Here is a 52,491-nt window from a genome sequence, read left to right as displayed (position 1 = left end):
GAAGTTTTGCGTTTTTGTAAATGACAACGGGTTGTGAATTGATTTCAAATTGTATTTTTATGTGAGGAATCACAAGACAGATGCAGTAGTGTTTAAAGGTGTTAAAGTTGTGAATTGATTTCAAATTGTATTTTTATGTGAGGAATCACAAGATACGGACACGTATACGTAGGTGACTACGTGTTGTGAATTGATTTCAAATTGTATTTTTATGTGAGGAATCACAAGGTCAATCCCCAAAACTCTAGAGAAATAGAGGGTTGGGGATTATTTTTTTGAATGAGAAAAATAAGAGCAAAACTTTATTTTTTAGTATTCTAAGGTTTTGTTTTTTAATTCTAAATCACTGAATTTATAATGAATGCTTACTTTTCGACTTCGCTCGAAGACCTTATTTGTTTTAAAACAATTCTAATTGTTGTGTGGTATTAGGTAAATCGGTCTGTTTTTTTCCATGAAACAATTCCATATTTCCAAATTGTTTGTCGGTAACACATAAAATACCAATTTTACCATGTTTAGGCAAGGCATTTTTAACACGTTTGATATGCACATTGGCATTTTCTCTACTTGGGCAATTGCGTAGATAAATGGAAAATTGAAACATATCAAATCCATCTTTAATCAACTCTTTACGAAACAAATTGGCAGCTCTGCGTTCTACTTTGGTTTCGGTAGGCAAATCAAAAAACACCAATACCCACATAATTCTATAAGCGTTAAATCTGTCTTGAGACATAGGTTATCAATCTAGTTCAGGATATTTAATAGTTCTTAGTTCACCTATATAACATTTGTACAATGATGCTGTTGTGGTGGTAACAGCTACTAACAAAGGTCTTTGTTGTCCATCTATCCAAACATCTTGCGTAGCAATGCCCAACAAATAGGCTTTTACCTCTTTGGTTAATTCATCCGTTTCTCCGTTATTATTTACATAATTCACCACCATTTTATCTACAAAGGGTCGGTAGGGTTCCATAATATCATCTGCCAAACAGTACGGATTGTACTTGTTTTTATGGAACAAACCCAATACTGGTAATAATCCGGAACTAACCAAAGCTCTGGCGACAATGCTTCGTAAAATAGCATAGCCAAAATTTAAAAGTGCATTGGGAGCATCTCCAAATCGGTTGCGTTGAAACTCGGGAAATAAATGTTTCCAATAGTGCTGTGCAGCTTTTCCTTCGGTATTGGTTGTATCTCCACTTTTGGTAGCCGTTCTGTATGTTTCCATAGGTTCATGGACTCGATTGTTTAGTTTAAGTAAAGCCTCTTGGTTTTTAATTTTTTGCTGTATGGTTTGTTTCCATAATTGTTTTTTTAAAGGTTCGCTTACATCCAATTGATATTTAACACGTTCGGAATGTTCACTATGTCCGTAAAGCGGTAAAGTGATTCCAAAAGGAAGATGATGTGCATCGCAGGTAACAATACATACACCATTTCCTTGTAAGCTGTTAATTACCTGTGTACTAATAGTAATTTGATAATGATCTAACACCAACAAAGCCATGTCTTCTATAGGAACCGTTCCTTTGATAGCGCCCTTAGGTTCTTGAACCAATAGTTGTTGGTTTTTTAGTTTAAGGTGGGCTGGGTTTCCTATGTAGATGGTACGTTTGATCATTCGTTTATGCTTTTGAAATATTACCCAAACGGTCTATTTTTAATTTAATACATCTTTCCTTTATAAGAATACCTTCAATAGATTTTTGATTTTTAGACTGTGGACTTCCTACTCCAAATTCATTTTGAATAGGATATTTAAAAGATGATTTTGCTTGTTCTTTTTTGTTTAGATTAAAAATAACCTTAGCAACTTGATAAGGAATGAAATTAGCTGTAGTACCAGACCCGTCAGTAAACTTATAAATTCTCTTGATTTGTTTTTTGTTTAAATTATTAAAGTCAATTAATTGTCTGTTTTTTAGTTCCTCGTCATTAGGTAAATAGACTAGATCGTTAGGTTGTAAGTAAAATAATAGTTCAAAAGATTCTTTTTTGTCGAAGAGAGTTTCAGGTACATTTAATTTTGATTTATATTTTATTTCAAACTCTTGCTTTTGTATTTCAATAATCTCTTCAAAGCTTGGGGTATGGTATTTTATTTTACCGTTGATATTTTTATAGATACAGAAGAAAACATTTGTACCTGTAGCTGACTTAGCAAATTTTGTTTTTTTATCAAGTAAAGTTTTTATGGAGAATTTTTTACCTTTTTCATGTTTTAATGTTACTCTTTTTATTGGTTTGTGAGGAATATTATTGTTTAGTGAAATTATATTTTTATTCATTTCAATTATTCCATTAGGACTGAAAGCTTCTTCGTGGGGTTTAGATAAGTTTTTGTACTTATCTTGTTTTAAATAATTAATCAAAATAGTTCTTATTGATTTATCTAAAACCTTGTCTTCAATTTTCTTTACATCAAAACTAGTATCTAGTAAAGTTTTAATTTTTAATTTTCCTTTATTTTCTCCATCTACAATTTCGCCATAAAAAGTATCCTCATGCATAGCTTTACGAACAGCCCAATTATTTCCTTTAGTTTGTTTGGTTAATCCCTTTTTAGGTTTACCATCTTTACCTAATCTTAAATTTCCGTTTTCATCTTTATAGCTTTGGTACTTATTAGATGTTTTGTTAATGACACGTAAATTTTGTTTAAAGCTTACAATAGTGTTTTCAATAGCATTTTTACAATCTATAGGAAAATTATTCCATGGCAACATAAAGTGTTTGGTGTAATCACCTTGTGCGTTTTTAATTAATATAGATGGTTTTAACTCGTGTTTTATGATTTCATTATTTAAAGAGTTTAAATATTGTATGTGTTTTTTTGTACAACAAGCAATTACCAATGCATCTAAGGTATGATGCCTGTGGTCTATCCTTTTTTTATTAAATCCTCTAGAAATTGCATCTGGAACTTGAATTCTAAACGTATTTATTTTTTCATCAAAATAACCAAAGTCGTTAGAGTTGGTCATTTTATTTAAACGCTTAAAACGAGGTGCTATAATTTCGTTCCATTTATCATTCAATCCCCAATCTTGTTTTAGTTTAGACGTAATACTCCCAGTTACAGGTACAATGTTTTTAGAGGTAGCTTCTTGTTCATTTTCTTCTCTAACAATATTACTTAGTAAACCTTTGATGAGTTTACTAATATATCTACTGTCATTTAATTGACGATTAATAAATCCTTCTGGTATTTCTTCACTCAAAAGGTTCTTAAGTTTTGTTCTGTTCTTTTTAAAGTAATGTTGACAATGATCTTCATATTCTTTAAGTGATAGTAAATGATGACCATGTACAATACTACCACCATTTGTTTTTAAATACTCATAAGCAGTTTTGTTACTTTTATCCTCATTTACTTCACTTTCACAAATGATTTTATTGCTTAAGGAATTATCAAAATACCTAGATTGAGGTATTATATGTTCTATTTGATAAGCTGGTGTAAAAAGTTCTGATAATGGTATTGGTTTTCCTGTGTATGGAGAAATATATTTTTGTTCTAACCAAAGTTTGTAGCGTTGTATTTCTTTTAGGGTAGGGTTGTTACTTTTTTTAATTTTAGTTATTTCATCTTCACTTACTTTTGAATAGTCAACATTAGGATTTTGTGAAATTCCTTCTTCGTATATTTTTAATATTTCTTGTTGACTTGGGGAGTAGGGCTTAATATCTTGAACACCATCATTCATCAGTTCTTGAAGAATCCCTTTGATACGCTGATTGGTATTTTCATTTTCATTTATTTTTGCTGACATTTGTTTACGTTTGTCAGCCGGATTTTTCATTTCACGTCCTAATTCAATATGAATTTCATTAAAATAATTAGGGCTTCCATTTCCGTAATATTTCCAAATATCTCTAACAGTACGTAATGTTTCTGTTACAACTTGTTCTACAATAGGATTTCGTAAACTATGCTGTTTAAAGTGATTTAAGAAAGAATCAATATCATCAGGATTTTCCCACTGCGTAATATCACTACTTTCAGAATGTCGTTCATATACAAGATAACAAGCTTGATAAGTATTTAAACCTGCTAAATGATTTTTACCTTTTAGCTTAACAAAACTTTTTAGTAATTGTTTAGGAGTAATGTCATCTACAATAGTCTCAAGTATTTTTTTCTCATCTTTTTTAAATAGACTTTCATCATAATTTACAGAGGTTAACCTTGTTTTAATATCTGTTATTTTTTCAACAACTACTTTAGGTATTTCGCTACCGTCCCAAAACTTACCTAATCGCATCAAAGGCAATAATTTCTTGATTGCTTTTGTGGAGTATGCTCCATAATCACTTTTAAATGGTGGGAATTTTTTAAAGCTATTAACAAATGAATCTTTATCTATGTTTTGTCTAATGGCAAAATTTTCTAAAGCTTTTTCATACTCATTTTTATCTGTAACAGAGTAAATAATATGCCATAGTTTAAATTCCAGTTCTGATGTTAAAAACTCATCAACGTTTAAGTTTTCAACTTTTTTTAATCTATTTATAAAATCTACACGAGTTTCGTTACCAGGGTATTTCTTATCTTCTACATAATTCCAACGATAATCTGTTTTTTCAGATTTTGAAATAATTTTTTTAGAAACTAAATATTCAAGAACATGTTTTTGTTCAATCTCTTTTTTATTGTTTAAGTATTCAAATAAAGTAGCCCAATCATTCTCTGATGTAAAAAAAGTATCAGTAATATCAACATCAAATAGAGGTTTATTACCAACGGTAGTTTCTCTAATATAAATTTTTAAATTATGAATAAATTGCCAAAGACGAAATTCTTGAAATAATGGATGAGATTTTGGTGTAGCTTTTAAAGGTTGTTTTACCCTTTCTTCTTTTCCTGTTTTCTCCTTTTTTTTAATATATGTTCTATATTCGTATTGACAATTTGCTATTTCAGACTTTTTACTTTTTAATGGTCTTTGATAAAAAAGGATGTCTTTTGTAAATAGATAATTAAAATCATTAGTTAAGATATTATTTGCATGGGCTTCATTTCGTGGATATAATTCTGTAACACATTTTGTATAGTTTTCTTTTCCTATAGCTGTGTTTACATTTATTTCAGGACGGTGCTTGATTTGTTCCTTTAAAATCTTCTCAAATTCTTCACGATAAAACTTTCGTTCAATCGTTTTAACTAAACTACCTCTTATTTTTTGAGTAGGATTTTTTAGTAGTGTGTCATAAATAAATGCTCCAACTGTTTTGTTGGACTCTTTTATATCTTGTTCTGTTTTAGATTTGATGGCTATCCAATCTTTTTCAGAGTCTACTGTTTTAAAAGTTCTTTTGGTTTCACCATTCTTTAAGGTAGTAGTTGTAATAATAAATTCTTTATGCTTGTGAAGCCAGTCTTGTGGTTTTGTGGTTTGTTTTTCATATTTCCAACCATTATCAAAATAAATATCATATAAATATTCTCCTGTTTTTTTTATTGTATTATTTGTTTTTACAACTTCAGAAACATACAGTTTTTCATAACGTTTGTTTTTTTCTTTTTCTTCATCAATTTCCCCTCTTAACTGATAATAACCTCTTTTTTGGTTGAAGTTTAAAACAAGCCAAGAAAGTTCTTCTTTAGATATTTTTTTAGATAAAGCTTTTTTTCTTAAATAATAGATAGTCCAGTCGTAAGGAATTTTGGTTTCTTTTCCATTGTTTTTTATATAAAATAATTCAGGTTGTTCTTCTTTAAACTCTTTAACCATTTCATTAAATGAATCTTTAAATAAAAATTCATGTTTACCATGCTGATTAACAAAGTAATTAAGCTTAGTTTCTTTGTCAGTTTTAAACTGACCTAATTTTTTCTCAAAATCAATAGAATCATTGTAATGCTTAGGTAAAAAATCTAATTGGTGTAAAACCCTATGTAAACGTTCTCTTCTTAAGGTGTTTCGTTGTATTAATTTCCTTACACTTCTATAATTCGTTCTCTCAGCAGTTTGAGAAATTGAGATACCAGCATCAAACTTACCTAATACATCTTGACTCATAGGTATAATTCGTGAACCACATCCTATTATTTCACCATATTTGTTTTCTAAATCCTGTTTAACCAATGCCCAACCAATAGAATTGGTTCCCAAGTCTAATCCTAATATTTTTTTGTTCATACCAATTATTTTATCCTTTTGCTGTTTTAACAAAAGGAGATGTTTGTTATATTATATGTTATTGTAGTTGCAATTTTTAAAAGATTTCTAAATATAATAATTTAAGTTAACAACTATCATATTTTTTTATATATTAGCATTACAATTTGAAATCAATTCACAATAAGGATTATTCCGTTGTGAAAACATTTAAAACGGCAACTAAAGTTGTCGTTTTCTTTTTATGCTATAGACTTGCCTTTTCTATCCCTGTCATATAGCACCCTCTAAACTGCTACTACTAGGGTTTGTATTTTAAAAAAAAGCCTACTTTTATGTTTTTTAAAATAGTAGCTAGCTAAACAAATAAGACATGAACCATACACAAGAAGACTTAAAACGAGAGGTAGATGTGGTAGGCTTGGGAGCAAACATCATCAATATTGTAGTGGGTGGCGGAATTTTTGCCTTGCCTGCTGTGGTGGCAGCACAATTAGGAACGGCCAGTATTTTTGCCTATTTGTTTTGTGGTTTGTTGGTGGCTTTAGTGATGTTTTGTTTTGCCGAGGTAGGGAGCAAGGTCACCGTTTCTGGAGGAGCCTATGCTTATATCCACACCGCTTTTGGCCCCTATGCAGGCTTTTTAACTTCGGTAATGTTTGTGTTGTCTACCATTTCTGCAGATGCAGCTGTGGCCAATGCCCTAATGGCCATGGTAGGTTCTGTAAACCCTTGGTTTCAGACAGCTTGGGTAAAAGTATTGTTTTTTGCCTTGTTTTTTGCAGGTTTAGGAGCTATCAACGTAAGAGGAATTAAGCAAGGAATGAATTTGGTAAAGTTGTTAACAATAATTAAAATTACGTCCCTTTTGGTATTGGTTGCTTGTGCTACAGGCTCGGTAAATACAACGTATTTGGCCATAGAAGAAATTCCGTCATTAGGCACTATTGGAAAGGTGTGTTTGGTCTTGTTTTTTGCTTTTCAAGGAGCAGAGACAGGACTGTCTATTAGTGGTGAGGTTAAAAAAGCCAACAAAACCATTCCTAAAGCTATTTTTTTAAGTATTACAGGAATTTTAGTACTCTACATTGCCATACAAACCGTAAGCATGGGAGTGTTAGGTTCCGATTTGCTGTTGCACAAAGAAAATCCTTTAGGACAGTTGGCAAACCAAGTGTTTGGACCTGTGGGGCTAAGCATTATGACAGCTGCTGCAGCCATATCGATGTTTGGAATTGTAACAGGCGAGGTACTAAGCATGCCACGTATTTTGTACAGAGCAGCCAAAGATCAGGTGTTGCCAATACCACAATTGGCTAGTACACATCCACTTTTTAAAACTCCTTACGTAGCCATTATTACCTATGCTAGTTTAGGATTTTTGTTTGCTTCTTTAGGAGGTTTTGAACAGTTGGCTATTTTTTCTAGTGCGACTATTTTATTGGTATATTTGGGAGTTTCCTTATCGGTAATTAAGCTGAGAAAAATGGTGTCAGATACCAAAGGATTTAAAGCACCAGGCGGATTGCTAATTCCCATTTTAGCAGTAGCCACCATTGTTTGGGTATTGTCCAATTTAACCAAAGATGAGTTTATTGCCATTGTAGCCTTGGTTTTAGGTCTAACTATTTTGTATCTTATCAAAAAGAAAGTAAGCAAAAACAAATAACTTATTGATGCTGCTTTTGTAGTTATGTACACGATGTTTTTTATTGATTTTTAGGAAGAAATAGGAAGGATGGAAACTGTGTTGAGTAGATAAAAACTCAACATAGCAACTTTTAGAACCCAATGCAAAGAACAGAAGTAAATAGAATAGGTTGCATAAATACTTGATTTTCTGAGGATTTTGAATTAGAGGGCTTGTTTTGTTAAGAACTACTGGATACAATTGTTGCCATAAAGATGACTTTTCTTTGTTATTTTTGTGAAAACCGTAAAAGAATCTATACAAAATTCAAAAATCAATGTTAAAAAAGACCTTAAGCTTGTTGGGAGTGGTAGCTTGTATGCTTTCTTGCCAGACTTCTAAAACAGAACAAAGCACTACCACAGAATCCAAAGGAGCATTTCCTTTTATTCTTCCGGAAAAGAAACCAGATAGACCCATGAGTGCAGCTATGGAACGTATTTATACCGATTACGAAGCACCGCAACCACATAATAACGAACTGTTTAGTCAGTTTAAATACACCCAGTTAAAAGGTTTTGATTACCATAACAACGATGGAACAATTTCGCGTAGAGATCCCTCAAAAATCATTAAACACAACGGAAAATACTACGTATGGTATACGTATAGAAATACACCTACACCTCCACAAGGGGCAGCCAAAAGCAACGATACCATTCCCTCGTCTGATTGGGATTTGGCAGAAATTTGGTACGCTACTTCTACCGATGGTTTTACATGGGAAGAGCAAGGGGTAGCCATCAAAAGACCCGAAAAACCCTTGGTTGGATGGAGATCGGTAACCACTACTGATATTTTGGAGTGGGAAGGAAAATACTATTTGTACTATCAAGGATTTATGGAGGCTAGTGGAAAGCGTGGAGACGATTGTCCGGTAGCGGTTTCTTGGGCAGATTCTCCTGAAGGACCTTGGACTCCGTACAACAAGATTGTCATTCCAAACGGAGCACCAGGAGAATGGGATCAGTATTCCATTCACGACCCATATCCTTTGGTACACAATGGAAAAGTTTACATTTATTACAAGTCGGATTTTGGAGAAAAACCAGATTTGGTACGTATGCAAGGATTGGCTATTGCTGATAATCCTCTAGGACCTTTTAAAAAACATCCACTAAATCCGTTGATTACTTCTGGACACGAAACGTCTTTGTTTCCGTTTAAAGAAGGAGTGGCAGCATTGGTGTACAAAGACGGACCAGAGCACAACACCATTCAATATGCTAAAGATTGGGTAAATTTTGAGATTGCCTCAATTACCGAAATGATGCCGTACGCAGCAGCACCCTATGTACCCGATGCGTTTACCAACACCAAAGATGGTAGAGGAATTACATGGGGAATGGCACATTTTATCAATGTAACCAATTGGAATACCTTCCATTCTATGTTGGTACGTTTTGATTGTGATTTAAGTCGCGATATACACGATCCAGAAATGAAACAACACCGTGTAAATCACAAACCCGATGTGTATTACCGACAAGGGTTGAGTAAAAAACAGAAAGAACGTATTTTAGGAACACATAAACATTAAAAACAACACACGATGAAACGCTTGCTTCCTGTACTTTTTGGGTTGTTGATGTCTTTTGTTTCTTGGGCTCAGCATGTGGAGGTGACAGAAGTAAGCGGTTTTGCTTATCCCAAACACAGAGATCATATTGGGTTATGGGCTAGGGGAGAAACACTTAATGTAAAAGGCACGTATACAGAGACTACTGCTCAAGTAGTGCGTATCCGTTTGCTAACGTTTGCCAAAGGTACATGGAGCAATCCATTGCAAGTACACCAAGTAGAAGTTGCTACACAAGCACCTTACAACGGGCTTATCAACCATCAAATTACCGTACCACAAGATTACTTATTAAGCGTGGGTGATGGAGATCATGCCAACACACAAATGCTGCAAGTAAGTGTTTCTTTTAACGGACATGCAACGGTAAACTACAATTATTTTTTAAACATTGTAGCCAGTCGTCCTAGCACTACATTGATTGATTTTGATGCCTTGTATCCAACAAGTACAGGAAGTACTTTGGTAAGCAACATACAAACCGCAATTAGCAATGCTCGTGAAGGAGATACTCTGTTGTTTAAAAGTGCGGTGTACAATTTTCAAGGCAAGTCCTTTGCTATAGACAAAGCAGTATGCATTAGTGGTTTTGTGCCAACCCTTAATGCAGTACACAAAGGAGCTTACGGAATAAAAACCAGCTTTCAGAATTTAAAACAATTACACATTCGTTCCCATCAGGTGCGTTTGTGCCACTTAGAACTACAAGCAGCAGCCACTACTCCCTATGTATTTGTAAGGGTTGCGCATACTACATATGGAGATGATGATTTGAATGGCTTGCATTATCAAAACCTAGTTTTTGAAAACCTACGACTAAAAAATGGAAAAGTTCAGGTGTTTGGAGGTAGTGGTGCGGGTATTACATTTCGTCAATGTTCTTTTGAGAATTTTTCTCAGGGAGGTTATTTTTTAAATCGTAGAGGACGGTTGAATCAAGCTCCAAATTTTTTGATGAGTCATTGCTTTTTTAAACCCGATTTTGATGCGGTAAATTACAACGTCCGAGCCATCTCTTTGGATGCTGGAAATGACGAATATCCTGTAGTGTGGAATCAAAATGGAAGTACCATTACCCATTGTTTGTTAGATGGTACTGGTTTGGGAATCTCGTCTAAGTGTTCTTATGTAAACGTAACCAATAATCACTTTTTGGGATATAGAAAAGATGTAGATATGATTCATATAGAAGAATTTGGACATCATTTTTTAATTGATGGCAATACCTTTGAACATATCAAGCCAGCTAGAGGTTTATACATAGATAGAGAAACCCAACAAGCGCATGATATTACCATTACCAATAATGTTTGGAAAGGAACCTATGCATGGATTATATCTAGCAATGCTCCTTACAACGTAATCTTTCAGAACAACGATTTTAGTCAAGCTAAAGCGAGCAATCCCAATGACATTACGTTTGATTTTACTTACGATCACGGAGGAGAATCTACTTTTTTAGCTTATGAATTGCCTACAAAAAACCTTCTGTTTAGCCAAAACACTGGTTTGTCTGCAAAAGATGGAATATTGGCTTACAAAGAATGGCAAGGAGATTTATCTAATACTGTAGAATATCCATCTGCTAAGATTCAGAAAAAAGTGCTGTTACATGATGCACAATCTACTTTAGAGGTGTCTTCTAAATACTATATAAAAAACAAAGCTACGGGAGCGTACCTAGTAGCTTTGCAGGAAAAAGACACGGTAGGTTTGGTGGCAGAAAAGCCTCTAGACAGTACCGCAATTTGGGAAATAGCGTTTAAATATCCCTACTACCATCATCTAAAAAATACAGCAACTAAAAATTATTTAGAAGTATACAGAGGTTATACACTAGGAGATATAAACAACGGAACAGACGAGAAAATTTATGCCAAACAAAGTTATCCCAAAAATCAAGTAATGGCTTTGCCTTTTTGGTATTTTAGAAAACATGAACAAAATGGTCTAGAAATGTACGAATTAATGCCTGGTGGAAATGAACGTAAATCTAGGTTGTTTCAATCCCAGACATCAGCTCAGTTAGAAATTGCCAAAACAAACGGTGAGCCAAGTGCTACCAATGCAGAAAGCTTATGGATTTTAGAGCCTATAAATTCGTTAAAAAAATCGGAACCTATAGAAACAGAGCGTGAATTTTCTTTAGAAATAAATCAAGAACTTCAAGAATTGGTGGTGTACATACATCAACCCAAAATACAGCAAATACAAGTGCGAATACTTAATAGCTTGGGGCAGCAAGTACATCAGTATACAGGAGAACATAGCTCAGTGTATAGAATTAACACGTCCAACTTGGCAACCAACGTATACATGGTTGTTTTGTCTTTGAATGGTAAAACTAGAGCTCAAAAAATACTACTATACTAAGTTTGTAAAGTTTTTATAAAGATAGATTTTGCATAGACAAATTAAAGATGAAATCATTTGTGTTACGGAAAGGTATGCCATCTTTATTTAGGTTTGTTTTGCTTCTTGTATTTTTATCTCACTAAATTTTAAACACAGATGATAACATTCAATAAACTAGTAGTAACGGCTTTGTTAATAATGGGGGCTAAGCAAATATATGCACAGCAACAACCTAATATTTTATGGATTGTAACCGACGACCAGCGTTACGATTCTGTAAAAACGTTTAACCAAGCATTACACGGAAAAGAAGAAAACGAATTGGGGTATATAGAATCTCCTAATGTAGATGCATTAGCTGCCGAAGGAACAACATTTATAAATACCTATTGTCAGGCAACAGGCTGTGCACCCTCTAGAGCAGCCATGCATCAAGGACGATATCCGTTCCGTTCAGGGGTGTATGAGTTTGAATACCATAACAACGCTGCCGAGCATATGCGACCTTCTTTTCCAGAGCAATTGGCCGATTTGGGATACCAAACATTTCATGTAGGAAAATTAGGTTATCGTTTAAAAGGATTACGTCCTGATGGAAAAACCAAAACTCATAAAGTCTATCAAACCGATATGGATTTTAGATCCTTAGGAGAAGAAGGTTTTACAGACTACGGAGGTGGTGGATGGTGGAAACAAGTAGAAGGACAAACGTTTGAGAAACCTATTAAAGACATGTCTTACTTTGTAACACCAGAAGGAAAGTTTGAATATGTTTCGGAGCAGTTAAATCAACAAACAGATCAGTACAAACATGTAGCGGATGAGGTGACAAAAAAGTACGATTTGCTAAGGCATTACAAAAAAGGAAAAGCACCATCTAAGTACAAAGGAATGATTATTTCTGGAGTAAGTCCGCAACCCGCAGGGAAAACCAGAGATGGGTACTATGCACACTTCTTAAACGAGTATTTAGAAAACGAAAATCAGGAGTTTCATGCAGGTAAGCTAAAGTTTAAAGGAGTGGATCCTAAGAAACCTGTTTTTGCTCACATCGGCTTTGATTTTCCTCATACGCCTGTATTGCCTCCAGCTGATTATAGAGCTCGTTTTGCAAAGCATACCTATAAGGTTCCTGAATTTAACACATCAGAATTGGCAGATGTACCACAACAAATTAAAAGGTTGTTAAACAACAAGCCCTCGTATCATTTTACCGATGAGGAAAAACAAAAAATGATTCAGGATTACTATGCTTTTTGTGCTTATGGAGATGCTTTGGTAGGACAAGCTGTAAATGATTTTAAGGCTTATAGTAAAAAACACAATCAACCTTGGATGGTGATTTACGTTTGTGGAGATCATGGTTGGAAATTGAACGAACATGGTGCGATTTCTAAATTTACGCCTTGGGAACTAGACAGCCACAATCCGATTATTGTAATTTCTTCCGATAAAAAGAAATTTCCTGCAGGAAAAGTGGTAAGAGAGTTTACTGAGTTTGTAGACATTGCCCCAACAGCATTGAAGGCAGCCGGAGCAGACTTGTCTAAACAGGAATACCAACATTTAGATGGATTGGATTTGGCAGCAACAGCAGCAAACAAAGCTCCTAGAAGAGATTATGTTTTAGGGGAAACCCATGCTGTAATTGGGCCAAGAGCGTACATAAGAACAAAAGATTACGTTTTGTCTTTAAAAACAAGACCTAACAAAAAAGAAGGAGAGAACATGGAATGGGCACTGTCTGCTTCTTGGGAAGAGTTAGATCCTGCATTGTACCACACAACCAAAGACCCAATGGAGTTGAACAACGTAGCGTTTGATAAAAAATACAAAAAGGTGGCTCAGAAAATGAAAGAGAAGTTGCTAAACATTGTGTTGGGAGATAATCGTGTAGAAATTAACTGGGAAAGATGGGGAACTGGAACTAAAATTTACCGAAGTAATTTTGCTCCAGGGGCTCATGATTTTCAATTGGATTTAGATTAAGATAATAAGCATATACATGCCAACCCTTTTAAAACGAGTGTGTTTTAAAAGGGTTTGTTTTTTTGCGATTCGTTTGTCTAGTTGTTGTTCAGTAAAGATTCATCAATAGAGGTAGTAAGTTGACCATTTGTGTTTTAGTTTGGTATGAGGTTTACAGTAAATTTATCTTTCTAAAAGTAAACTTGAATCCCCAAAATAGTTCAGAATTTTGAATCTATGAGGAAACAAAAAATAATTTAAAATTCAAGTTTATGAAAATACCGAATAGAATGAACAAAGTGTTGTTTTTTACGTTTGTCTTATGTTCAAAAATAACGTTTGCACAACAGCAACCTAATGTTTTATGGATTGTAACCGACGATCAACGTTACGATGCCATAAGAGCGTTTAACAAAATACTTACGGGAAAAGAAATGAGTGAGTTGGGATATGTAGAGTCTCCTAATGTAGACCGTTTAACCAAAATGGGAACTACGTTTATCAACACTTATTGTCAAGCAACAGGTTGTGCTCCTTCTCGTGCACTGATGCATTACGGGCGTTACACTTTTCGTTCTGGAGTATATGAGTTTGAATATCACAACAACAATGCAGCCCATTTTAAACCAACTTTGCCAGAACAGATGGAGTCTTTGGGATACCAAACCTTACACATAGGAAAGTTAGGAGTACGTTTAAAAACCAAGACAGCTAAAGGGGCAAAAGCAGCTCGAATGTATCAACAAGACATTAGCTTTAAACAATTGCGCAAAGATGGTTTAACTGATTGGGGAAAAGATTGGTTTTACGAGTTGAATGGAGAAAAATTAAAGAAACCCATCAAACAAATGGAGTTTTTTGTAACCGAAGATAGAAAGTTTGAATACCGATCTGCCGATTTAGAAGCACGATTTCCAGAACACAAAGGAGAGGCACAAAAAGTGGTGGAAAAGTATGATTTGTTTATGGAGTACAACAAAAAGAAAGGGCCTTTAACACCATTTTCTGCTCCAATTATTAGTGGGGTTAGTCCAAGGAAAGCTGGGAAAACCAGAGACGGATATTACGCATCTATTTTTGGAGATTTTTTAAAGAATCAAAATCAAAAATTTAAGGCTGGGTCTAGAACGTTTCATGGAGTTAACACTTCAAAACCTTTGTTTTGTCAAATAGGATTTGATTTTCCACATACGCCTGTATTGCCCCCGGCGAGTTACAGAGAGCGTTTTCAGAAACATAGTTACAAAGTACCTAATTTTGATACAAAGGAGTTGCAAAAAATGCCTAAGCAACTGCAGAAGCAAGTAAAAGCTTCTTATTCCGATCACTACACATCAGAACAAAAACAAAAAATGATTCAAGATTATTATGCTTTTTGTGCCTACGGTGATGCTTTGATTGGTCAGTCTGTAGATGATTTTATTGCCTACAGTAAGGCAAACCAACAAGAATGGATAATTGTATATGTATGTGGAGACCACGGTTGGAAGTTAAACGATCACGGAGCGGTGTCTAAATTTACTTCTTGGAAAATTGACAGTCACAATCCTATTGTGGTGGTGTCCTCCGATAAAAAAGCCTTTCCAGAAGGAAAAGTAGTGAAAGATTTTACCGAATTTGTTGATATTGCACCGACCATTATGGCTGCAGGAGGAGCAGATTTAAAAAAGGAGTCTTACAGCTATTTAGATGGAGTAGACATGCAAAAAGTAGCCTCAAAAAAAGCACCCAAAAGAGATTATATTCTAGGGGAAGGGCATGCAGTTACAGGGCCAAGAGGATATATTCGTACTCATGATTATGTGTTTTCTATGCAAACACGTCCTAATAAGAAACGTGGAGAAAACATGGAATGGGCTTTAACCGCTACAGACAAAGAGCTAGACATGGCTTTGTACGATATGAAAAAAGATCCAAAAGAACTCAACAACCTTGCTTACAATAAAAAATATAGCAAGATTGTAAAACAAATGAAAGAAAAATTGACCAATATTTTGTTGGGGGATAATAGAGTAGAAGTAAACTGGGGAAAAAGAGGAACAGGAACAGAAGTTTTTAGAAGTAATTTTGCTCCCGGAGCACACGATTATCAATTAAAATTGAAATAAAATAGAAACCAAAAATCCAAAATATTAATTTTTGAATGCTCGCCCAAACAAGGTGGGCATTCATTGCTTAACCACAAATCAGTATAGAACATGAGGAGACTTATCCTAAGAGGAGCTAAGGTTTTAGTAGCTATTTTGTTAGCTTCTACCACAATGACAGCACAACAAAGAGAACACGATTTTAATTTTGATTGGAAATTCCAGTTACAAAAAGGAACAGAGCTTCCTTCTAATTTGCCTTTAAAAGATACAGATTGGCGAGACGTTCGTTTACCACATGATTGGAGTGTAGAATTTTCTTTTAGCAAAGACCTAGAAGGAGCAACGGGATATTTGCCTGGGGGTGTAGGAGTGTATCAAAAACATTTTAAAACTCCGATTGATGTAACAAAAGAAAAAGCTTACGTGCTGTTTGACGGGGTGTACAACAATGCTACTTTTTGGTTGAACGGACAAAAATTGGGTGAAAACCCTTATGGATATTCTCCTACTCACTTTGACTTGACATCTAAATTAAAAACAGATGGTTCAGACAATGTATTAACAGTTCATGTAGATCATTCAAGATATGCAGACAGCCGTTGGTACACGGGGAGTGGAATTTATAGAAAAGTCAAGCTAATCACCGCAAACAAATTACACATTCCTATCTGGGGAACTTATGTTACAACACCAGAAATCACCAAAGGGCATGCCTTGGTAAAATTAGAAACAAAGGTGAAAAATGATAGAAGAAGAAGCACTAGATTTAACATTGTTACCAAAATTATAGATGCTGCAGGAAATGCCATCACAACCCAAAAGCAAGAGGCAAAAGTTTCTTCTAACAAAGAGGAGGCATTTACGCAGACCTTAAAAGTTATTGAACCAAAATTATGGGATATAGACAGCCCTAATATGTACAAAGCTATTACGCAAATTGTGGTACAAGGTCAAGTAGTAGATACTTACACAACACCTTTTGGAATACGTACTATAGAGCACAAAAAAGACCAAGGTTTCTTTTTAAATGGAAAATCAACTTTTGTAAAAGGAGTGTGTATCCATCATGATGGTGGTTTGGTAGGTACAGCAGTACCTAAAGGAGTTTGGAAACGCAGATTGTTGGCTTTAAAAGAAGCGGGGGTAAATGCCATTCGTACTTCGCACAATCCGTTTTCTCAAGAGTTTTACGACTTGTGTGATGAGTTAGGTTTGTTGGTGCAAGCAGAAATTTTTGATGAGTTTGACAACCCAAAAGACAAACGTTGGAACATGCAAGAGCGTGAACCAGATGCTATTACAGAAGGATATACCAATCATTTTCAAGAATGGGGAAAAAGCGATTTGACACGTTCGATGTTGAGAGATCGCAACCATCCATCGATTTTTGAATGGAGTATAGGAAATGAGATTGAATGGACTTATGAGCACTACCGTCATGTAAGTGGTTTGTGGGATCCAGGTGCTAAAGGGTATTGGAATCGTTTGCCAAACATTACGGCAGAGGAAATGCAAAAGCGTTACAAAAATTTACCAGACAGAAAGTACAAGTTAACAGAAACTGCACAACGTTTGGCCAACTGGACACGCGAAATTGATAATACACGTCCTGTAACTGCAAACCTAATTATTCCCGTAGCGAGTTTGGCTTCAGGGTATGCACAAACCTTAGATATAGTTGGGTTTAGTTACCAAGTAAACCAATACGATTGGAGTAAAAAAAACTATCCAGATTTGCATTTTACGGGGAATGAAAACTCAGGTACTTGGGAAGAGTGGAATTCGATTATTGAAGACCCTATGATTTACAGTATGTATATGTGGACAGGAATTGACTACATGGGAGAAGCACATAACAAATGGCCAAACAAAGGATGGGATGGTGATATTTTGGATTTTGCAGGATTCAAAAAAGAAGGATTTGATCATTTTAAATCTATCTGGGTCAACAAACCACACGTGTCTGTAGGAACGTATCCTGTAAAAGACTCTTTGATGGTAGATGAATTGAGCGGAAAAGTAAAAATCAAATCAGCAAAGTTCTTAAAATGGAACAACAGCCGTGCCCAAAAGCACTGGAATTACAAAAAAGGACAGACCGTAATTGTAGAAGTACCAACCAATTTACACAAAGTAGAATTGTCTTTAAACGGAAAATCATTAGGATGGAGAAGCTTAAGTGGAAGTCCTGATCGTATTTTGCGTTGGGCAGTACCGTTTGAGCCAGGAACCTTATCAGCTCGTGGTGGTTTTGATGGACAAGAGGTAGAATACATATTACAAACGACAGGAAAAGCTGTAGGAATTGTATTGACTACAGACCAAACAAGCTTAAATGCCGATGGGTACGAAGTAGCGCATGTGGTGGCACAATTGGTGGATAAAGATGGGCTAAATGTAACCACAGAAGATGTAAAATTGACTTTTGAAGTGAATGGAGACATACGTGTTTTGGGTGTAGATAATGGAGCGTTGAACAACACACAAGATTACCAAAGCAATAGCTTGGTTACATCCAAAGGACGTGCGTTGTTGTTGGTACAATCGTTAAAAGACAAAAAAGGAGCTGTGTTGATCAAAGCAACTTCTCCAAAATTAGAAAGCAATCAGGTATTTATAGAAACCAAATAGAATCTTATGAAAACACGTAAACTATGTTTGTTGCTAGTTGCCTTAGTTTTTTTTAGTCTAAGCACATCAGCACAAAAAAAGAAAAATATTGTATTTCTTTTTGCAGACGATGCAGGGTATTTTGATTTTGGCTTTCAAGGGAGTAAAACGTTTCCTACACCTAATTTAGATCAGTTGGCCAAAGAGGGAATGGTATTTAAACAAGCCTATACTACGGCTGCAGTTTGTGGTCCTTCTAGAGCGGGTTTGCTTACAGGAAGATATCAACAACGTTTTGGTTTTGAAGAAAACAATGTTCCTGGTTACATGAGCAAATCATCTAAGTTATTAGGAGATGATATGGGCTTGCCTTTAGATGAAAAAACCATGGCTGATTATTTAGGGAAACTAGGATATCAGTCCATCGTGTTAGGAAAATGGCACATGGGAAACGCAGATAGATACCATCCTTTGAAAAGAGGCTTTACCGAGTTCTACGGATTTAGAGGAGGAGCAAGAAGTTTTTATCCATTGACCCAAAAACAAGCTGCCGATAAACCTGAAGATCGTTTGGAAATTGGCTATAAAAAATACCAAGAGCCCAAAAAATATTTGACCTACGATTTGGCAGATGCTGCTTGTGATTTTATTGATAGAAACAAAAAGAAACCATTCTTTATGTATGTTTCGTTCAACGCAGTACATTCGCCAATGCAAGCCACTCAAGAAGATTTGAAAAAAATAAAAGGGTTGACAGGTAAACGAAAAGTGTTGGCAGCCATGACTTTAGCTTTGGACAAAGCTTGTGGTCAGATTTTAGAAAAGCTTAAAGAAGAAGGTTTAGAAGATGATACCTTGATTGTGTTTTCTAACGACAACGGAGGACCTGATGGTACCAAAACCTGTAATTATCCGTTAAGCGGCTGCAAATCTAACAACTTGGAAGGTGGAATTCGTGTGCCTTTTGTAATGAAGTTGCCTAAGGTCATTCAACCAGGTTCTAGTTATGAATATCCTGTAAGTACATTGGATTTACTCCCGACTTTTGTAAACATTGCAGGAGGAAAGGCTGATAAGATAGCTCAATTAGATGGTGTGGATTTACTACCGTACATTACTGGTAAAGACACTAAAAGACCTCACGAATTGCTGTTTTGGAAAAAAGAGAACAGAGGAATTGTAAGAAAAGGAGATTGGAAATTATTACGTTTTCCTGACAGACCTGCAGAGTTGTATAAAATTACCGAAGATGTAAGTGAAAACAATAATTTGGCTTATGAACATCCCGAAAAAGTAAGAGAATTGTTTAAAGATTTGTTTGCTTGGGAAGGGGAATTAGAACGCCCATTGTTTATGTTAAAACGTATTTATGAAGTCAATGCCATGAAACGTATGGATGACAAAAGAACTCCCGTTTTAGATGTAGTAGAATAAAATAAACAGCATACTTTACTTATAAAAAAGGCCTTGGTAATACATGTATTACCAAGGTTTTTTTACTTAAAAAATACAAAACAAATGATTTCCCCCCTTTAAAGAAGACAATTTTCTACCTTTTTTAAAGATAAACTGCATAATTTCACTTTTAGTTTTTAACTGATGTGTTTGATTTTTTTAAATATTTTACATGAAAATTCGTTTTCTAAATCTAATCGTTCTAATTACCGGTTGTATTTGCTTATATGTAGTACCTGTAAAAGCACAGCAACCTAATATTGTTATAATTTACGCAGATGATATGGGGTTTGGAGATTTGAATTGTCAAAATCCACATTCAAAAATACCGACTCCAAATTTAGACAAATTAGCAGCAAGTGGAATGCGATTTACTGATGCACATAGTTCATCTGGAATCTGTACACCAAGTCGCTTTGCTTTGTTAACAGGACAATACCATTGGAGAAGGGGGCATGGAATTGTAAATAGCTTTGGAAAACCTTATTTTAAAGATACAGATGTTACGCTACCTCAAATCTTAAAACAAAAAGGATACAAAACCGCTTGTATTGGTAAATGGCATTTGGGTTGGAATTGGGAAATCAATTCAAAAGAACCCAAACACGATGTAATGGTATTTGGTAAGAAAAAAAAGGCTATAAGTCACAAAGCGATCAATTGGACTAAGCCGATTAAAGGAGGTCCTTTAGCCAGAGGGTTTGATTATTATTTTGGTGATGGCACCATTAATTTTCCACCGTATTGTTTTATAGAAAATGACAAAGTGGTAGAAGCTCCTTCAACATTGTTAGATTTAAATGGAATGGAAACCGCAGAAGGACATTGGGAGTTTAGACCAGGGCCTATGGTAAAAAACTGGAATCCCTATAAGGTTTTGCCAACAATACAAATAAAAACCAAAGAATGGATTAGGAAACAAAAGAAAAAAGATCCTTTCTTTTTGTACTTGGCTTTGCCATCACCCCATGCACCAATCATTCCCAACAAAGAATTTATTGGAAGCTCTAAAGCGGGTGGTTATGGAGATTGGATGGTACAAACAGATGCGGTTGTGGGAGAGGTGTTAAAAGAATTAAAAGACAAAGGGCTTGATAAGAATACACTTGTTATTTTTACAGCAGACAATGGCCCTGAAAGATATGCTATGGCAAGAGCAGAAAAATACGGGCATTATAGTACAGGAGATTTTAGAGGAGTAAAAAGAGATGTTTGGGAAGGGGGACATCATGTGCCGTTTATTGTTTGTTGGCCAAATAGAATTAAAGCAGGAACAATTTCTAAGGAGGTAATTTCTCAAATAGATATCATGGCTACGTTGGCAGAAATTACCAAAAGTGATTTACCCCAAAATGCAGCTCCAGACAGTTACAGTTTAAAATCTCTTTGGATGGGAAAATCCTATCAAAAACCATTAAGAGAAGCTACGGTTCACAATACGTACAAAAATAAATGGGGAATTCGTAAAGGAGATTGGTTGTACATTAATCATAGTAATGGAGCAGGATCTAAGCCTTTAACTAAAGATTACAATCAGCTAAGAGGTTACCCAACTTTTCATACCAAAGGCTTATTGTTTGATATGAAAAACGACTGGGGACAAAGAGTAAACTTATACGAGAAGTATCCTGAAAAAGTTAAAGAAATGGAAACTTTGTTAACCACCTACAGACAAAAAGACCATTCTGTAAAAAGATAATTTGTTGTTTTGATAGAATGATTATTTGATCAAGACTGCAATACGAAGTTTGATAAAGACAAAATAGATTAAATACATAGCACAAATCGTTCATAGCACTATTTTAGGTTGTGAACGATTCTTTTATTAATTAGTTTTGAAGGGAAGTGTATTTTTAGCTTAAATGGTGTGCGAACACGTTTTTAATGAAATAAACCAAATTTTTAATATGAAAAAAGCTATTTGTTTTCTATTAGGATTGTTACTAGGACTACAAGTATTTGGTCAAAACAAAAAAGACCTTGTGTATTTTACAACGGGATTAAAAATAGGAGAAGTTACAGAAAATTCAGCTGTAATTTGGACTCGTTTGTGTAGTCAACTATTGCCAAACCCTATAACACATCAAAGAAAAAAAGCACCCTACAGGGCTCCTTTAAAATACAATAACAATCAACCCGTAGACCAATTAGATGGAGAAGTTTCCGGAACTTTTGGAGAGGTAAAGGTGAAATTAATCAGTAAAAACCATCAAGTTGAATTGGATTGGGAATTTGTTTCTTCTTTAAAAGATTATACGTTTAAAAAAGTGATCAAAAACTTAAAACCTAACACAACCTACAAAGTAGAGATTTTAGGTAGAAAATACACAAGAATTAGAAAGAAAGACAAAGTAGCTAAACCTAAAAAAACATCAACTAAAATTGTGGGACAGTTTACCACAGCTCCTAGTAAAAATGATATTGTTCCTGTGTTTTTTACATCTTCAACGTGTCAGTATTTTTGGGATTATGATGATGAAAAACGTGGTTTTAAAATTTATGATGCCATGAAAAAGTTACAACCTAACTTTCATTGTCAGACGGGAGATTTTGTTTACTACGACAAACCAGGTCCTATGGCTTTAAATATTGCACAAGCTAGAATGAAATGGCATGCGATAAACGCTTGGCCAGCTTCGGTAGATTTCTATAACCATGTACCTCTGTATCTTCAAAAAGACGATCACGATTTGTTAAGTAACGATTCGTATCCGGGGATGCAACCTTTTGGTGAAATTACCTACAAAGACGGATTGAGTATTTGGTACGAACAAGCTCCTTTGGTAGGAAAACCTTATAGAACTTTTAGATGGGGAAAAGATGTGCAAATTTGGTTGTTGGAAGGAAGAGAGTTTCGATCTCCCAATTATTTAAAAGATGGAAAAGACAAAACTATTTATGGAGAAGAACAAAAAAAATGGTTTGCCAAATCGGTGAAAAAATCGGATGCTACCTTTAAACTATTTGTGTCTGCAACTCCAGTAGTTGGACCCGATAGAGTATCTGATAAAAGTGACAATCATGCCAATATAGCTTTTAAAAAAGAAGGAGATTGGTTAAGAAAATTCTTAAAAAAGCACAACATGTTTGTGTTAAACGGAGACCGTCATTGGCAATATGTTTCTAAAGATACCAAAACAGGATTGATGGAGTTTTCTCAAGGTCCTTCTAGTGATGCACATGCACAAGGTTGGTCACCAGATGATAAAAAGCCAGAACATAAATTTTTAAGAGTGGCAGGAGGATTTTTAGGAGTTAAGGTATATCGTGAAAAAGGAAAACCAATTATAGAATTTATTCATTACGATGTGGATGGAAACGAGGTTAACAAAGAGGTAATTAAGAAGTAGAAATTTGTAGGAAATAGAACAAAAAAATCATTTGTGTCTTTTTTTTAGTAATATCTTTTTAATGAGAAATGGAGATAGATCTACTTTTACAAAAATACAATCAAACAGCATTTAAAAAATATTTATCAATAAATTAGAACTGAGATGAAAACTAAAATTTTACTTTTTACTTTAACAATTATAGGGATTACATTTGGGCACGCTCAAAAAAATAAAAAGCCCAACATCATTGTATTTATGGCTGATGACATGGGCTATGCAGATACAGGGTTTACAGGAGCTACAGATATACAAACCCCTAATTTGGATAACTTAGCAAAAAATGGAGCCTTCTTTAAACAAGGATATGCCAATCATGCTTATTGTGGGCCTAGTAGAGCGGCATTGTTGTCAGGTAGATATCAACATAGATTTGGTTTTGAAACCAACCCTGCATACGACCCCGCGAATCCTCATATGGGAATTGATGTTGGAGAAAAACTATTTCCCAAACGTTTGCAAGAAGCAGGTTACAAAACAGGAGCTATTGGAAAATGGCATTTGGGAGCCGCAGCAGAATTTCATCCTTTGAACCGAGGATTTGATTATTTCTACGGTTTTTTAGGAGGAGGACACGACTATTTTAGAATTGATGGAACCAAAAAAGTATGGGAAGCCTATTTACAACCTTTGGTTCGTAATAAAAGAGCAGACAATTTTGAAGGCTATTTAACAACAGCATTGAGCAACGATGCCGCACAATTTGTAAAAGACAATAAAGAAAATCCTTTCTTTTTGTACGTAGCCTACAATGCACCACACATGCCTTTGCAAGCCCCTAAAGAAGATATTGCTCGTTATGCCCATATAAAAGACAACAAAAGACGAGTATATGCTGCCATGGTAGATGTTATGGATAGAGGAATTGGAACGGTAATTCAGTCTTTAAAGGACAGTGGAATTTATGAAAACACCTTGATCTTTTTCTTAAGTGATAACGGAGGACCGCAGTCCAAAGGAGGAAGTACTAAAGGATGGAATGGCTCAGACAACCAACCTTTCCGTGGTGGAAAAGGGAATTTGTACGATGGGGGAGTTCACGTACCATTTTTTGCAAGTTGGCCAAACAAAATTAAGCCAGGTACTGTGGTAAATTACCCTGTGAATTCGTTAGATATTGGCCGTACAGCAGTGGCTTTGGCAGGAGGAGATGCTACAGCAGCACCTGCAATGGAAGGGGTTAATTTGATTCCTTATGTTACTGGGGAAGCACAAGGAGCACCACACGACTATATTTATTGGAAAAGTGGTAACAAATGGGCAGTATTGGCAGCAGACGGTACCAAACATGTGTTGGACAGAGATAGCAAAAAACCAGAATTGTTTTATTTGCCTAAAGATGTATCTGAGCAAAATGATATTTCATCAAAAAATCCTTCCAAAGCTAAAGAGCTTAAAGCAAAATGGACAACTTGGAACAAAGACAATATTTCACCACAAATGATCAATTACAAAGGGTATCACAAACTAAGAGATCAGTTTTATGAAACAGCTGTGCCTAAAGGAACTAAAAATAAAAAATAAGGAGTAGGATGCATAAAATTAAAAAGATAGTTGTTGTTTGTTTTCTTTTATTAAGTAGCCATCATTATGCACAAAAGAAACCTAATGTATTGTTGATTTATACCGACGATCACAGAACGGTTGTAGATTTTTGGAACTATTATTAATGAAAAAAACAAGTCTTTTTTGTGCTGAAACAAAAAAGACTTGTTATATTTGCAAGCCCAACGAAAAAGTTGGCTATTTATTGGAGAAATGGCAGAGTGGTCGAATGCGGCGGTCTTGAAAACCGTTGTCTGTAACAGGACCGGGGGTTCGAATCCCTCTTTCTCCGCAACTTTTATAATAAAAGTGCACAAAACCTTATAAACACTATGTTTATAAGGTTTTTTTATTTGTGTTGATTTGAATGAAAACCAAAATATTTCATATATTAGGTAAGTAATTCGGTTAGTACTTTTTTTAAGCCAATTTTACTAACCTACTACTTATAGATACTTATAGTTTGATTTGACTTTCGTCCAATGTTTAACCACAAAAGACGATTACTATGGTATCATCAAACACTTACTCATTATTAACATGGTTGTATACTCAAAAGGTAGAACCTGGTTTTGCTATTATTTATTTTAGAATTACCATCAATTCTAAAAGAGCTAATATTAGTTTAAACAAGAAGATCAAAATTGATTCTTGGGATCATTCCAAATCAAAAGTTAGAGGAAACTCCAATGAAGCTAGAGTTCTTAATCAGTTTATAAAAGAAGAAGAAGGTAAAATATCGAATGCTTATAGAGAATTAGACCTTGAAGGAAAACTAATTACAGCTCAATTAGTAAAGGCAAGATACTTAGGATTAGATACACAAAACTATTCTTTTAATGACCTCTTTAAATATCACAATTCAATTGCTAAAGAGAAAGTAACCAAAGACACTTTAAATCATTATATAACTACTCAAAATTATATTCTTGAATATATAGAAGCAAAGTATAAAACTACCGATGTGTTTTTAAAAGAATTAGATTACAAGTTTATATCTGGATTTGAGTTGTTTTTACGAGCGTACATTTCAAAAGGAAATAACAAACCAATAGGAAATAATACAATTGTAAAACACATACAACGTATTAATAAAATGATAAATATTGCTATTAACCTAGATTGGCTCCATAAAAATCCGTTTGTTAATTACTCTTTACAGTTAGAAAAAACAAACAGAGAGTATTTAACAGAAAACGAATTAAATAATATTCAAAACTATCATTCAAACATTCCAAGATTACGTTTGGTAAAAGATCTGTTTTTATTTAGTTGTTATACTGGTTTACCTTATATAGATATCAAAAATTTAACTACAGATAACATTGTAAAAGGAATTGATGGAGGAAATTGGATTTATACAAAAAGACAAAAAACAGGAACCTCTGTAAAAGTTCCATTGTTAGAACCTGCTGAAAAGTTAATAAAATCATCTACCGAAAACTACCGAAAAATAGATGTCAATAAAATTTTCCCAACTATCTCTAATCAAAAGGTAAATAGTTATTTAAAAGAAATTGCCGATTGCTGTGGAATAACCAAGAATTTAACCTTTCATATGGCACGTCATACTTTTGCAACAACAGTTACTTTGTCTAATGGGATTCCTATTGAAACGGTCTCAAAAATGTTAGGACATACCAAACTTACAACTACCCAGATTTACGCAAAAATTGTAGATAAAAAAGTAAGTGAAGACATGAGTATTCTTAGAACTAAATTTTCAAAAAACTCACATTTGATACAAAAAAATAATGTTTCATGATACTCAATTTGAGTGTTTTATATAAAATTTAATCATTTTTAGACTGTGTTATTTCACAGTCTATATTTTATTTAATTGATTTTAAATTAAATTCATAGTTGCTATAAATTAAGTTACTATGAAAAACATTTTAGAGTTAAAGAAAAGTTATGAACTTTCAATCAAAAAAATTGAAGGTAAAAAGCTGAAAAAAGATGAAGAACTAAAGTTAAAACTTAAAGAAGCTAAAAAACATTTACATCAAATTAGAGTTTACGTTAGGACTTTATCATTTAAAAATACACAAGAAGAAATAACCTTTTTTAAAAACATCAAGCCTGGTATTTGTGGAGAGATTAAATTTTTAAAATTACAAATGGCTTACAAAACCGAAAAGCCATTTGTTTCCATAGAAAAACAAAAGAAATACATTCACAAAGAGCTTAGGAGGTTAGAATCTAAAAAGAAGAAAAACCTCAATTTTTATAGATATATCAAACAAGGTCAGACTACTTTGGATGATAAGTACTTTATTAGAGGCAATGAACAATTAGCTTTGTTTTCACAAACAGATTATCCAGATATAGATCCCGAATTTACAACTTCTCATGATTTATTAGCATGTGAGGTGGTTACATATGATTTACTAACAGAGTTTTACAAGCAAGAGCTTCACTGTTTACATAATATTGAAAATGGTTGCTATAATGTTTCAAGTGAAAAAGAAAGTACTATTCATAACTCCCTTTCTTGGACAGCATCCAAAACGGATTTAATAGAGCTTATATATTCACTTAAATGTTCTGGGGCTGTTAATAATGGGGAAGTCAACATCAAAGAAATCATAGAAATATTTGAAACGTTGTTTGGTATTGAGTTAGGTAACTATTACAAAACTTTTGGAGAGATTCAGAATAGAAACAAAGATCAAACCAAATTCTTAAACAAATTATCTTTAAATCTTGTTCGTAAAATTGAATTAGAAGATGCATAAAAAATCGGTAGTTTTTGGAACTACCGAAAATAGTATTTTCACAAAAATTATTTAAATAAATTCTAATTAACAAAACCTCAACCTTTATAAACGTTGAGATTTTATTTTTAATATTTTTTTTTCGGTAGTACCGAACAGGTACCGAATAAATTCCATCAAAGCGTTGCAATTTTGAAAAACGAAAGTCAAATCAAACTATTAGTTAATCTTTAAAATTGTAAAATTATGCCAGCAGCAATTATTACTACAGATGATTTAAGAGAATTTAAAATTGAATTATTAGAAGATTTTAAAAAGCTCTTAGAATCAAATTCATCAACAAAAACCAAAAAGTATTTAAAGTCGAATGAGATTATGGAGTTACTTCAAGTGAGTCCAGGAACCTTACAAACACTTCGAATCAATGGTACTTTACCTTACACCAAAATTGGAGGAATTATTTATTACGATGCTGAAGAAATTCAGAAAGTAATGGATGAGAATAAGGTAAAACATTGAGTTTATGTCAGAAGTCAATTATATAAAACACTTAAAAGTTTTTTATGATAAAATAATTGATGACCAACGCTTTAATCCAACTCACATTAGTCTCTACATGGCTTTGTTTCAATTATGGAATGTAAATAGGTTTCAAACTCCTTTTTATGTAAACAGAAACGAAGTCATGATTATGGCAAAAATTGGTTCAAAAACAACTTATCACAAATGTATTCGTGAACTAAATAAATGGAAATACTTAAAATATAAACCTTCACAAAATCCATTTAAAAGTAGCGAAGTCAATATGTACAATTTTTGGACTAGTAGTGGACAAGTACTGGGACAAGATGTGGGACAGGTAGTAGAACAACCTGTGGGACAAGCACTGGTATCTTATTATAAACATAATAAACATATAAAACGAAATAAACATTATAAACAGGAAAATCAAAATTCTGATTATTTAAAAGTTGAAAATGACAAAGATTATAACCAACCACTTTGATGGTCATCGAGCGGAGTCGAGATGAAAAAAATAGTTCCGGCCGATTTTTAAAAAAATGAAAATCTTGTAACAAATGACATACAAGATTATTTCGTAAAAATGAATACAAAAATGTTAATCAAAATGAATTTGAAAGTTCCAAGAAATAAGTCATGTAATCATGGAAGTACGTTTCGAAGAAAAGGAGCATGGAATGATGGAGTGACTGGTACGAAGTAATTTCATAGGAACCTTCTTGATTTTTTGGTTCTTTGGCATCAAGGCAAAAGAACAGAAGAAATTAGAGGTAAAAAAAATAAAAAAAGAAGAAACACTAATCTTATGCACCCACACATCATACACGAAAAAGAAACTCTATTCGAATTAGGAACCATAGAAAATAATATCATCCACTACGATTTTGATAAAATTGTAGCTTACCTCAACTACAAAGGCAGATTAACCTTTGGAAAAAACTTTAAACTCTACGAAGATGATATGTTTTTACTCTATAAGCTTTGCTTGTATTTTATCAGAGATTATAAAAAATGTGAAAAATATGGACTAGATCCCAACAAAGGAATTTTACTTTCTGGACCCGTAGGTTGTGGTAAAACAAGTTGGATGAAATTATTAAAACATATTTCTCCAAACGTTATCAATTACGAAGTTATTCCAAGTAGATTTTTAACGTTCCAATTCAATAGTAAAGGTTTTGAAGTGATAGAAAAATACGGTTCTAGCTTTTCTTTTTGTTTTGATGATTTAGGAGTGGAACCTGATGGAAAACACTTTGGACAAGATTGTAATGTTATGGGAGAAATTTTACTCTCCAGATACGATTTATTCCTCCAAAACAAAAAATTAACTTTTGCGACGACCAACCTCAATGCAGAAGAAATAGGCAAACGTTACGGTTGCAGAGTTCGTTCTAGAATGCGACAATTATTCAATCTAGTCGCTTTTGATAAGAATTGTAGAGATAAAAGGTAGTCATAACTTGGAATTCTATAAACAAGTCAATATATATTAAAAGAAGTTATTTTATAGTCTAAATAAAAAACAATTCAACTGTCTATATTATTGATACCGCTTATAAAGTAGCGGTAAATAATGGAGTAGTTTTAGAATACGTTATACTTTATAAGTTTAACAAAGATTAGTTAAAAAAGTTCATAATTGATTTTGAAAATTATTCTATTATTGTATGAGTTTTGAATTAAAATGATTTTAAGAGGCTTAACTTAACGTTAAGAAAAGGCAAGAAATCTGTATAAAAGTTAAGTAAATATTGCAGAATCAAAGTATCACGAAAATAGTGTCATAATAACTTAGAAAGTAGGCTGGTTATAATAATAGCTTACTTTTTTGCTTAATATTAAAAATATAATTATACTATTTGTTATAAAAATATAAAATATTATATGTTACGTAACTTATAACTATTCAGATTGTTATAAAACTTATTAATTTTTCTAATAGAACTATTAATTAAAAAGTAATCTTTTGTTTATTTAGTAACTCTAGTTTTAAGTCTATTTAATTTAAAAACCGTAATATGATATTAATAGCAGATGGTGGCTCTACTAAAGTAGATTGGGTAGCTGTAGATAAATACAAAACAGAGTTTTTTAAAACAAGAACTAAAGGATTAAATCCGGCTATCGTAGACTCAAATTGTATAAAACAAAGAATATTAGAAAATTGTAACCTTGAAGAGGCAAAAAACAAGGTTCATAAAATTTTTTTTTATGGGGCAGGCTGTGGTACTATAAAAGCGAAACATAAATTAATCAAAACTTTTGAAGAGATTTTTACTAATGCAATAATAGTAGTTGAAGAAGATATGTTAGCTGCAGTTTATGCTGCATCTTATGAAAAACCTGCAATTGTTTGTATTTTGGGAACAGGTTCAAATAGTTGTTATTTTGATGGTAAGGGAATTAAATCTAATGCAATTTCTTTAGGTTGGGCAATAATGGACGAAGCGAGTGGGAATTATTTTGGGAAAAAATTAATAAGAGACTATTTTTATGAAATAATGCCAGTCAAAATAAGAAATAAATTTAAAGTTGTTTATAACTTAGATAGTGATTATGTTAAAGAACAGTTGTATAAAGGTTTGAATCCTAATGCTTATTTAGCTAACCATGCAGCTTTTATGTATGAATTTAAAAATGAAGAGTATATTATTTCTTTAATGGAAGAAGGAGTTGAAGAGTTTTTTAGGTATAGAGTTTTGCCATATGGTAAAGGGAAAGAAACACCAGTTTATTTCATAGGGTCAATAGCTTACTATTTCTCAGATATAATTAGTAGGGTGTCACAAAAACATAATTTATATTTTGCAGGTGCAATTCAAAGACCTATAGACAAAATGCTTAATTATCACATTGACAATTTAATATAAAATTTATTTTTTAACAACTTTCTTCTTAAGAAGAAAGAAGAGAGTTGTATTATTTTTTGTAAAATTGTATTAATACTGTTTAACCAGATATATTACGTTTTAGTGGATAATAATATTGTTTAATAGATATTATGTTTAAATTTATATTTCTCTTTAAGTACGGTTGTCGATTAATTTAATTATTATTTATGAATATAAAATTAGAATATTTTATTTATCTTTTTATTACATTTTATTTAAAATCTTTTACTGTCTTCTCACAAACTTATGGTGTTAATTTTTATGGTCACGATGTTGTTTTAGATAAAAGAACAGAGTTAAATATCATACCTGAAGGATTTAAAAAAATAAATGAAAATTTTGAAATATCATTTGATCTAAAACAAACTCAAAAATCGTATGGTTATATTTTTAGGATTATTAATAAAGATCATCATAATATAGATTTAATTAGTAATCCAGGGGGGAAATTTAGTTATAGCTGTGTTAATGGTAATAGAATAATTCCTATAGTGATACCTAAAAAAGTAAGTGAAAATTGGGTTACTGTAAAAATTAAGTTTTTATTAGATCAACAAAAAGCTATTTTGTACTTGTTTGATTCATCTTATGTTATAGAAAATATAAAGTTTAAGAATGATGATGAATTTAAAATATTTTTTGGTGGAGTAGATTATAAGTCATTTGCAACAACCGATGTTGCTTCTATGTCTATTAAAGATTTTAAATTATATGAAAAAGGTAAGTTATTAATGCATTTTCCTTTAAATGAGAATAAAGGAAATATTGCGACAGATAAAATTAATGGGGGAAAAGCAGTGCTAAAAAATCCTAATTGGATAGCATATGGTCATAATGAATGGGTAGAAGAATTTCAAAAGCAAGACAATGGAATTATACTAACAACATATAATGGTAAAGATGAAAAATTCTATATAGTACAAGAGAATAAATTAAGTATTATTAATTTAAAAAATAACAGTACAAAGGATGTTTATTATAAAAATAAACCTAAACATATTAATGTTGATTATAATTTAGTTTATAATCAACTAGACAATTGTATATATTGCTATTCTATAGATAATAAAACATTATATAGGTTAAACCCAAACACAGGTGCGTGGAATACGTTAAATCAAACTATTATAAAAGATAGTAATAAACAAGAATATCAACATCATAATAATTATTTTTACCACAAAGAAAATTCAATGTTTGTTTTTGGTGGATATGGACAGCATAAATACAACAACAGTGTTTTTAAACTAGACTTAGGTACTAACAAATGGGAAAAATTAAACTCAAATGACTCTTTATTTACACCAAGATATTTATCTGGTTTGGCTACTTTAAATGATACTGTATATATATTAGGGGGTTATGGTAGTGTTTCTGGAAGTCAACTTATTAATCCTAAAAGTTATTTTGATTTAATAGGGTATGATTTAAATTCAAAACAATTTCTTAAAAAATATAAAATCCCTCATCTATTTGAAGGAATGAGTGTTGCTAATACAATGTGGATTGATAAGACAACAAGAAATTATTTTGCTTTGATATATAATAAGAATACGTATAATGGTAACATGCAATTAATTAAAGGTTCTTTAGAAAATAATAAGGTTAGCTATGTTGGTGGAACTTTTCCATATAAGTTTATTGATGTTAAATCTAAAGCAAAGTTATTTTATGTACCAAGCCAAAAGAAATTAATGGCATTTACTTCATATCTTTCAGATTCTATAAAAACAGAATATAGTATCCATTCCATCAGCTACCCCCCAAATGAGTTAGAGTTTATTGAAGAAGATGGTATAACTAAAAATGAAAATAAAAACGGAAGAGGTAACTATATATATATAATTATTTTAATAATATTATTTACTTTTGGATATTTATATTACATAAGAAAGAAACATAAAGATGTTTTTTTAAATAATAAAAATTATGTATCGAACTTGAATATTCAAGACACACAAGACAAAAACACTAATAGAAGTGAAGACTCAAGTTTATTAAAAGATAGTTTAGATGTAGTAAAAAAGAAGTTTAAGGCTGAATATAATTTTATGCTTTTTGGAGGCTTTCAGGTTTTTGATGTAGAGTCTAAAGATGTTACGAATAAATTCTCTCCATTATTAAAAGAACTTTTTTTGTTAATACTACTGTATACTCTTAAAAATAATAAAGGTGTTTCCTCTGAAAAAATAGTTGATATATTATGGTATGACAAGTCTCCTAAGAGTGCTCAAAATAATAGAGCAGTAAATATAGCAAAGTTAAGAACTATTTTAAATGATATTGGTGCTTATGAATTAACAAAAAAAACCGGATATTGGAAAATTATTAACAAAGAAGATAAGTTTAAATGTGATTATTATGATTTATTAAAAATTGTTGATTCTAAATCTTTTTCTAAAGACAATATTGATTATATTATGAGGATTACAGAAAAAGGAGCTTTCTTGTTAAATGTAAATTATGAATGGTTAGACAACTTTAAAGCTGATGTTTCAGATGTTATTATAGATGCTTTAGTCTCTTTTGCTGAAGATTTCGATTTGAAAGATGATCCAGAGTTTATAATTAAATTATCAGACTGTATATTTAATTTTGACTCAATAAATGAGGAAGCTATGACCTTTAAATGTAAAGCTCAATATATAATGGGAAAACATAGCTTAGCAAAATCAACTTATGAAAAGTTCTCTAAAGAATATGAATTACTTTACGGCCAATTGTTTGAAAATAGTTTCTCTAATGTTATAAATGATGGTGTTTAAAATAGATAAAAAGAGCTGCTAGAAAACTAGCAGCTCTTTTTTTGAAAGTGGAATTATTTTAATGGAAGTTTTTGAGGGGCAGGTAGATTATTATTAAAAAGGTTACTGGCTTCATTAGCTAATTGTAAATACCAGTCACTAGGTAAGTCGTAACCATCGGTATCTAAAGTTACAAAATTACCTTCTTTAGGTACTTGTTTTTTATTCTCAGCAACTTTAAAAATTGCGGTTCCTTCATCAACTTCGTCAAACATGGCAAAGTATATACATTTAGCTCCAGCTTTTTTTGTTTGGTATATTTGCTCCCATAAAAAAGTTCCTCCTTTTCTAGGAATGCTATTGTAACTTTCGTTTTTTAGATTTCCCCAAGAGAATCCAGGAAACACAACTGGCATATAGTCAATATTATTTGAAGATGTAATTTTTAGATCTTCTTTAGTTACATTATTTATGTAGTTTTTGTAGCTTTTAATATCATGATACCTCCCAACTGACCACGGCGAAAGCATATCAAAAGATTTATACAATTTATTCCATATAGGGTTCTTTTCACTGTCCTTAGATAGAGTTCTCCAATAAGAAGGCACTCCGGCTATTAAATAAGTATCAAATGAAGAGTTTTTAGGGTTTTCTTTAAAGAGATCTAAAACATCTTTAGCGTATCTAACTGTAAATGGTCTTTCGTTAAATCCTAGTCCCCAAATAGCTAAAACAGGTTTTTGTTTTTCATGCATGTAGCAAGACTGTTCGGTTAAGTCATATTTTTTATTTAGGGATTCCCAATCTTTTTGTATAAATTTTTTAAAGTCCTCTTTATTCTGTTTTCTTTCAATATTTTCATATCCAGAAAGGTCGTACATAATTGCTACTTTTCTTTTGTATTTGGTAGCAGCTTTTATAACATGTTTTAATACTTGATCTCTATGTTTTTTTAATTCGTAGTTTTTTAAGGGTCCTAAGAAACGTTGTAAAAAAACCCCATCTATGCTGTATTCTTGCATCCATTTAAAATGTAAATCGATAGTTTCGTAATCATTAGAAGAGAAAAGCTTTACTGTGTCCCCATTGCTGTAGGTAAGACTTGTACTGTAAAGATTTTTTTTGTTGTATTCTCTAAGGTCAGGAAACATGTCAACGGTTAAGTGTTCAGAACTAAGTTCTTTTTTACCTCTTCCCCAGTGAACCCATTTGTCTAGCCCTGAATTATCGCCTTTAGCAGTAAACCAACCTTGGTAACCTGTGTGTACATGATTTAATAGGTCTTGAGCACAAAGATATTGTGTAAACAGAAAGGCCAGTAAATAAATTTTTTTGATCATTGTTTTAAATTATGTGTAAAGGATTAAACAACTAATTTACTCGGATATATTAATAATATATTAATTAATTACCGCTTTTGGCTTGTTGTTAATGAAAAATTAAGTACATTCTGCTTAGTTTGTAAACTATACTAACCTTCTGAATTGAATCAAGTCAGTTCATTTAAACCAATTTAATTATGCTTAAAATTTTAACTAAAAATTATTATTTCTTGGACTATCCTAGCTGATACATCAGTCTTTTTATGCAGCTGATATATATGTAAAGGCTTCGACAAAAGGAGCTAACGATGGTTCAACAAAGAAAGATGCTTTTATCAATTTATCATCTGCTATTTCATCAGTTGTTAGCGGAGATAGGGTTTTAGTTTATGGAACTTTAAAACCAAAGTCAAGTATTAGGATAAATCCTAAAGGGAATTTTGAGCTAACAATTAAAGGGGTTGGAGAAAATGCCATTATAGATTGTACAAATAAATCATCTGGTTCTTTATTTGATTTGTACAAATTGTTGATTTTGGAAAATTTAATCATAAAAAAATCTTCAACGCAAGATGTAGGAGGTGTAGCGTTTGTGCGTAATTCTGGAGCTGTAATAGCAACTTCTTGTAGGTTTGAAAACAATTTAGCAAAAGATGGAGGAGTTTTTAGAGTGAATCAGAATGATGGAGGAGTTTCTTCTGCTTACATGCCAAAAACAAGTGGGTATAGTTTGCTAATAGATAAATGTTTATTTGTTGGTAATAGTGCTACAGCTTCTGGAGGAGCAATTCGTATGAATTCCTATGGGGTTTTTAAAATTGTAAACACAACGTTCGTAGAAAATTATGCTATACTTAATGGAGGAGCAATATCTACCAACTCCTCATATGTTTCGGCTGATACAACAAGTGATGTTTTAGTGAATGTTACCATATTTAATAGTTATGTAGAAAACAAGAATCCTGATAGATGTGGAGGGCTTATTACTCAAGCAGGGGTGACTAAAAATAAAGCGGATGCTAATGGAATGATTGTTAAGAATTCTCTTATTTATGGAAATTATAGAGGAGGAAAAGGAGATAAGCCTAGCGATTTTCTTTGTTGGAAGTCTAAAATAGCTGGGCAAGTTTATAAATCAGATTTGTAGTTGTTTAACAATTTAATAGGTTCTTCAAAAGTGAAAGAAGCAAATAATGTAACAAATAATAAGACATGTTAGAGGCAGATTTATCAGCATCTAATTTAGCTTTTAATTCAGTAAAAGGAATTGTAAAATATAATGTGGTAGCTACTGGTTTAGATACTCCTAGAGGATATGGAGAAGCAAGTTTTTTAACTGTTCTAGAAGATCAGAATAAGTTTATAAGAAAATCTAAAACAATAGATGTAGGTGCATGGGAGTTACGTAAAGAGTAATTACATATCTGCATCATAATTAGTAGAATACTGTAAGGTATTTGTTTTTTTTAGCTGTGTGTTTTTTTGTAAAATCAGAGTGTTTTTTTATTGGAGCTGATCTGGTTTTGTTGAGTATTAATGTTTTTGTTTAGGTTTTGTTAATCAATTTTTAAGGTGTTGTTTTTTTATTTGTCTCATTAACAATTCAAGGCTAAGTATTATTTAGTCTTTTAAAAACAAGTTTTAAAAATGAAAAAAACTACTAAAAAACTTATCTCTTTTGGGGTGTTATTAATTTCTTCTATTACTTTTTCTGCTAACATATACGTGAGTGCATCGGGTGACAACACTGATGGAACTACTTTAGCAACTGCTTATACGACTATTAACACAGCCTATAACGAAGCAAAAGGGAATGCTGAAGATGATAATATTATTATTGACGGTACTGTCGTTCTTTCAGCTCAAATTACGATTAATGATACTTCAGGAAATTCTATAACTTTTGTAAGTGCAGATGATGGTTTTGGAGGTACACAAGGTATTATTAATGGAGGTGGTACTAATAGATTGTTTTTTGTAAATGCTTCATCAGCAAGTTCAGTTACTGTTTTTACAGGATTACAATTCGAAAATGTAACAAATACTTTAGGGCAGGGTGCTTTAATGGGAAGTAATAGTTCTTCAAGCATGACTTTTAACAGTTGTACTTTTTCTAACAATATAGCTTCCAATCCAAGTAGTGCAAATGCTAATGGGGTTATATCTGTACTAGGTTTAACAATGACGTTTACAGATTGCGTTTTTGATTCTAATAGTACTACAAACGGTAATGGAGGAATGTTTTTTGTGGGTAATAATGGAAGTCTAGTTTTAAATCGTTGTTTGTTTAAAAACAATTCGTCTTCTAAACTGTCTTTAACAAATACGAATGGAGGAGCAATTTCTATTGTTGGAACTGGATCTTCAACAATTACAAACACAACATTCTATAACAATTCATCTGAGTTACAAGGAGGAGCAATTTATGTAGGTGCTCAAGCGAGTATTACAATGACGAATGTGACAATGTTTCAGAACTCTATAACGGATTCTAACACGGGTAGAGGAGCTGGTTTAAGGTTAGAGGGATCGGGGTCTTATACCTTGAGTAATGTTTTGTCTTATGGCAATACAGCAGATGGAGTTGCTTCAGATTTAGGTTGTGCAGCTAACAAGACAATTAATATGAATAATAGTATTTTTGGAGCAACCCCAATACCAGAAAATGTTACTGTTAACGGAGTAAATAACAGTTTAACCTCAGATTTATCAGCATCTGCTTTAACATTTAATAGTACTGATGGAGTTGTTAAATTTAGTTCTGTAGCTACTGGAACAGATTCTCCAATTGACTTTGGGGATTCTACTTATCTTACAGTTTTAGAAGATCAGAATGGTGATTCTAGACCATCTGGCTCAATAGATGCTGGTGCATGGGAGTCTAGTCTTACTCTGTCTCTAGATGGATTTGAGTTTTCTGACAATATTGGAGGTTTTTATAAAACTACCAATGGTTACAAGATTGTTGTAAAGAAAGAAGCAGAAGCTGAGTTGTATAACTTTTTAGGAGCCAAAGTAGATAGTTTTATCGTTAAAGAATCATATGATATTTTGGATAGTAAATATGCCGCTGGAGTATATATATTAAAAGTTACCATAGAAGGACTACCTTACGCTAAGAAATTTATAATAAAATAAAACAACGAACTTTTTTCAAATCTATCTTATTAATTAGTTCATGCTCCGTAATCCATGTAAATAGGGTTGCGGAGTTTTTTTTGTAGTTATATAGTCTGCTTGAGCCTAGTTTTAGCGGGGTGTTTATTTTTTTTTAATCATTAATTAAGGTCTCTATTTCATATTTGTGCTATTAACAAATCTTAAATACTGATGTGATTCAGTTGATTAAAATCAAATTTAAAATGAGAAAAATTACTAAAAAAATGTTTTTATTGACTCTTTTGTCAATTATGTTTAACTCTATGCTTTTTGCAGCAGATATACATGTAGATGCAAGTGCAACAGGAGCAGGAGATGGTTCTTCACAGGCAGATGCTTTTACAACATTATCAGCTGCTATTTCTGCTGCGGTAACAGGTGACCAAGTATTGGTTTATGGTACTTTAACACCTGCAGCAAAAATTACAATCAATCCAGGTGGTAATTTCGAATTAACGATTAAGGGTGTGGGATCAGATGCAATTATAGACTGTTCTAGTAAGTCTTCTGGAGCTTTATTTGACTTGTACAAATTGTTGATTTTAGAAAATCTGACCATTAAAAATTCTACAAGTACAACTACAGGAGGAGTGGTTTTTATTCGTAATTCGGGAGCGGTAGTTGCTACTTCTTGTAGGTTCGAAGGGAACTCTGCTACTGATGGAGGTGTTTTTAGAGCAAACCAAAGTAATGGTGGAGTAGCTGCTGCATATTCTAGTGTAACAGGTGGGTACTCTGTATTGGTAGATAAATGTTTGTTTAAGGGAAACAGTGCTTCTGGTAAAGGAGGGGCTATAAGAATGAATTCATATGGAGTTTTAAAAATTACAAATTCTACATTTGTTGATAATTTTGCTGCAGTAAATGGTGGGGCAATTTCTTTAAATGCTTCTTATGATTCCACTAAAACTACAAGCGATATTTTAAGGAATGTTACCATTTTTGATAACTATGTAACTGCGAGTGTTGGAGATAGAGCAGGAGGTTTAGATTCTCAAGCGGCATCTACAGCTTCGGCTAATGTAGATAGTAATGGTTTATTATTAGAGAACACGATAATATATGGTAATTACAGAGGAGGTGATGGAGTTACAGCTGCAGATATGTCTACTTTAAAATTTACTTCAGGTGGTGTTGATTATAGCACTACTACCACTGTAAAGAATTCTTTAATCGGAGTTTCTTTTGCTTCAGCAGATCCAGGTGCTCCAACAATAACAAATACAGACAGTAATTTATCAGCAGATTTATCTGCATCAGCTTTAACGTATGACGATTCAGAGTGGGTTGTTAAATTTAGCTCTGTAGGTGGTGGTATTGATACTCCTATAGATTTTGGAGATTCAAGTTATTTAACTGTGTTAGAGGATCAAAATGGGAATCCAAGATCTTCTGGATCAATAGATGCTGGAGCTTGGGAATCTGGAATTACTTTGTCTTTAGATGGTTTTGAGTTTTCAGATAATATTGGAGGTTTTTACAAGACTACAGATGGATATAAAATCATTGTAAAAAAAGAGGCTAAGGCAGAATTGTATAATTTCCTTGGTGCAAAAGTAGAAGGGTTTACGGTTAAAGGTTCCTACGGTATTTTAGATAGTAAATACGCATCAGGTGTGTATATTTTAAAGTTAACCATAGACGGAAGATCTTTTGCAAAGAAGTTTATTGTTAACTAATAAAGCTAAACCAACGAACATTTTCATTCTATCTTTATTGAATTAGTTCCGTACTCCGTAACCATGATTAATATGGTTGCGGAGTTTTTGTTTAAGAATAGATTTTGATGAATGTGCTTTTTTTGAGGTTTTTTATGTGTTATAGCTTTTTTTAAAGCTGTTTTATTGGTTTTTATTTAATAAATTATACTTGTTTATTAATAATTAATAATTAATTAATCCCTCATTCCTTCATTTGTAACACAGAAATTAAAGCTAACGTATGTTTTGGTATTCAAACAGCCAAGCTTTAATCTGCATGGAGTAAATAAGGAAACTAACTAACCAAAATTCAAACTATATGAGGAAATTAAAATTGATTCTATTACTAATGCTTATACCTTTTATAGGTTTTGCTCAAAAGGCAAAACTGAAAGGTGTTGTAAAAGATAACCAAGGAGAACCTATAATTGGTGCAAATGTTTTGTTAAGAGGAACGAACATTGGAACGTTAACCGATTTTGACGGTCTTTTTGAAATAGTTATACCCCAAAAAAAAGATATTGAACTTGTCGTTAGTTTTTTAGGGTATAAATCAGAAACTATAAAAGTAAAAAAAAACAAAAAAAATCTTGAGGTTGTGTTAGAAGTATCTGCAGAAGGACTTGAAGAGGTTGTGATTACTGCATTAGGAATCGAAAGGGATAAAAAGTCATTATCATATGCTACACAGGGTGTAGATACAAAAGATATTGCAGAGACAAGAACTTCAAATTTTTTAAATAATCTTTCAGGTAAAGCAGCAGGGGTTCAAATAACTTCTTCAGGAAGTCCTGTAGGGTCAAATAGAGTTGTTATTAGGGGAGCAACATCAATTACAGAAGACAATCAACCATTGTATATTGTAGATGGGATTCAAATGGATACTCCTCAAGGAGATAATGGATTAAGTGCTAATACAGGAGGAATTGATTATGGTAGTCCTATTTCTCAAATTAATCCAGATGATATTGAATCTATAGAAGTATTAAAAGGAGCAGGAGCTACTACTCTATATGGCTCTCAGGGGGCAAATGGGGTAATTTTAATTACCACCAAGAAAGGTGGTAAAACCAAAGGTTTAGGGATTACCATCAATCATAATACTATGTTTGCAAATGTATTGGAATATCCAGATTATCAATATGTATATGGATCAGGTCAAAATTTACGATTGGCTCTAAACCCTTCTCATATCGATAATAATACAGGTCTTCCAACAGCTAGTCAATGGGATCGAGCTTATGGTTTACCCATGCTGGGCCAAGATGTTATTGATGTAAATAATATTCAAGGTAAATACTTGCCTAATAAAGATAATATTAAAGAAATGTATAGTACAGGTGTTACCAAAAGCACTGGTATTAGTATTCAGGGAGGAACAGAAAAAGGAGGTTACAGATTGTCATATTCATATTTAGATTCTGAACATACAATTAAAGGAATGAATGTTCAGAAAAGAAATAATGTTTCTTTTAATTCAAATTATAAACTTTCTAAAAAAGTTGAGTCAAGAGTTAATATTATATATGTAAATGATATTGTAAACAATAGGATTCCTACAAATGGAAATCCAAGAAATCCAGCAAGTTCATATATTTATATGAATCCTAACTTTTCAAAAGAAAATTTGTTGCCATATAAAGATCCAAATACAGGAGAAGCATATACCTATACAGGGCCTTTTACAAACCCTTATTGGAATATTTATGAAAATACAAATAAAGATGAAACAAACAGATTGCTTTTCGGTACAGATTTAATATACAGAATGGCACCAGGTTATAATTTAAATTTTAAAGCAACGACAGATTTTAGAAATAGAGTGTCAGAGATACTGAATAATAGAGGGGCTCCTTATGATTTGGATGGAATGTATAGAACTGGAGATAATACTGCAATGACAAACAGGTATACAGCCATGTTTAATGTTAATAAAAAAATCAATAAGTTTTCTATAGTATCTGCTTTAGGAGCTACACTCTTTAATACTAAAAACTCGAACAGGGTAATAACAATTAATCAATTGGCTGTTTCTGGTTTTGGTACGGTAAATAACAATGCTGAGTTTCCAGTTGTTGATGAAGGTGATGCGGAAAAGGAGATTCAATCTATTTTTGCTTCGGGTTCTATAGGGTATAATAAAACGTATTTTTTAGAATTGTCAGCTAGAAATGATTGGTCATCAGCATTACCGAATGGTAATAATAGTTATTTCTATCCTTCTATTGGTACTAGTATTATTTTTTCTGAATTGTTACCAAAATCAGATGTCTTTTCTTATGGGAAAATTAGAGCATCATATGGTGAAGTAGGAAATGATACACAACCAAACCGAACAAAGAATTTATATGAGTATGGAGGGAATTATTTGGGAAATGCATACCTACAGTTACCAAATGTTAAATTCAGTCAAGATTTAAAGCCCGAGAGATCTAAAACAATTGAATTAGGAACAGAAACTTATTTTTTTAAAAAAAGATTAAAGTTTGATTTAACTTGGTATAAAACAAGAACATATGACCAAATTATTTCTTTGTTAACATCACCTTCTACAGGGTTTACACAGCAGTTTGTTAACGCAGGAGTTTTGAGAAATCAAGGTTTTGAATTAGTGATTAATGCTGATATTATTAAAAGAGGTAGACAAGGGTTTAATTGGAGTACAAATGTAAATTGGTCTAACAATCAGACCTATGTAGATCAACTGCCGCAAGGGTTAGAAAGAGTGGAGTTGGGAAGGTATTTTAATGCAATTGTGAGCGCTCAAGTAGGAAAAAAGTTTGGAGAACTAAGAGGAAAGGCATATGCAAGAGATCCTGAAACAGGTCATGTTTTAGTTGCTCAAAATGGAAGAGCATTGTTTGATAATGATGTTGTAATTGGTAATGCTCAACCAGATTGGGTTGGAGGGTTAAGAAATTCTTTTTCGTACAAAAATATAAGTTTTAGCTTTTTGTTAGATGCTAAAATAGGTGGAGATTTACTTTCGGGAACAAGTATAAAGGCAACAAATCAAGGAGTGTATAAAAAGACTTTGGCAGGAAGAGAAGATTCGTTTTTTGGAGAAGTTGTATTGGGTGAAAATCCAAATGAGAGAAGAGGTGTTGGGTTGTTTGGGAATGATTATGCGGACACTCAAATAAAAGGCTTGTATCATGAAAAATCTGCAATAGGGATTAGAGATTCTGAAGGAAATTTAGTTGCAGAGAGAGATTCTGAAGGAAATGTAGTTGAAAGAAAAATTTATATGAACTCTCAGGTATATCATTATGATGATTCTAATAATCAGATTGGTCATGTATATGATGCTTCTTATGTGAAATTAAGAGAAATAAATTTAGGATATTCTTTGCCTAAAAAAGCAGTAGAAAAAGCAGGATTACAGGATGTTAAAATAGCAGTTGTAGCTAGAAATTTATGGTATCTATATAGAAATACCCCTCGAGGTATTGATCCAGAGTCACAAACAAATTCAGGAAATGGACAGGGAATTGAATTTGGATCGCCTTTACCTACTTTTAATTATGGAGTTAATATTAATGTTAAATTTTAAGAAGATGAAATTGATAAAATATATATATAAAGTATCACTATGTGGTTTGATGATTTTTTTGAGCTCATGTACAGATGATTTTGAAGAAATTAATACAGATCCAAATAAATTTAAGTCTCCTTCTCCTGGTGCAGTTTTTAATGGAGCTATCAGAAATACATATTTACATATTGGAGGAGAATTAAATAACGAGGTGTTTCTTACATACGGAGGTTATATTGGACAAAGAGGAGGGGCTTTAGGTAATTTTTCTTTTTTTGAACCTCAGTTAAATACCTTATATCAAAAAAACTATACAGATATAATAGTTACACTAAGAAATTTTATTGATGAAAACGAAGAGAACTCGGACTTTACTAATAGGGTAGAAATAGCTAAGGTTTGGGAAACTTATGTATACTCTGTTTTAGTTTCAACATTTGGTCCAGTTCCTTATTCGGATGCTATAGGAGAAAATTTAACGGTAAAATTTGATTCTGAAGAGACAATTTATCAAGGAATGTTAGAAACTTTAAAAAATGCATCTGATAGGCTAGATATTAATGAAGATCGTTTTGAAATAGATCCTATTTATCAGGGAGATATAAATAAGTGGATTAGGTTCTCTAATAGTTTAAGACTTAAAATAGCATTGAGGATATCTAATTCTTCAGAACTAAAAAAATTAGCAGAAACTCATATTACAGAAGTTATGTTAAAGGAAGATCAAATGATTGAAAATAATGAGCAAAATGTACAGTTAAAAGGAGAAATAGGGAATAACTTAAATTGGTCTTATGCATATCAAAAATTTGTATTTAATCAAAATATTGGTATAGGTCAAATTCCAACAGCAAATTTTCATTTTTTGTTAAACTTAAAAACATTTAATGACCCTAGACTAGAAATATATCATGATTTGGCTAAAGATTCATTAGCAATTAATGACTCTGTTCTAAAGTCAGGATCTACAACTGAATACATAAAAGTTTCATACAAAATACCGTACTATGGTAAAACAGTTTCTGGAAATCAGACATTAGGAGAATGGGGTCTTAATCAACCAGATAACCCATATGAAGGAGTTGCTGACGATGGGTGGTCAAGACCTAATTATGAACGATATTTTGCAGAAGATGCATCTTTTAATGTGATAACCGCAGCAGAAACTTATTTTATGAAAGCAGAGGCGAAATATCTTGGTTTAGGAGGTGCAGAAACTTCGGAGGCATATTATTATAAAGGGATTGATGCTTCTTTTGAACAATATGAAGTATCTAGTAAAGTTGAAACATATAAAAATAAAGAGGGAGTAAAATGGGGGACATCTAATAGTGGAATAAGAGATGTTTTTGGCGTGCTAGATAGCTCAATTAGTTCAGATCCTTTAGATCAAATTGTTAGACAACGTTGGATTGCTATGTTTTACCAAGGGCATGATGCATGGTGTTTAAATAAAAGAACCAGACTGATACCTACACAGCCGCATTATAATCCAGACAACACTGTTTCTGCTAGACCTACTATATATGCAGAAATTCCTGAAAGATTGCCTTATGCCCCAGCAGAAAAGGGATCAAATATAAATAATTATAATGAAGCACTAGAAATGCTTGGGGGTCCAGATGATTTAATTACACCTTTAAAAATGAACAAGCCATTTATAAGAGTACCTGATTTAACGACTATTGTAGATGCTGAATACAATAGTGATTTTGCAAGTAATTGGTATGGAAAATCTGAAGATGATTTGATTGCAAATGGGGTTAGTTACACAGTAATAACAGAATAACAATAAAAATTATGAAAAATACATTTAGAAATATAATTCGTTTGTTTTCAATTTTGTTGATGTTTACATCATGTAATAAAGAAGATGAATTTGGACCAGAAGATACATTTTTAGGTAGCCCAATACCAATTTTTGAAGTTAATGAAGATTATAATGTAGGGGCTTTTTATAAATTTCCAAATTGGAATTTAAACTATAATGAAATGCCTGTTTCAGGTACTTATACGGCAGCAAATACAGATCAGTTTCCAACACATATAAGACAAGCTAATAAAGCAGGAATAAATTTTTTCTTGTTTGATTTAGTGTCTTCACAAAACGCTGGTGGGCATAGCTCTTCGTTTGATATTGTTGCTAGATATAATAATGAGTTAGCGGGATTTACTCCTGATTCTATTGTTAAATACGCATTTAATTATAACTATGGACCATTAGGGATAAACAATAACAATCCTGTTGATAGTACTACAGATGAAACAACTAATACATTAGATCCAAAAGAAATAGTATTTCAACAAGATTTTTTAAACATAGCTGATTTAGCGGAAAATAATACAAACTACTATAGGTTAGATGGAAAACCAGTAGTGTATATTTTGAATGCTCAAAATTTAGCAGCAAACGATAGTCCTGCTGTATTTAATAGAATGAGACAGGCAGTTAGAGATGCGTATAATGGAATGGAGTTGTATATCATTGGAATGCAACCCCAATGGCAGCCACCTTTGCGTTACGATTTTAGATTTGTAGGTGCAGTAGATGCTGTTACACACAACACTTACATGCAATTAAATGAAAATAATTCATATGAAAGAATATTGTATTTTGATAAGATGGTATATGGTGCATGGAGCTATTCACAAGAGGCTTTAGGTAGATCTGAATTTAATTTGGAATACATACCAACAATTAGTCCTTCTTCTAATTATAAATTGCAAAACCCTAATAATCAAAACTACATTTTTGAAAAAAATGAGAAATTATTCAGGTCGGTTTGTAATGCAGCTCGTGGTGCTGTTGGTGAGTCTAAAATGGTATTACTAGAGTCTTTTAATAATTGGAATATTGGTACCCAAATAGAAGAGTCTAATGAATTAAAGGTAGACGGTGTTACTCCAGCTTATGGTGATCAATATTTAAAAATATTAAAAGAAGAGTTTAAGGTTGCTAAATAACTAAAAAAGAGTCAAATAATGGGTTTTCTATGCTTTATCTAGATAAAGCATAGAAAACTACTACCTAAATTTTAATAAAATTATGAAATGTAGAATTAGATTTTTGCATAAGATACTTCTAGTGCCTTTTTTGGGGGCAATACTATCTTGTAGTACTTCTTCTAGTCAAAAGATAGAGGTGAATATAGAGGATAATATAAACTCTGATGAGAACGGCCAAAATGAAGTAACCTCTGTTAAAGGGAAAATCTTATCAGGATATCAAGGATGGTTTAATACTCCTACTGATGGATATAATTTAGGTTGGAAGCATTATAAGATATCAGGCAAATTTGAGCCAGGTATTTGCTCTATTGATTATTGGCCAGACTTGACTGAGTTTACAGATAAAGAACTCTTTGAAACTTCTTTTATTCATTCAAATGGAAGAAAGGCTAACGTATTTTCTTCTACACATCCAAAAACTGTAGATCGTCATTTTAAATGGATGGAAGAGTATGGTATTGATGGAGTTTTTGTACAAAGGTTTGTGACGAATGTTAGAAATCAAACAACACACAATAATATAAATGCTGTTTTTAATAACTGTTATCAATCTTCATTAGATCATAATAGATTAATAAGTGTGATGTATGATTTCTCAGGTAGCAATCAAGACATTGTTGAGAATACTATAAAAGACTGGAAACAATTAGTAGATAAATATAATATAAACCAATCTAGCAAGAAAAATTTATTGACCTATAACAACAAACCTATTGTAGCTCTTTGGGGAGTAGGTTTTAAGGATAGAGAGTATACATTGGAAAACGTAAGAGAATTAATCAGATTCTTTAAAGATGACCCTGTTTATGGAGGTTGTTCTATCCTGTTAGGAGTTCCTACAGGTTGGAGAACTTTAACCAGAGATTGTATTAACGATCCGGTTTTACATGAACTTATTAAATCCATAGATATTGTTCATCCTTGGACTCCTGGTAGATATAATAGTTTGAATAAAGCTAATGAACATAGACAAAATTATACTAAGAACGACAAGGCTTGGTGCGATGCTAATGATCTTTTATACATGCCCGTAGTATTCCCTGGTTTTAGTTGGCACAACTTAAAGAAAGGTTTAGGAGAAGAGGCAGATCTGGGGTCTATTCCAAGATTAAAAGGAGAGTTTCTTTGGAGGCAGTTTTACAACGGAATATCAGAAAACGTTGAAACCATGTATGTGGCTATGTTTGATGAAATGGATGAAGGAACTTGCATTTTTAAAGTTACTGATGATGTTCCTATTGGAGATAGCCCTTTTTTAGATTATGAAGGCTTACCGTCAGATTATTATTTATGGTTAACAGGAAAAGCAGGAGAGATGCTTAGAAAAGAAATTCCTTTAACAATAAATCAACCCCAATATCCCAATTTAAATAGTTTTTAAATGAAAATGAATAATCCCTTTTATAAGTATTTACTTCTTGTAATAACAGTTTTATTGGTTTCTTGTTTAGACAAGAATCAGGAAAACAAAAAAGATTTAGTTACCTATATAGATCCCCAAATAGGAGGAGTAGCCCCTTTTTTACAACCTACAAGAACAAGAATACACAGACCAAATTCAATGGTTAGAATGTATCCTGATAGAAAAGATTACAGAGACGATCAAATTCGTTCATTTCCATTTACAACCAGAAAACATAGAGCAAATCCAATTTTTAATGTTTTGCCTGTAAGTGGTGATGTGGATAAACAAGTAGAACCTGTCTCAGCATGGGATCAAGAGTTAGAGGTTGCTAAACCTTACTATTACTCTACTTGGTTAGAAGATTACAATATTACTGTAGAATATTCACCTCATAGAAAATCAGGTTTTTTCAGGTTTACTTTTAAAGAGGATACAGAGTCTAAACAATTGTTCTTAAAACATCTACTAGGTGGAGACAAATGGGAACGAAATAAGGATGGATCTATACAAGGAGTAGAAATTTTTGAAGGAATGAAAGCATATGCTTATGCTGAATTGAGTGCTAGTGGAGAGTTTTTACAGGTAAAGAGTGGAGATATATTAAATTCATGGATTCAATTTGATAACAATTCAGAGCAAATAATTTCATTAAAATATGGAATTTCTTTTATAAGTGTTGAGCAAGCAAAAAAGAATTTAAATAAAGAAATTCCCCATTGGAACTTTAATAAAGTAAAAGAAGAAGGACATAAAGAGTGGTCAAAAATCACCAATCAAATTGTAGTAGAAGGAGGAACAGAGGCATACAAAAGAACCTTTTATACAGCACTTTACCGATCTTATGAAAGAATGGTAAATATCTCTGAAGACGGTAAATATTACAGTAATTACGATGGAAAATTACACCAGGGGGAAAAAGATTTTTATGTGGATGATTGGGTTTGGGATACTTTTTTAGCCTTACATCCCTTACGATACATATTTAATCCAGAAATGGAGTCAGACATGATAGATTCATATGTAAGAATGTATGAACAATGGGGCTGGTTACCACAATTTCCGCAACTGCATGGTGAAACAAGGCCTATGAATGGTTTTCATTCTACAATTATGATTTTGGATGCATGGAGAAAAGGAGTTAGAGGTTTTGATATTGAAATGGCTTATGAAGCAATAAGAAAAAATGCATTTCAGCAAACTATGGTTGCTTGGAAGTCTGCACCAGCATGTGAATTAGATACGTTTTATGCAAAAAAAGGGTATTTCCCTGCTTTACATCCTGGAGAAAAAGAGACTGTCTCTTTGGTTGATGATTTTGAAAAAAGGCAAGCAGTAGCTGTAACTTTAGCACATTCGTATGATGATTGGGCATTGGCAGAGTTGGCTAAAGAATTAGGGAAAGAGAAGGACTACCTTCTTTTTTCACAAAGAGCAAAAAATTACAAAAACCTGTATTGGAAAGAGAAAGGCTTTTTTATGCCTAAAGATAAAGATGGAAACTGGATTGACATTGATCCGAAGTTTGATGGAGGAATGGGAGGTAGAGATTATTACGATGAAAATAATGGCTGGACCTATCTGTGGAACGTTCAACATGATCTTGAAGGTTTAAAGGAGTTAATGGGAGGAACAAAGGCTTTTGAAGAAAGATTGGATCAACATTTTAGAGAAGATTTGGGAAGAACAACTTATGAGTTAAATGCTCGCTTTCCGGATTTTACAGGTATAGTAGGACAATTTTCTATGGGTAATGAGCCAAGTTTTCACATTCCTTATTTATACAATTACACAAATTCTCCTTGGAAGACGCAAAAAAAGATAAGAATGTTATTAAACACTTGGTTTAAGGACAATATTTTCGGAATTCCAGGAGATGAAGATGGTGGAGGTATGTCTGCTTTTGTTGTTTTTTCTGCTATGGGATTTTATCCTATTACACCAGGAAAACTTATATATACTATTGGTAGCCCCTTGTTTTCTAAAATTACAATGAATTTACCTAATGGAAAGCAATTTATAATATCTGCTCCTAAATGTAATGAGACGAATAAGTATATCCAATCTGCTAAGCTAAACGGAAAACTATTAAATACTCCATGGTTTTCTCATAGCGATTTAATTAACGGAGGAGTTTTAGAGTTGGAAATGGGTGCTTATCCTAATAAAAAATGGGGAGTAAAAAAATAAAATAATCACAAATAGATGAATATGAGTAAATTAATGAGTAAGACAAAATTAATAGTCCTAGGATTGGCTATTTTATTTTGTTCTTGTAACAATGAAAAGTCAGAAATAGAGTTGCCCGTAAAGGTATTTACGGAGTATGTAAATCCTTTTATTGGTACAGGAGGACATGGTCATACCTATCCTGGTCCTTCTAGGCCATACGGAATGGTTCAGTTAAGTCCAGATACAAGATTAGAAGGATGGGATGCTTGTTCAGGGTATCATTATAGTGATGATACTGTTTACGGTTTTAGCCATACACATCTTTCAGGTACTGGTATTGGAGATTATGGAGATATTCTATTGTTACCAACAACAGGTGATATTCAATTCTCCGATGAAAAAAGGATAATATCTAAGTTCAATAAAAAAACAGAAAAAGCAGAAGTAGGTTATTATGCTACCGATTTGTTAGACTATGGAGTAAAAGCTGAATTAACTTCCACAACAAGAGTAGGAATGCATCAGTATACTTTTCCTGCTACAGATAAGGCTTCAATTATTGTAGATTTAACGCATAGTTTACAGATGCATGAAAATAAAAAGGTGTATATAAAGGTTATTAGTGACACAGAGATAGAGGGAATGAAAATAACCAAAGGCTGGGCGACTAACCAGGCCATTTATTTCTATGCAAAGTTTTCTAAACCTTTTACATCTGAACTATACGTAAATAACGAGTTACGTCCTAATTTAAAAGAATGGAGTAAAGGTAAAAATTTAAGAGCAAAACTAAATTTTAAAACCCAAGCTAATGAAAAAATTCAAGTTAAAGTAGCATTATCACCCGTGAGTTGCGAAGGAGCAAAGATGAACATGGTAGTAGAATTGCCTCATTTTAATTTTAACCAAATAGTTGCAGAAAGTAAAGTTGCTTGGAATCAAAAGTTGTCAAAAATAAATACTGCTGGAGGAACAAAAGATCAACAAACAATTTTCTATACAGCAATGTACCATTCAATGTTAAGCCCAAACACAGCAATGGATGTAGATGGAGGGTATATGGGAATGGATCAAAAACCTCATGTTTCTGATGAGTTTACAAACCACACTATTTTTTCTTTGTGGGATACGTTTAGAGGTTTACACCCATTGTTAACAATTATAAATCCTGAAAAAGATAATGAGTTGATTAAAACATTATTACAAAAAAGAAAAGAAGGAGGAATTTTACCAAAGTGGGAGTTGGCTTCTAATTATACAGGGACTATGTTGGGTTACCACTCTGTAGCAGTTATTTATGATGCTTATGTAAAAGGAATTTCCGATTACAATGCAGAAGAAGCTTTACAGGCAATGATTGAAGCATCAGTTTATGATCCTTCTATGTTAAAAGTGTCAGGTTATAACAATGCAGCTGGTAATGTGATGGAAATAGGTAAGAAATATGTTGCGGAACTAGGTTATATACCAGGAGATAAAACTGTGGCTTCTGTTGCTAAGGCTTTAGAATTTGCATATAACGACTGGTGTATTGCTCAAATGGCTAAAGATTTAGGTAAAACAGATCTTTACAATCAATACATAGAGCGTTCAAAGTATTATCAAAAATATTACGATAGAGAGACTCAATTTATGAGAGGTATAATGTCTGATAAATCCTGGAGAACACCATTCAATCCAAATAATTCATCACACTGGAAAACGGATTATTGTGAAGGAAATGCTTGGCAATGGTCTTGGTTTGTGCCTCACGACATTAAAGGTTTCCAAGAAACCATGGGAGGTAAAGATGTGTTTACTGAAAGGTTAGAAACTTTATTTACTACTAGTTCAAAACAAGAAGGAGAACACGTCCCAGGAGATATTTCTGGATTAATAGGACAATATGTTCATGGAAATGAGCCGAGTCATCATATTATTCATTTGTTTAATCATTCCACAAAACCATGGTTAACACAGTATTATGCAGATAAGGTGATGAAAGAGATGTATTTTAATAACCCTAATGGTTTGGCAGGGAACGAAGATTGTGGGCAAATGTCTGCATGGTATGTGTTAAATGCTATAGGATTCTATCCTATTTGTCCTGGAAAACCAGAGTATTCTATTGGTAGGCCTATTTTTGATACTGTGGAGATTAAAGTTGCAGGTGGTAAAACAGCCAAAATAATAGCAAAAAATAATTCTCCAGAGAATAAGTACATTAAATCAGTATCTATTAATGGTAAAAAAGTAGAAAAGATGGAAATTTCACATCAGGATTTATTGGATGGTTCTACTATTGTGTTTGAAATGAGTAAAACAAATAATTAATGTTGTAAAGAGAGCATGGGTTAATTAAAAGTTAATTTTTTTTTAAACCTATCAGGTTTCTTTGCTCCTGAATGAACAACACTTATCATAAAGAGTTTAAGTATGTATAAATAAAAGTGTTTTTTTAACTCTCTAAACTTGATTAGATACTATTTATAAGTGTTAGTTGTATTAATTAAGTCAAAGG

At 32.7% G+C, this 52,491-nt stretch carries 31 protein-coding genes and 1 tRNA gene; 28 read left to right on the top strand and 4 right to left on the bottom strand.

Annotated features, from left to right (window positions below; genetic code table 11):
- Nucleotides 1-400 precede the first annotated feature (400 nt).
- From cas2 to cas9, 3 genes are read right to left on the bottom strand one after another with little or no spacing between them, the layout of a single operon-like run.
- A complete protein-coding gene (gene cas2 / locus FS85_RS0111250; protein WP_010136398.1) occupies nt 401-739 on the bottom strand; it encodes a CRISPR-associated endonuclease Cas2 in 339 nt (112 codons plus the stop codon).
- A 6-nt stretch (nt 740-745) separates the two neighbouring features.
- On the bottom strand, nt 746-1,633 hold the full coding sequence (gene cas1, locus FS85_RS0111245) for a type II CRISPR-associated endonuclease Cas1 (RefSeq protein ID WP_010136397.1): 888 nt from the start codon (nt 1,631-1,633) through the stop codon (nt 746-748).
- 4 nt (nt 1,634-1,637) lie between these two features.
- A complete protein-coding gene (gene cas9, locus FS85_RS0111240) occupies nt 1,638-6,155 on the bottom strand; it encodes a type II CRISPR RNA-guided endonuclease Cas9 (protein WP_029489437.1) in 4,518 nt (1,505 codons plus the stop codon).
- Nucleotides 6,156-6,507: 352 nt separating this feature from the next.
- On the opposite strand from cas9, the gene FS85_RS0111235 reads away from it, so the two are divergent.
- The 18 genes from FS85_RS0111235 to FS85_RS0111150 all read left to right on the top strand — a co-directional run bounded on the left by FS85_RS0111235 (nt 6,508) and on the right by FS85_RS0111150 (nt 33,713).
- On the top strand, nt 6,508-7,803 hold the full coding sequence (locus tag FS85_RS0111235) for an APC family permease (RefSeq protein ID WP_010136395.1): 1,296 nt from the start codon (nt 6,508-6,510) through the stop codon (nt 7,801-7,803).
- 298 nt (nt 7,804-8,101) lie between these two features.
- Entirely contained in the window at nt 8,102-9,364 is a 1,263-nt protein-coding gene (locus FS85_RS0111230) for a glycoside hydrolase family 117 protein (RefSeq protein ID WP_010136394.1), read from the top strand.
- 12 nt (nt 9,365-9,376) lie between these two features.
- Complete coding sequence (locus FS85_RS0111225) at nt 9,377-11,776, top strand: T9SS type A sorting domain-containing protein (protein ID WP_010136392.1); 2,400 nt, start codon at nt 9,377-9,379, stop codon at nt 11,774-11,776.
- A gap of 138 nt (nt 11,777-11,914) precedes the next feature.
- On the top strand, nt 11,915-13,747 hold the full coding sequence (locus tag FS85_RS0111220) for a sulfatase-like hydrolase/transferase (protein WP_010136391.1): 1,833 nt from the start codon (nt 11,915-11,917) through the stop codon (nt 13,745-13,747).
- A gap of 251 nt (nt 13,748-13,998) precedes the next feature.
- Nucleotides 13,999-15,834 carry a sulfatase-like hydrolase/transferase gene (locus FS85_RS0111215; RefSeq protein WP_033194701.1) on the top strand — a complete coding sequence of 612 codons (1,836 nt, stop codon included), beginning with the start codon at nt 13,999-14,001 and terminating at the stop codon, nt 15,832-15,834.
- 90 nt (nt 15,835-15,924) lie between these two features.
- The gene (locus FS85_RS0111210; protein WP_010136389.1) at nt 15,925-18,447 is read left to right on the top strand and encodes a glycoside hydrolase family 2 TIM barrel-domain containing protein; all 2,523 of its coding nucleotides are present in this window, start codon (nt 15,925-15,927) and stop codon (nt 18,445-18,447) included.
- 6 nt (nt 18,448-18,453) lie between these two features.
- Complete coding sequence (locus FS85_RS0111205; protein WP_010136388.1) at nt 18,454-19,860, top strand: sulfatase; 1,407 nt, start codon at nt 18,454-18,456, stop codon at nt 19,858-19,860.
- 193 nt (nt 19,861-20,053) lie between these two features.
- Complete coding sequence (locus FS85_RS0111200) at nt 20,054-21,580, top strand: sulfatase family protein (protein WP_010136387.1); 1,527 nt, start codon at nt 20,054-20,056, stop codon at nt 21,578-21,580.
- 208 nt (nt 21,581-21,788) lie between these two features.
- Nucleotides 21,789-23,231, top strand: coding sequence for an alkaline phosphatase D family protein (locus FS85_RS0111195; protein ID WP_010136386.1), 1,443 nt, complete (start codon nt 21,789-21,791; stop codon nt 23,229-23,231).
- Between the two features lie 144 nt (nt 23,232-23,375).
- Nucleotides 23,376-24,794: a sulfatase family protein gene (locus FS85_RS0111190; protein WP_010136385.1), complete on the top strand. Its 1,419-nt coding sequence runs from the start codon at nt 23,376-23,378 to the stop codon at nt 24,792-24,794.
- A 228-nt stretch (nt 24,795-25,022) separates the two neighbouring features.
- Nucleotides 25,023-25,107, top strand: a tRNA-Ser gene (locus tag FS85_RS0111185).
- A 216-nt stretch (nt 25,108-25,323) separates the two neighbouring features.
- A complete protein-coding gene (locus FS85_RS0111180) occupies nt 25,324-26,580 on the top strand; it encodes a site-specific integrase (protein WP_010136384.1) in 1,257 nt (418 codons plus the stop codon).
- A 118-nt stretch (nt 26,581-26,698) separates the two neighbouring features.
- Nucleotides 26,699-27,553: an RteC domain-containing protein gene (locus tag FS85_RS15585; RefSeq protein WP_010136383.1), complete on the top strand. Its 855-nt coding sequence runs from the start codon at nt 26,699-26,701 to the stop codon at nt 27,551-27,553.
- Between the two features lie 225 nt (nt 27,554-27,778).
- Complete coding sequence (locus tag FS85_RS0111170) at nt 27,779-28,051, top strand: helix-turn-helix domain-containing protein (protein WP_010136382.1); 273 nt, start codon at nt 27,779-27,781, stop codon at nt 28,049-28,051.
- 4 nt (nt 28,052-28,055) lie between these two features.
- Nucleotides 28,056-28,538, top strand: a complete 483-nt coding sequence (locus tag FS85_RS0111165) for a hypothetical protein (protein ID WP_010136381.1) — start codon at nt 28,056-28,058, stop codon at nt 28,536-28,538.
- Nucleotides 28,539-28,859: 321 nt separating this feature from the next.
- Nucleotides 28,860-29,510 carry a P-loop NTPase family protein gene (locus FS85_RS0111160; protein WP_029489435.1) on the top strand — a complete coding sequence of 217 codons (651 nt, stop codon included), beginning with the start codon at nt 28,860-28,862 and terminating at the stop codon, nt 29,508-29,510.
- Nucleotides 29,511-30,075: 565 nt separating this feature from the next.
- Nucleotides 30,076-30,927, top strand: a complete 852-nt coding sequence (locus FS85_RS0111155) for a hypothetical protein (protein WP_010136378.1) — start codon at nt 30,076-30,078, stop codon at nt 30,925-30,927.
- 188 nt (nt 30,928-31,115) lie between these two features.
- Nucleotides 31,116-33,713: a Kelch repeat-containing protein gene (locus tag FS85_RS0111150; RefSeq protein WP_010136377.1), complete on the top strand. Its 2,598-nt coding sequence runs from the start codon at nt 31,116-31,118 to the stop codon at nt 33,711-33,713.
- Nucleotides 33,714-33,766: 53 nt separating this feature from the next.
- On the opposite strand, the gene FS85_RS15580 is transcribed toward FS85_RS0111150, so the two are convergent.
- Entirely contained in the window at nt 33,767-35,032 is a 1,266-nt protein-coding gene (locus tag FS85_RS15580; protein ID WP_010136376.1) for a glycoside hydrolase family 71/99-like protein, read from the bottom strand.
- 517 nt (nt 35,033-35,549) lie between these two features.
- On the opposite strand from FS85_RS15580, the gene FS85_RS0111135 reads away from it, so the two are divergent.
- From FS85_RS0111135 to FS85_RS0111090, 10 genes are all read left to right on the top strand, one after another.
- Nucleotides 35,550-36,161 (top strand): adhesin-like protein, encoded by a 612-nt coding sequence (locus FS85_RS0111135; RefSeq protein WP_010136375.1) that lies wholly within the window; start codon nt 35,550-35,552, stop codon nt 36,159-36,161.
- Nucleotides 36,162-36,226: 65 nt separating this feature from the next.
- Complete coding sequence (locus FS85_RS0111130) at nt 36,227-36,430, top strand: hypothetical protein (protein ID WP_010136374.1); 204 nt, start codon at nt 36,227-36,229, stop codon at nt 36,428-36,430.
- A gap of 231 nt (nt 36,431-36,661) precedes the next feature.
- Complete coding sequence (locus FS85_RS0111125; RefSeq protein ID WP_010136373.1) at nt 36,662-38,152, top strand: T9SS type A sorting domain-containing protein; 1,491 nt, start codon at nt 36,662-36,664, stop codon at nt 38,150-38,152.
- A gap of 224 nt (nt 38,153-38,376) precedes the next feature.
- Nucleotides 38,377-39,852 carry a T9SS type A sorting domain-containing protein gene (locus FS85_RS0111120; protein WP_010136371.1) on the top strand — a complete coding sequence of 492 codons (1,476 nt, stop codon included), beginning with the start codon at nt 38,377-38,379 and terminating at the stop codon, nt 39,850-39,852.
- A 340-nt stretch (nt 39,853-40,192) separates the two neighbouring features.
- Nucleotides 40,193-43,426 carry a SusC/RagA family TonB-linked outer membrane protein gene (locus FS85_RS0111115; RefSeq protein ID WP_083823642.1) on the top strand — a complete coding sequence of 1,078 codons (3,234 nt, stop codon included), beginning with the start codon at nt 40,193-40,195 and terminating at the stop codon, nt 43,424-43,426.
- A gap of 4 nt (nt 43,427-43,430) precedes the next feature.
- The gene (locus FS85_RS0111110) at nt 43,431-45,197 is read left to right on the top strand and encodes a SusD/RagB family nutrient-binding outer membrane lipoprotein (protein WP_160162398.1); all 1,767 of its coding nucleotides are present in this window, start codon (nt 43,431-43,433) and stop codon (nt 45,195-45,197) included.
- Nucleotides 45,198-45,208: 11 nt separating this feature from the next.
- Nucleotides 45,209-46,372, top strand: coding sequence for a glycoside hydrolase family 99-like domain-containing protein (locus FS85_RS0111105; RefSeq protein ID WP_010136367.1), 1,164 nt, complete (start codon nt 45,209-45,211; stop codon nt 46,370-46,372).
- A gap of 82 nt (nt 46,373-46,454) precedes the next feature.
- On the top strand, nt 46,455-47,798 hold the full coding sequence (locus FS85_RS15575) for a glycoside hydrolase family 71/99-like protein (protein ID WP_010136366.1): 1,344 nt from the start codon (nt 46,455-46,457) through the stop codon (nt 47,796-47,798).
- Nucleotides 47,799-50,009, top strand: coding sequence for a GH92 family glycosyl hydrolase (locus FS85_RS0111095; RefSeq protein WP_010136365.1), 2,211 nt, complete (start codon nt 47,799-47,801; stop codon nt 50,007-50,009).
- A 21-nt stretch (nt 50,010-50,030) separates the two neighbouring features.
- The gene (locus FS85_RS0111090) at nt 50,031-52,304 is read left to right on the top strand and encodes a GH92 family glycosyl hydrolase (protein WP_160162397.1); all 2,274 of its coding nucleotides are present in this window, start codon (nt 50,031-50,033) and stop codon (nt 52,302-52,304) included.
- Nucleotides 52,305-52,491: the final 187 nt, after the last annotated feature.

Source organism: Ochrovirga pacifica (genome assembly GCF_000220525.1).
In the GTDB taxonomy this organism is placed as follows: domain Bacteria; phylum Bacteroidota; class Bacteroidia; order Flavobacteriales; family Flavobacteriaceae; genus Ochrovirga; species Ochrovirga pacifica.
Note: the sequence above shows the minus strand (reverse complement) of the source record. Positions and strands in the feature narration are given on the sequence as shown.

Bases quoted from the DNA above. Each gene is read 5' to 3' on its own strand.
- cas2 (WP_010136398.1), bottom strand. From the start codon at position 739: ATGTCTCAAGACAGATTTAACGCTTATAGAATTATGTGGGTATTGGTG.
- cas1 (WP_010136397.1), bottom strand. From the start codon at position 1,633: ATGATCAAACGTACCATCTACATAGGAAACCCAGCCCACCTTAAACTA.
- cas9 (WP_029489437.1), bottom strand. From the start codon at position 6,155: ATGAACAAAAAAATATTAGGATTAGACTTGGGAACCAATTCTATTGGT.
- FS85_RS0111235 (WP_010136395.1), top strand. From the start codon at position 6,508: ATGAACCATACACAAGAAGACTTAAAACGAGAGGTAGATGTGGTAGGC.
- FS85_RS0111230 (WP_010136394.1), top strand. From the start codon at position 8,102: ATGTTAAAAAAGACCTTAAGCTTGTTGGGAGTGGTAGCTTGTATGCTT.
- FS85_RS0111225 (WP_010136392.1), top strand. From the start codon at position 9,377: ATGAAACGCTTGCTTCCTGTACTTTTTGGGTTGTTGATGTCTTTTGTT.
- FS85_RS0111220 (WP_010136391.1), top strand. From the start codon at position 11,915: ATGATAACATTCAATAAACTAGTAGTAACGGCTTTGTTAATAATGGGG.
- FS85_RS0111215 (WP_033194701.1), top strand. From the start codon at position 13,999: ATGAAAATACCGAATAGAATGAACAAAGTGTTGTTTTTTACGTTTGTC.
- FS85_RS0111210 (WP_010136389.1), top strand. From the start codon at position 15,925: ATGAGGAGACTTATCCTAAGAGGAGCTAAGGTTTTAGTAGCTATTTTG.
- FS85_RS0111205 (WP_010136388.1), top strand. From the start codon at position 18,454: ATGAAAACACGTAAACTATGTTTGTTGCTAGTTGCCTTAGTTTTTTTT.
- FS85_RS0111200 (WP_010136387.1), top strand. From the start codon at position 20,054: ATGAAAATTCGTTTTCTAAATCTAATCGTTCTAATTACCGGTTGTATT.
- FS85_RS0111195 (WP_010136386.1), top strand. From the start codon at position 21,789: ATGAAAAAAGCTATTTGTTTTCTATTAGGATTGTTACTAGGACTACAA.
- FS85_RS0111190 (WP_010136385.1), top strand. From the start codon at position 23,376: ATGAAAACTAAAATTTTACTTTTTACTTTAACAATTATAGGGATTACA.
- FS85_RS0111180 (WP_010136384.1), top strand. From the start codon at position 25,324: ATGGTATCATCAAACACTTACTCATTATTAACATGGTTGTATACTCAA.
- FS85_RS15585 (WP_010136383.1), top strand. From the start codon at position 26,699: ATGAAAAACATTTTAGAGTTAAAGAAAAGTTATGAACTTTCAATCAAA.
- FS85_RS0111170 (WP_010136382.1), top strand. From the start codon at position 27,779: ATGCCAGCAGCAATTATTACTACAGATGATTTAAGAGAATTTAAAATT.
- FS85_RS0111165 (WP_010136381.1), top strand. From the start codon at position 28,056: ATGTCAGAAGTCAATTATATAAAACACTTAAAAGTTTTTTATGATAAA.
- FS85_RS0111160 (WP_029489435.1), top strand. From the start codon at position 28,860: ATGCACCCACACATCATACACGAAAAAGAAACTCTATTCGAATTAGGA.
- FS85_RS0111155 (WP_010136378.1), top strand. From the start codon at position 30,076: ATGATATTAATAGCAGATGGTGGCTCTACTAAAGTAGATTGGGTAGCT.
- FS85_RS0111150 (WP_010136377.1), top strand. From the start codon at position 31,116: ATGAATATAAAATTAGAATATTTTATTTATCTTTTTATTACATTTTAT.
- FS85_RS15580 (WP_010136376.1), bottom strand. From the start codon at position 35,032: ATGATCAAAAAAATTTATTTACTGGCCTTTCTGTTTACACAATATCTT.
- FS85_RS0111130 (WP_010136374.1), top strand. From the start codon at position 36,227: ATGTTAGAGGCAGATTTATCAGCATCTAATTTAGCTTTTAATTCAGTA.
- FS85_RS0111125 (WP_010136373.1), top strand. From the start codon at position 36,662: ATGAAAAAAACTACTAAAAAACTTATCTCTTTTGGGGTGTTATTAATT.
- FS85_RS0111120 (WP_010136371.1), top strand. From the start codon at position 38,377: ATGAGAAAAATTACTAAAAAAATGTTTTTATTGACTCTTTTGTCAATT.
- FS85_RS0111115 (WP_083823642.1), top strand. From the start codon at position 40,193: ATGAGGAAATTAAAATTGATTCTATTACTAATGCTTATACCTTTTATA.
- FS85_RS0111110 (WP_160162398.1), top strand. From the start codon at position 43,431: ATGAAATTGATAAAATATATATATAAAGTATCACTATGTGGTTTGATG.
- FS85_RS0111105 (WP_010136367.1), top strand. From the start codon at position 45,209: ATGAAAAATACATTTAGAAATATAATTCGTTTGTTTTCAATTTTGTTG.
- FS85_RS15575 (WP_010136366.1), top strand. From the start codon at position 46,455: ATGAAATGTAGAATTAGATTTTTGCATAAGATACTTCTAGTGCCTTTT.
- FS85_RS0111095 (WP_010136365.1), top strand. From the start codon at position 47,799: ATGAAAATGAATAATCCCTTTTATAAGTATTTACTTCTTGTAATAACA.
- FS85_RS0111090 (WP_160162397.1), top strand. From the start codon at position 50,031: ATGAGTAAATTAATGAGTAAGACAAAATTAATAGTCCTAGGATTGGCT.